Here is a 56719-nt window from a genome sequence, read left to right on the forward strand (position 1 = left end):
ACGTGCAGCAATGCATTGAGCTTACGCGTACTAATGCGCCGTGCGGCTTGACCATATAACCCCAAGACGCTTCGCATGTGCAGGTCCCTCTGCGACGATCCCGGCCTTCCGTGGCCGGACTCCTCAAAAGAGCCACGACCCGCTTCGATGAAGCATCCCGGTTCAACGTTCCAACTCGCTTGTCACTCGTTTACCCCTTTGCGGGTCCGGCGCTTCCAGCGCTGACCCCACCCCTTCCCTGGCGGCCATAGCGCTGTGGTCCCACCCGATCCCATCCCGAACTCGGAAGTGAAACGCAGCCGCGCCGATGGTAGTGTGCACTCGCATGCAAGAGTAGGTCACCGCCAGGGATTTATTCCTTGAAACCCCCTCGCCTCACGGCGCAGGGGGTTTTCTTTGCTCGCATCCGGCGGAGCGGCGACGATCGGTCGCGGCCAAACAGCCGCCTCCCGCCATCGCGCAACCTCGCCGCACCTGCGGCCTCTCGCTCACCCTTCCCGTATCATCGTCACTTCGGGCAATCGGAGCGGCTGCCGACGTTTGCAGGCGGGTGCCTGCGGCGGGGTGGCATGGATCTGGCGCGCCTCGCGCAGTACGCCGCGCGTGGGCCAGGGGCTGGCTCCGTTTGTTGCTTGCCATGCATTTCCAGCCGGAGGTTTTCGCCTCCATTGGATCCACGATGCTACCGCGGGGTACGCCCCGGCGGTTGCCATCAACCCGGAAAGGCCTGGTCCAGCCATTCGGGCACGGGTATGCCCTTGTCGCGCAGGAAGGCGGGATTGAACAGCTTGGCCTGGTAGCGCGTGCCGGCGTCGGCGAGGATGGTCACGATGGTGTGGCCGGGGCCGAGTTCGCGGGCGAGGCGGATCGCGCCGGCCAGGTTCACTCCGCTCGATCCCCCCACGCACCAGCCTTCCTCATGCAGCAACTGGTGCAGCAACGGAACGGATTCCTGGTCCGGGATCGACCAGGCCAGGTCGACCGGAGCGTCGCGGAAGTTCTCGGTGACCCGGCTGGAGCCGATGCCCTCGCTGATCGAACCGCCTTCGGCAAGCAATTCGCCGCGGTTGATGTAATTCGCCAGGGCGGAACCGGCAGGATCGGACAGGGCGATCTTCACCGCCGGATTGCGCGCCTTCAGCGCGCGGCCGATACCGGCCAGGGTGCCTCCGGTGCCGGCTGCGCAGACGAAACCGTCCACCTTGCCGCCGGCCTGCGCCCAGATCTCGGGCCCGGTGGTGTTCTCGTGCCAGTCGCGGTTGGCCGTGTTGTCGAACTGGTTGGCGAACCAGGCGCTGCCGGCGGCGGTGGCGTTCAGTTGCCCGGCGTGCGCACGGGCGATGTGCACGTAGTGCCGCGGGTCCTTGAACGGCACGGCCGGTACCAGTCGCACCTCGGCGCCGGCCACGCGCAGGGCGTCGATCTTCTCGCGGCTCTGCGTGTCGGGCATGAAGATCACGCTCTGATAGCCGCGGCTGGCTCCGATCAGAGCCAGACCGATGCCGGTATTGCCGGCGGTGCCCTCGACGATGGTGCCGCCTCGGCGCAGTTCGCCGCTGCGCTCGGCGTCCAGCAGCAGTCCGAGCGCGGTACGGTCCTTGATCGAGCCGCCGGGGTTGAGGAATTCCGCCTTGGCGAGGATGTCGCAGCCGGTGAGGCGGGAAGCGTGCCGCAGGCGCAACAGTGGCGTGCCGCCGACGGCGGAGGAAAGGTCGGGGTGGATACTCATGCAGAAGTCCGCTGAACAGGCTGGCGCCCGTCAGCACGGGCGTCCATCCAGAGTGCCATCAGGCGGCGTCCGCACGCGACGTCCCGCATATGGCGAATCCACATATGCGTGCGACACCATGAAATAAGCGGACTTACGGACGTTTAGACGTCTAAACGTCCATTGACATGAGGGGTCCTGGCGACTAGAGTCTGCACCACTCATCGAGACCGGCTGAGGGACAGGCCCTTTGAAGCCGGGGCAACCTGCAGGCAAGCCTGCGACGGTGCCAACTCCTGCGGGGGCGCTGAAGGCGTCGGCCGGTAGATGGGAAGTCGTCGAACGTCGCGACAGCGACCGGTTCGACGACGGATCTTCCGCCAGTTCTCCGCAGGGTCGATGCGATCCACGGAGAACCGCGATGCCCGCTTCGACCGCCAAAACCACAGATTCCGACGACCGGCCCACTGCCGTGGTCGTCGCCCTGCACCCACGCACTACCCTGACGGTCCAGCGCAGCAGCCGGCGCGTATCGCTGACGCCACGCTACGGGCAAGGCGGCCGCGAAGTGGAGGTGCGCTACCTGTGGAGCGGCGCGCCCGACGCGCCCACCGTGATCGTGCAGGGCGGCATCTCGGCCGACCGTGACGTGACGGGGGGCGAGGGCCGTGCCGGCTGGTGGTCGGAACTGGCCGGCGAAGGGCGCGCCATCGACCTGTCCAGCTGCCGCGTGCTGAGCATCGACTGGCTCACGCCGACCGAGCTGGGCGCCGATGCGGCGGCGGTGTCCAGCGAGGACCAGGCCGATGCGCTGGCCGCGCTGGTCGACGCGCTGGGCATCGGCCGCGTGGCGGCCTTCGTGGGCTCGTCGTACGGCGCCATGGCGGGACTGGCCTTCGCGGCACGCCATCCCCACCGGCTGGATCGGCTGGTGCTGCTGGCTGGCGCGCATCGTTCGCATCCGCTGTCCACCGCGCAGCGCTCGATCCAGCGCCAGATCGTACGCCTGGGCCTGGCCGCCGGCCGCACGGACGAGGCGCTGGCCCTGGCGCGGCAGCTGGCGATGACCACCTACCGCGGCGGTGAGGAGTTCTCGCGCCGCTTCGGCGGCGAGGCGGAGTACCGCGACGGGCGCTTCCGTTTTCCGGTGGAGGACTACCTGGAGAGCGCCGGGCGCCGCTTCGTCGAGCGCTTCGACGTGCAGCGTTTCCTGGCCCTGTCCGAATCGATCGACCTGCACGACGTGGCCCCGGAGGCGGTGCAGGCGCCGGCCACGCTGATCGGCTTTCCCTCCGACCGGCTGGTGCCGCTGGCCGACCTGTGCGAGCTGCAGCGCCGCCTGCGCGGCCCGGCCACGCTGGAAGTGGTCGACTCGCCCTACGGCCACGACGCCTTCCTGAAAGAAACCGGCAAGCTGGCGCCGCTGCTGCGCCAGGCCATCCCCTGTTGTTGCGGAGTGTGACCATGAGCGCCGAGACCTTCGAGCCCGCCGCCGCCACCCGTGCGGTGCGCGCCGGCATCGAATCCGATACCCAGCACGGCGCCGTGGTGCCGCCGCTGCACCTGTCCACCAACTACAGCTTCGAGGGCTTCGGCCGCAAGCGCCCGTACGATTATTCGCGCAGCGGCAATCCCACCCGCGACCTGCTGGCCGAGGCGCTGGCCGAGCTGGAACAGGGCGTGGGCGCGGTGGTCACCGCCAGTGGCATGGCGGCGGTGGCGCTGGCGCTGGAACTGGTGCCCGCCGGCGCCACGGTGCTGGCCGCGCACGACTGCTATGGCGGCACCTGGCGCCTGCTCGACGCCTGGGCGAAGAAGGGCCGCTTCCGCGTGCAGTTCGCCGACCTCACCGACCCGGCCGCGCTGGCCGCGGGCCTGGCCGGCAAGCCCGCGCTGGTGTGGGTGGAGACGCCGTCCAACCCGCTGCTGCGCATCACCGACATCCGCCACGTGGCGCAGGCCGCGCACGCGGTGGGCGCGCTGCTGGTGGTGGACAACACCTTCCTGTCGCCTGCGCTGCAGCAGCCACTGGCGCTCGGCGCCGACGTGGTGGTGCACTCGACCACGAAGTACATCAACGGCCACAGCGACGTGGTGGGCGGCGCCGTGGTGGCGCGCGACGCGGCGGTAGCCGAACAGCTGAAGTGGTGGGGCAACTGCAACGGCCTCACCGGCGCGCCGTTCGACAGCTTCCTCACCCTGCGCGGCCTGCGCACGCTAAGCGTGCGGCTGCGCCAGCACCAGGAGAACGCGGTGCGCATCGCCAGCCACCTTGACGGCCACGCGGCCGTGCGCAAGGTGTACTACCCCGGGCTGGAATACCACCCCGGGCACGCGCTCGCGGCGCGCCAGCAGCAGGGCTTCGGCGCCATGCTCAGCTTCGAGCTGGACGGCGGAACGGCGCAGATCGAAGCCTTCGTCGAAGGCCTGCGTTATTTCTCGCTGGCCGAATCGCTGGGCGGGGTGGAGAGCCTGGTCGCGCACCCGGCCACGATGACCCACGCGGCGATGGCGCCGGAGGCGCGTCGCCAGGCGGGCATCGCCGACACGCTGCTGCGGCTGTCGACGGGCATCGAGGATGGCGACGACCTGCTGCGCGATCTCGACGCCGCACTGCGGCGCGCCGAGGCAGTGGATGCCTCCAAACGCAGGGCCAGCGCGTGAGCGCGGTGCTGGCCGAACGCGCCGCGCCCGCGCTGCAGCCGCGGGCGCCCGCCGTCGTGCTGCTGGGTACGGGCGTGGTGGGCGGCGCCTTCCTCAAGCTGCTCAACACGCCGGCCGCGTCCGCGTTGCGGCTGGTCGGCGCCGCCAATTCGCAGCGCCAGCAGACCGATCCGTCGAGGCTGGCCGAGCGCGGCCTGCGCGAACAGCTGAAGCGCGACGGCGATGCGCGCGACGACGCCCGGCTGCTTGCCGCGCTCGACGACAGCGGTGCGGGGACCAAGGTGGTCGTCGACGCCACCGCCAGCGCCGAGCTGGCGTCGCGCCACGCGGAATGGCTGGCGCGCGGCTACCACGTGGTCACCGCGAACAAGTCGCTCGGCGGCGGCGACCTGGCCGGCTGGCGCGCGCTGCAGGCGGCGCTGGCGCGCGGCGCACGCTACGGCGACGCCGCCACCGTGGGCGCCGGCCTGCCGGTGCTGTCCACGCTGCGCCGCCTGCGTGACTGCGGCGACGGGCTGCTCACGCTGGAAGGCGTGTTCTCCGGTTCGCTGTCCTACCTGTTCAACCAGTACGACGGCAGCCGGCCGTTCTCGGCGCTGCTGGGCGAGGCGCGCCGGCTGGGCTATACCGAGCCCGACCCGCGCAGCGACCTGTCCGGCGAGGACGTGGCGCGCAAGCTGCTGATCCTGGCCCGCAATGCCGGCTTTGCGCTGGGCTGGGACGAGGTGGAGGTGGAAAGCCTCGTGCCTGAACCGCTGCGCGCGCTGGACACGGACGACTTCCTGGCGCGGCTCGACGAGTTGGATGCGCCGCTCGCCGCTCGCCACGCCGAGGCCGCCTCGCGCGGCCACGTGCTGCGCTACCTGGCGCGGCTGAACCAGCGCGGCCATGCGCGCGTGGGCCTGGTCGAGGTGCCGCCCACGCATCCGGCCGCGCGGCTGTACGGCACCGACAACCAGTTCGCGCTCACCACCACGCGCTACCACACGCAGCCGCTGGTGATCCAGGGGCCGGGCGCGGGACCGGAGGTCACCGCGCAGGCGCTGCTGGGCGACGTGCTGGCGCTGGGCTGAGCCGCGTCGGCCGGTTTCGGGCTCCGGAAAAAAGAAAGCGCGCGGCACGTGGGCCGCGCGCTGTTCCAGTCAAGCGGGAAGCGGAATCAGTGGCCGGTGACGCGCTCGGCTTCTTCCTCGTCCGGCGGCACCAGCGGCGCGTCCGGGGCGGTATGCGCTTCCAGCCGGGCCGCTTCCACCGACGGCGTGCGCCAGCCGGCGCGCACGCCCCACACGTAGTAGAACAGGCCGATCACCGCCACCACGACCAGGTCCCAGCCGTAGGGCAGGTAGCCCTTGCCGCCGAAGGTGCTGCTGCCCAGCCAGGAGACCACGGCCAGCGTGGGCAGGTAGCAGATCAGCCACCAGGCGCCCTTCATCTGGCGGCCGAAGTCGTGCCAGCCGCCCTTGGCCTGGTAGTACAGGTACACCGGCAGGGCCACCACCATCAGCAGGATGATCTCGCCGGTGAGCGGCCAGCGCGCCCAGTACAGCAGCTCGGTGGCCATGATGAAGGCGATGCCGGCGATCACCGGCAGGCCGACCAGGCGCAGCGGGCGGTGCAGCTCGGGGGCGGTGCGGCGCAGGGTCATCACGCTGACCGGGCCGGTGAGGTAGGAGATCACCGTAGCCACCGAGATCACCGCCGCCAAGGTGCCCCAGCCGCGGAAGCAGAACAGGAAGATGAAGGCCACCACCAGGTTCAGCCACATCGCCGGGCGCGGCACGCCCCACTTCGGGTGGATGCGGCCGAACACCTTCGGTAGCGTGCCGTTGCGCTCCATGCCGTAGATCATGCGCGCGGTGGTGGCGGTGTAGGTCATGCCGGTGCCGCTGGGGCTGACGAAGGCATCGGCATACAGCAGCAAGGCCAGCCAGTTCAGGTTGACGATCACCGCCAGCTCGGCGAACGGCGAACTGAAATCGATGCCGTGCCAGCCCGCCTTCGCCAGCAGGTCCGGCGGCACCGCGCCGAGGTAGGCGACCTGCAGGATCAGGTACACCACGGCAGCCAGCACGATCGAGCCGATCACCGCGAAGGGGATGCTCTTGCCCGGATTGTGCGCCTCGCCGGCCAGGTTCACCGGGCTCTGGAAGCCGTTGAAGCTGAACACGATGCCCGCGGTAGCCACGGCGGTGAGGATGGCCGCGAAGTCGTTCACGTGCGCGTCGCCGTGGATGCCTACCGACAGGTTGGCCTCGTGGAAGCCGCTGGCGATCAGCGCCAGGCCGGTGGCGGCGGGCACGACCAGCTTGAACACGGTGATGGCGGTGTTGGAGCGCGCGAACAGCTTCACGCTCCAGAAGTTCAGCAGGAAGTAGATGATCACCAGCACGGCCGCGATCGCCAGGCCGGTGGGCGCCAGCTCGCCGTGGCCGTGGGTGACGTGGTACAGATCCTGCGCCCACTGCCATTTCCAGCCGGCCATGTATTGCACCGAGGCCTCGGCTTCGACCGGGATCACCGAGACGATGGCGATCCAGTTCGCCCAGGCCGCGATGAAGCCCACCAGCGAGCCGTGCGAGTAGTGGCCATAGCGCACCATGCCGCCCGATTCGGGGAACATCGCCCCGAGTTCGGCATAGGTGAGCGCGATCACCATGATCACCGCCGCGCCCAGCACCCAGGCCCAGATCGCGCCGGGGCCGGCCAGCTTGGCGGCGTTCCAGGCGCCGAACAGCCAGCCGGAGCCGATGATGGAGCCGAGGCCGGTGAGCATCAGGGCGAAGGGGCCGACGTCGCGGCGGATCGAGCTGGAATGAGACATGAGGGCTCCCGTGTGGCGAGTGGCCGGCTTCATGCGGCGCAAACACCCGATGATGACAGACCCTTCGCCGCGATGTCAGCCCGCGGGTGCCGGAAGTCATGGCCCGGCTGCGGCATGGCGGATCGTCATAACGTAGATATCGCTCCATCGCGAACAAGAGATATATACTGCGCGCAACGACCACCGGACCCCAGCGATGCCGTCGATCAGCTTCGAGTTCTTCCCGCCCAAGACCGACGAACAACGCGCCCAGCTCGACCGCGCCGCCGAAGCGTTGAAGGGCGCCGCGCCGGAATACGTGTCGGTGACCTTCGGCGCGGGCGGCTCCACGCTCAGCTATACCGCCGACACGGTACGCCGGCTGCACCAGCGGCACGGCTTCCACGTGGCGCCGCACCTGTCGTGCATGGGCGGCAGCCGCGCCGAGATCGCCGCGCTGCTGGACGAATACCGCGACGCCGGCTACCGGCGCATCGTGGCGCTGCGCGGCGACCTGCCCTCGGGCATGGCCACGCCGGGCGACTTCCGCTACGCCGCCGAACTGGTGCGCTTCATCCGCGAGCATTCGGGCGACCACTTCCACGTCGAGGTGGCGGCCTACCCGGAGATCCACCCGCAGGCCGAGGACGCGCTGGCCGACCTGCGCCACTTCAAGGCCAAGGTTGCGGCGGGCGCCAACGGCGCGATCACGCAGTACTTCTTCAACCCCGACGCCTATTTCCGCTTCGTCGAGGATGCGCAGCGGCTGGGCGTGGCGGTGCCGATCGTGCCGGGCATCATGCCGATCTCCAACTACAGCCAGCTCAAGCGCTTCTCCGACGCCTGCGGCGCGGAGATCCCGCGCTGGATCGCCAAGCGCATGCAGGCGCATGGCGACGACGCCGGTTCGATCCGCGACCTGGGCGCCGAAGTGGTGGCGCAGCTGTGCCGCCGCCTGCTGGACGGCGGCGCGCCCGGGCTGCACTTCTACACGCTCAACCGCGCCCGGGCCACGCTGGCGGTGCTGGAACGGCTGACCTGAGCCCGGCCGGATGCGGGCGCCCGTCGCGGAAGCCGCGGCGGGTGCCGGCTATGCTTGCCCGATGCGTCCGTTCGCCCTGGTGCTGCTGTTGTTGCTGCCGGCCGGCTCCCTGTCGGGACAGGAGGCCATCCATCGCTGCATGGGCGCGGACGGCATCCCGGTATTCACCGACCGACCCTGCGCCGCGTTGCACGCGACGCCGGTAACCGCCGCGCCATCACCGTCGCCGCCGGACGCGGTCGCGCCGGCACCGCCTGCCACGCTGTGCGCCGCCACCCCGCAGGCCTTGAAGCAAGCCGTGGTCGACGCCTTCGCCGCGCACGACCCGAACCGGCTGGCCGGCCTGATGCTGTGGCGCGGCTACGGCAGCCATGCGGTGGTGGCGGATATCCGGGCATTGGCGCGACTGATGCGCCAGCCGCTGCTCGGCATCCACCTGGCCGGGACCGGCGACGCGGACGGCGACGATGCTCCGGCGACGTCCGCCACCGCGCCGGACGCCGCGCCCGTGCCCATCGAACTCGTGCTGAGCACCGCTGCGGACGACGGCTCCGGCGCGCCGCGCCAGAGCCGCTTCGAGGTGCGGCCGCGCGCCGGCTGCCTGTGGCTGGAGCCGTCCGGCTGAGCCACGGCGGCCGGCGCGGTATCATGGGCGGTCCCCACCGGAGAACCGACATGGCGCAGCAGTACCCCGAATGGATCTGGCAGAACGGCGCGATCAAGCCCTGGGCCGAAGCCACCACCCACGTGATGGCGCATGCGCTGCACTACGGTTCCTCGGTGTTCGAGGGCATCCGCAGCTACGCCACGCCGGACGGCGCGGCGATCTTCCGGCTCACCGACCACCTGAAGCGGCTGTACCTGTCGGCCAAGATCTACGACATGCAGCTGCCGTACACGCAGGACGAGCTGGCCGCCGCCTGCCGCGAGGTGGTGAAGAAGAACGGCCTGACCGCCGCCTACCTGCGGCCGGTGGCGTACCGCGGCCTGGGCGGCTTCGGGTTGTCCGCCGAGACGCCGATCGACGTGGCCGTGGCGGCGTGGCCGATGGGGCCGTACCTCGGGCCGGAGGCGCTGGAGCAGGGCATCACCGCCTGCGTGTCGAGCTGGCAGCGCTTCGCGCCGAACACCATCCCCGCCGGCGCCAAGGCGGGCGGCAACTACCTGTCCGGCCAGCTGATCGCGCGCGAGGCGCGCCGGCTCGGCTTCGGCGAAGGCATCGCGCTGGCCTCCACCGGCCTGCTCAGCGAAGGCGCGGGCGAGAACCTGTTCCTGGTCTTCGACGGCGCATTGCACACCACGCCGGCCAGCGCCTCCATCCTCACCGGCATCACCCGCAACACGCTGGTGACGCTGGCGCGCGAGGACGGCATCGAGGTGGTCGAGCGCGACCTGCCGCGCGAATACCTGTACCTGGCCGACGAGGTGCTGATGTGCGGCACCGCCGCCGAGATCACGCCGATCCGCTCGATCGACGGCAAGCAGGTGGGCAACGGCAGCGCCGGCCGCGTCACGCGGCGGCTGCAGGAGCTGTTCTTCGGCCTGTTCAACGGCAGGACCAACGACCAGTGGGGCTGGCTGGAGCCGGTCTGAGCCGCAGATTCCTTCTCCCTATGGGGAGAAGGAGAAAAGCGAATGCTGCGGTTTGGAATCCTTCTCCCCTCCGGGGAGAAGGCGGAAAGCGGGCGCGGCCCTTCTCCCCAGCGGGGAGAGGGCGGAGAGCATGGCTCATCAGTAGCGGTAGTGGTCCGGCTTGTACGGGCCTTCCACCGGCACGCCGATGTAGGCGGCCTGTTCCGGCGTCAGCTTCGTCAGCTTCACGCCGATCTGCTCCAGGTGCAGGCGGGCCACTTCCTCGTCGAGCTGCTTGGGCAGGCGGTAGACGGTCTTCTCGTAGACGTCCTTGTTCTTCCACAGGTCGATCTGCGCCAGCGTCTGGTTGCTGAAGCTGTTGGACATCACGAAGCTGGGGTGGCCGTGGGCGCAGCCCAGGTTCACCAGCCGGCCCTCGGCCAGCATGTAGATGCTGTGCTTCGACTTCGCGAAGGTATAGCGGTCCACCTGCGGCTTGATGTTCTCGCGGGTGACGCCCTCGGCCGCGTTCAGGCGATCCATCTGGATCTCGTTGTCGAAGTGGCCGATGTTGCAGACCAGCGCGTTGTTCTTCATCGCCACCATGTGCTCCAGCGTGATGATGTCCTTGTTGCCGGTGGTGGTGACGTAGATGTCGGCGCGGCCCAGGGTGTCCTCGACGGTGGTGACCTCGAAGCCTTCCATCGCGGCCTGCAGCGCGTTGATCGGGTCGATCTCGGTGACGATCACGCGCGCGCCGAAGCCCTTCAGCGAGTGCGCGCAGCCCTTGCCCACGTCGCCGTAGCCGCACACCACGGCCACCTTGCCGGCGACCATCAGGTCGGTGGCGCGCTTGATGCCGTCGGCCAGCGACTCGCGGCAGCCGTACAGGTTGTCGAACTTGCTCTTGGTCACCGAGTCGTTGACGTTGATCGCCGGCACCAGCAGCTTGCCCGCTTCCATCATCTGGTACAGGCGGTGCACGCCGGTGGTGGTTTCCTCGGACACGCCCTTCCAGCCGGCCGCGACCTTCTTCCAGAAGCCGGGGCGCTCCTTGCGGGTGGCCTTGAGCAGGTCCTTGATCACCTGTTCCTCGTGGTTGGCGCCGGGCTGGTCGACCCAGCCGGAGCCGTCTTCCATCTCCACGCCCTTGTGGATCAGCAGGGTGGCGTCGCCGCCGTCGTCGACGATCAGCTCGGGGCCGAGCATGCCGGGGTGGGTGAGCATGTCCAGCGTGCACTGCCAGTATTCCTCCAGCGTCTCGCCCTTCCAGGCGAACACCGGGATGCCGGCGGCGGCGATCGCGGCGGCGCAATCGTCCTGGGTCGAGAAAATGTTGCACGAGGCCCAGCGCACCGAGGCGCCCAGCGCGGCGAGCGTCTCGATCAGCACCGCGGTTTCCTTGGTCATGTGCAGCGAGCCGGACAGGCGCACGCCTTTCAGCGGCTGCTGCGGGGCATAGCGGGCGCGGATCTGCATCAGGCCGGGCATTTCCTCCTCGGCCATGCGGATGCGGCGGCGACCGAGCTCGGCCAGGGCGATGTCGCGGACCTTGTAGTCCTGCGGGGCGGCATCACGGGTGACAGCGTTCATGGGTTATCTCCGGGTTTGTCCGCGCGGGGGTACGCGGGCATCCGGGCGCCGTTGGAAGGGAACGTCCATCGAGCCTGGCCGCGGGCTATCCACGGTCGCAGCGCCCCTCGATGGGAAGGAGACATTGTAGCGTTATGACCAGACGGAAGGAGCTTCTTCACGCAATTTGGGTAGGCTAGGGCGTTCAGCCAACGGAGGAAGTGATGGAAGCCAGCCGCGACCCCGATTTCCTGCCGCACGACGGCCCCCTGCGCGAGGACGTGCACCGGCTCGGCGCGCTGGTGGGCCGCATGCTGGCCGAGCAGGGCGGCGAGGCGTTCTACCGGCGCGTGGAGGACGTGCGCACCGCGGCGATCCGCCGCCGCCGCGAAGGCGATGCGCTGGACGGCCTGGCGTCGTCGCTGGCGGGGCTGGAGGCGGACGACGCGGAAGCGCTGGCGCGCGCCTTCGCCACCTATTTCCAGGCGGTGAACACGGCCGAGCGGGTGCATCGCATCCGCCGTCGCCGCGACTACCAGCGCGCCGGCGGCGCGCCGCAGCCGGAATCCCTGCTCGCCGTGCTGCGGCGGCTGAAGGCCGAGGGCGTCACCGCCGCCGAGTTGCTCGAATGGTTGCCGAAGGTGCAGGTCGAGCCGGTGTTCACCGCGCATCCCACCGAGGCGGTGCGCCGCTCGCTGCTGGAGAAGGAGCAGGCGATCGTGCGCGCGCTGGTGGACGACTTCGACCCCACCCGCACCCCGCAGGAACGCGCCGAGGACGAGGACCGCATCTACATGGCGCTGTCGGCCGGCTGGCAGACCGCCGAGGCCTCGCCGGTGCGCCCCACCGTGCAGGACGAGCACCACCACGTCGGCTTCTACCTCGCCAACCCGATCTACCGCATCGTGCCCGCCCTGTACGAGGCGCTGGCCGACGCGCTGCAGCAGGTGTACGGCGTGGCGACGGAGCTGCCGCGGCTGCTGTCGTTCGCCACCTGGGTCGGCGGCGACATGGACGGCAACCCCAACGTGGGCGCCGACACCATCGCCGCCAGCCTCGCCACCCAGCGCGCGCACGTGCTGGAACACTACCTGGCCGACGTCGCCGCGCTGGCGCGCCTGCTCAGCCAGACCGAGGGCCGCGTCGGGGTGGACCCGCGCCTGGCGCGACGCCTGGACGACTACCGCGCGCGCTTCCCGCAGGCTGCGGGGCGGATCCGTCCGCGCCACGCGGACATGCCCTACCGCAGCCTGCTCGCCCTGATCGCGGCGCGGCTGGAAGCCACCCTGGAAGACGGCCACGCGGAAGGCTACGGCGCCGTCGACGACCTGCTCGACGACCTGCAATTGATCGACGACAGCCTGGTCGACCACCGCGGCCTGCACGCCGGCGCCTACGCGGTGCGCCGGCTGATCCGCCGCGTGCGCACCTTCGGCTTCCACCTCGCGCGGCTGGACGTGCGCCAGGACTCGCGCGTGCACGACGACGCCCTGGCCGCGCTGCTCGACGACGGCGAATGGAGCGGGCGCGACGCCGCGTCGCGCGCCGACCGGCTGCGCCCCTACGCCAGCGGCGAACGCCGCTTCGCCGACTGCGACGACGAGACCGCCACGCGCCTGCGCGCGGTGTTCCGCACCCTGGGCGAGATGCGCGCGCGCTACGGCGTCGAGGCCACCGGCCTGTACATCATCAGCATGGCGCGCACCGCCGCCGACGTGCTGGCGGTGCTGGCGCTGGCGCGCCATGGCGGGCTTGCCGTCGCTTCCGCTCCCGGTCGGGGCGCCGTCGATCCTTCTCCTTCTCCCCTGCGGGGAGAGGAAGCCAAGAGCGTCGTGCCGCTGGACATCGCCCCGCTGTTCGAGACCGTGGACGACCTGAAGAACGCGCCGGCGACCCTGCGCGCCCTGCTCGCCGACCCCGTCTACCGCGAGCACCTGCGCGCCCGCGGCGACCGCCAGTGGGTGATGCTCGGCTATTCCGACAGCGGCAAGGACGGTGGCACGCTGGCCTCGCGCTGGGGCCTGCAGCGCGCCCAGGTGGAACTGCTGGAGGTGGCGGACGAAGCCGGCATCCGGCTCTCCTTCTTCCACGGCCGCGGCGGCTCGGCCAGCCGCGGCGGCGCGCGCATCATGCCGGCGCTGATGTCTTCGCCGCGCGGCTCGGTGGCCGGCGTGCTGCGGGTCACCGAGCAGGGCGAGGTGATCCACCGCAAGTACGGCATCCGCGCGCTGGCGCTGCGCAACCTGGAGCAGACCGTGGGCGCGGTGCTGCGCGCCAGCCTGCGCCCGCGCGAGGACGAGCCGCGCGAGGATGCCTGGCGCGAACGCATGGGCGCGCTGGCCGCGCACAGCCGGCGCGTTTACCGCGAGCTGATCGACCGTCCCGGTTTCATCGACTACTTCCGCACCGCCACGCCGATCGACGTGATCGAGCGCATGGCGATGGGCTCGCGCCCCGCGCGCCGGCGCAGCATGCGCGGCGTGGAAGACCTGCGCGCGATCCCCTGGGTGTTCGCGTGGACGCAATGCCGCTCCATCATCACCGGCTGGTACGGCCTGGGCAGCGCGCTGGAATGGGGCGCGGCCGAATACGGCGAGGACGCGCTGGCCGGGATGGCGCGCGACTGGCCGTTCCTCGCCAACGCGCTGGACGACGTGGAGATGCTGCTGGCCAAGTGCGACCTCGACATCGCCGAGGCGTTCTCGAAGCTTTCCGGCCCGCTGCACGGGGAGTTCTTTGGCCTGATCCGCGCCGAATTCGCGCGCACCCGCGACTGGCTGCTGCGCCTCAAGGGCGCGAACCGCCTGTTGCGCGACGACCCGCGGCTGGACGTGTCGATCCGCCTGCGCAACCCCTACGTCGACCCGATGAGCCTGCTGCAGGTGGACCTGCTGCGCCGGTGGCGCGACACCGGCGGCGAGGACGAGGCGCTGCTGCGCGCCCTGGTCGCCTGCGTCAACGGCGTGTCGCAGGGATTGCAGAATACCGGCTGAGCCCGCCGGAGAGCCGTACCCGTTCATCCTGAGCGTAGGCCCGCAGGGCCGACGTGGGGAGCGGCCAGGCATGGCCGCGTTTTGAGGAGCGAGGAAGTCGAAGGTTCGCGCGCGGCTTCGACTCCGCCTGCTTGCACAGGCCACGCTCAGCCTGGACGGCCTTTACAGACCGAACGGTTTTTACGGTCTTTGCTTGACGCCATACCCATGTCCGCCAGCGGATGCTTCCGTCCGTATTCGGACGAACGCGCCACCCCACGCCATCCCCCCGATCCCACTGAAACGGCGATGGCATGCGACCTGACGCGTCCGTGGCGGGTTGGCATGCCGCTTGCCATATCCAGGCATGGACATCGCCAATCCCATGCTCAAGCTCCGCAAGCGCCGCCGCCTGCAATGGAGCGTGGCCGCCGCCGTACTGGCGGTCGCCGCCCTGGTCCTGCTGGTGCTGCGGCTCGGCCCGGCCTTGCCGGTGGCCGATCGCGGCAGCCTGTGGATCGACGTCGTGCAGCAGGGCGACATGCTGCGCGAGGTACGCGCCACCGGCACCCTGGTGCCGCGCGAGATCCGCTGGCTGGCCGCCGCCACGCCCGCCACGGTCGAGCGGATCCTGGTCTGGCCGGGCGCGCAGGTGCAGCCGGACACCGTGCTGATGAAGCTGTCCGACCCCACGGTGCAGGACAGCCTGCGCAACGCCCAGGCCCAGGTGGCGGCCGCCGAGGCCGACGTGGCGGCCAAGCGCGCCGAGCTGGAATCGCAACTGCTCGACCAGCGTTCCGCGCTGGCGCAGGCGGAGTCCGACTACGCTTCGGCCAAGGTCAAGGCGGACATCGACGAGAAGGCCAACCAGATGCACCTGATCCCCCAGCTGGAATACGAGCAGGGTCGGATCGCGCTGAAGCAACTGCAGCAGCGGGTGGCGATCGAGCGGCAGCGCGTGGCCGCGTTCGCCGCCAATATGAAGGCGCAGACCGCGGCGGTGCAGGCGGCGCTGCAGCAGCAGCGCAGCAACCTGCAACTGCGCCAGCGCCAGGCCGACGCGCTCGAGGTGAAGGCCGGCATCGCCGGCGTGCTGCAGGAAGTGGCGGTGCAGGAAGGCGCCCAGGTCGCCGCCGGCGCCAACCTCGCGCGCGTGGCCCGGCCCGACGTGCTGATCGCGCGCCTGCAGGTGCCCGAGGTGCAGGCCAAGGACGTGGCGCTGGGCATGCCGGTGAGCGTGGACACCCACAACGGCCTGGTCGACGGCAAGGTGGAGCGCATCGACCCGGCCGTGCGCAACGGCAGCGTGCAGGTGGACGTGGCGCTGTCCGGCAAGCTGCCGCCCGGCGCGCGACCGGACCTCTCCGTCGACGGCCGCATCCGCATCGCCGAACTGCACGACGTCCTCTCGGTGGGCCGCCCCGCGCTGGCCAAGGCCGACGGCGACCTCAGCCTGTTCCGCCTCGACCCCGGCGGCGACACCGCCACCCGCGTGTCGGTGCGCATCGGCGCCGCCTCGGTCGACCGGGTGCAGGTGGTGCGCGGCCTGAAGGCGGGCGACAAGGTGATCCTGTCCGACGCCAGCCAGTGGGACAGCTACGAACGCATCCGCCTGAAGTGAAGCCATGGACGACTCGCACATGAATGACCGCAATCGTTCCCTGCGTACCTCACCGTCATTCCGGCGCAGGCCGGAATCCAGTTCGGCAAATCGTGCGAAGCACACAAAATCCATAGGGCGTGCTGCGCACGAGTACTTCACGAGACTCCGGCCTGCGCCGGAATGACGGCAAGGCCGCGGCGACGCATCGCCGTGCCGCACGTTCCTTTTCAACCCTGGACAACCCCATGACCGACACCGCCGACGTCATCACCCTCAAGGACCTGCGCAAGGTGTTCCAGACCGACGAAGTGGAGACCCACGCGCTCAGCGACGTGCACCTGGACGTGCGCCGCGGCGAGTACGTCTCCATCTCCGGCCCGTCCGGCTGCGGCAAGACCACGCTGCTGTCCATCCTCGGCCTGCTCGACACCGCCAGCAGCGGCAGCTATGTGCTCAACGGCCACGACGTCGCCGCGCTCAACGCCGGCCAGCGCGCGCGCATCCGCAACGCCGAGATCGGCTTCATCTTCCAGGCCTTCAACCTGATCGGCGACCTCACCGTGCAGGAGAACGTGGAGCTGCCGCTCACCTACCGTGGCGGCATCGACGCCGCGGAGCGCCGCGCCCGCGTGCAGGAGGCGCTGGAGCGCGTGGGCATGGCGCACCGCATGCGGCATTACCCCGCGCAGCTCTCCGGTGGCCAGCAGCAGCGCGTGGCGGTGGCGCGCGCGCTGGTCGGCCGGCCCGCGATCCTGCTCGCCGACGAACCCACCGGCAACCTCGACTCGCGCAACGGCGAGGCGGTGATGGCCCTGCTCGACGAGCTGCACAAGGGTGGCGCCACCATCTGCATGGTCACCCACGACGCGCGCTACGCCGAACTCGCCCAGCGCAAGGTGCGCCTGTTCGACGGCCGCGTGGTGGACGAGGAAACCTTCGACCGCCTGCGCCGCGAGGACGAATCGCGCCTCGACGCGCTGATCGGCCAGCGCATCGGGGCGGATGCATGAACGTCTGGCTCGCCGAGATCTGGCGAACCTGGCGCGCGAGCCTGCGCCGGCCGGGTTTCCTGCTGTTGGCCAGCGGCGTGCTGGCGTTGGGCATCGGCTCCACGGTGGCGGTGTTCGCCCTGATCGAGGGCGCCCTGCTGCGGCCGCTGCCGTATGCGCAGCCGGACCGGCTGGTGGCTCTCGGCATCCAGGACGACGGCTTTTCCATCTCGCCACGTGGCTATCGGCATGTGGCGGGCCTGCAGGGCGTGGTCTCGATGGGGCTGGTCGAAGGCATCTCGCCGCCGGTGAACGTGTCGGGCGACGGCACGCCGGAGCGGGTGAGCGGCATGCGCATCGACCGCGGCGTGCTGCCCACGCTGGGCCTGCGCCTGCCGGCCGGGCGCGACTTCAATGCGGAGGAGGACCGGCCGCACGGTCCGCCGGCCGCGATCCTTGGCTACGGTTTCTGGCAGCGGCGCTACGCGGGCGATCCGCATGCCGTGGGCCGGAGCCTCGTGGTCGAAGGCGTGCCGCACACCATCGTCGGCGTGCTGCCGTCGGACCGGGACGTGTTCGCCGGTGCCGACGTGGTGCTGCCGCTGGCGCTGCCGGCCGATGCCAACGACGGCGGGCCCAATTACTACGCCGTGGCGCGGCTGGCGCCGGGAGCCGGCATCGGCGGCGTCGCCGCCCAGGTCGCGGCGCGCCTGCGTGCGCTGGCGATGGCGGACGGCAGCGTCGACGGCCAGCATCGCCACTACGGCGCGGGTAGCCTCGAGGCCACGCTGCGCGTGGATCAGGCGCAACTGCTGCCGCTGTTCCTCGCCTGCGCCCTGTTCGTGTGGCTGATCGCGCTGGTCAACCTCACCAGCCTGATGCTGCTGCGTGCGCTGCGTCGCGGCCACGACGCGGCGGTACGCGGCGCGCTGGGCGCCCCGTTCCTCCGGCTCGTCCTGCCGGCATTGGCGGAAAGCCTGCTGGTGGGGCTGGCCGGCGCGCTGGCCGGCATGGCGCTGGCCGTGCTCGGGCTGGCGCTGTTCGCGCAGGCGGTGCCGCCGGAATGGCTGGCCGGCGCGCATCTGCATGTGGACGGCATGGCGGGGTGGCTGGCGTTCGGCATGGGCATGTCCGGCGCGTTGCTGTCGGCGGCGATCGGCCTGTGGCGCGGCCGTGCCGGCAGCGGCCTGGACGCGTTGCGCGAGGGCGGTCGCAGCGGCACCGGACGGCACAGCGGCCGCCTGGGTCGCGCGCTGGTGGTGGCGCAGATGGCGCTGGCGGCCACGCTGCTCAGTGCGGCGGGCCTGTTCCTGCACGGCCTGTACGACGCCGCACGGGCGCCGCTGGGCTTCTCCGCGAGCCACGTGCTGGCGTTCGAACTGGCGCCGGTCAAGGCCGACTATCCCGACGCCGCGGCCGTGCATGCCTTGAGCGCGCGCGTGCTGGAGCGCCTGCGCGCGATGCCGGGCGTGGAGCACGTGACCGCGGCGACCAACCTGCCGATCGGCCGCTGGTTCAATTTCGGTGGCTTTCACTTGCCGGGCGGCGACAAGTTCAGCACCGAGGTGCGCGGTGTCGAACCGGGCTTCCTCGCCACGTTCGGCATCGACCTGCGCGAAGGGCGGGCCTTCGCCCGCACCGACGTGCGCGGTGGCGAGGCGGTGGTGATGGTGAGCGCATCCTTCGCGAAGAAATATTTCGGTGGCCACGCGCTGGGCCGGGTGATCGACGTTCCGGGCGACCACGAGCACGACGTTCCGGCCCGCGTGGTCGGCGTGGTGGCCGACACGCACCAGTTCAGCGCGTTGCAGCCGCCGCCGCCGATCCTCTACCTGCCGCTGGCGCAGATGCCGGACTGGGCCATGCACATGTTCCGCGGCTGGTTCCCGCTGCGCTTCGCGCTGCAGGTGCGCGGCGACCCGGCCGGCTACCGCGCCGCCGTGCATGCGGCCGTGGCCGAGGCGGCGCCCGCGCAACCCATCGCCAACCTGCATCCGCTGCGTCAGGACGTGCGCGCCAGCACCGGCGACGTGCGGCTCAACCTGCTGCTGGTAGGTGTCTTCGCGCTGCTGGCGCTGTCGCTGGCTGCGGCCGGCATGTATGCGGTGATGGCGATGGCCGTGGCCGCGCGCGAACACGAGTTCGGCGTGCGCATGGCGCTCGGGGCATCGCCGTCGCACCTGTTGCGGCGGGTGCTGGGCGGCGGGCTGGCGCAGATAGGTGCCGGCCTGGCCTGCGGCCTCGGGCTGGCCGTGTTGCTGTCGGGTCGCCTGCGCGAACTGCTCTACGCGCTGGGGCGGGACAACGCGATCGATCCGGCGGCGATGCTGCTGGTGGCCGTGGTGCTGGCCGTGGCGGGCCTGCTGGCCTGCCTGCTGCCGGCGCTGCGCGCGGCGCGGGTGGCGCCGATGCGCGCCTTGCGGGGGGAGTAGGGACGATGGCGATCCTGCTTGTGGAGATCTGGCGCGCGTGGCGCGCCAGCCTGCGCCGGCCCGGCTTCCTGCTGCTGGCCGGTGGCGTGCTGGCGTTGGGCATCGGCGCCAGCGTGGCGGTGTTCGCGCTGATCCAGAACAGCTTGTGGCGGCCGTTGCCGGTGCCGCAGCCGTCGCGGCTGGTGGTGATCGGCAACATGCGCGACAACGGCCAGGTCGATACCACTTCGCCGCACGAGTATCAGTCGCTCGGCAAACTGGAAAGCGTGGTTTCGCTGGGGCTGGAACGACCGGGCTCGACCGTGAACGTGGCGGGTGCGGGCGTGCCGGCGCAGGTGCCGGTGATCTACATGGATCGCCACGTGCTGCCGACGCTGGAGCTCCGACCGGTGCTGGGGCGCAATTTCACCGCGGCCGAGGACAGCCCGCACGGACCGGCGGCGGTGCTCATCAGCCATGGTTTCTGGCGGCGCCGCTATGACGGCGCCCGCGACGTCCTCGGCACGCAGCTCGACGTCGAGGGCACGCCGCATACCATCGTGGGCGTGCTGCCGGCGGCGCTGAATACCGTACTGGGCCCCGGCGACGTGGTCTTGCCGATGGCACTGCCGCTGGTCAGCTACGACTTGAACCGCAACGGCCACACGGCGATCGCGCGGATGGCGCCCGGCGCCACGGTCGCCGAGGTGTCGGCCGAGGCCGACGCCCACGAACGCAGGATGTTCCGCGCCATGGGCATGGGCGGCAACTGGAAGAAGCCGCGCTACCGCGCCGAAAGCCTGGCCTCCGCCGTGCAGCAGGATGCCCGGCCGTTGCTGCTGCTGTTCCTGGCTGGCGCACTGCTGGTGTTGCTGATCGCGCTGGTCAATCTGGCCAACCTGATGCTGGTGCGCTCGCTTCCGCGCCAGCACGATCTGGCGGTGCGCAGCGCGTTGGGTGCCTCGCGGCTGCGGCTGTTGCTGCCGGCGCTGGGTGAAGGCCTGCTGGTCGGCGGTTGCGGCGCGCTGCTGGGCATGGCGTCGGCGACGATCGGCCTGGCCTTGCTGCAAGGCTGCATTCCCGCCCAGTGGCTGTGGCATGGAGGCCTGCATGTCGGCGCGATGGCGTGGGGACTGGCCTTCGCGATGGGCTTGCTGGGGGCGCTGCTGGCGGCGGGCCTGGCCCTGTGGCGCAGCCGGCATGCGACGTCGGCGGACGAGTTGCGCGAAGGCGGGCGTAGCGGCATCGGCCTGCGCGGCGGCCGCCTGGGACGCCTGCTGGTGGTGGCCCAGGTGGCGTTGGCGGCGATGCTGCTCAGCGCGGCCGGCGTGTTCGTGCATGCGCTCCACGAAGCCTCGCGGCTGGAGCTGGGCTTTGCCGACGGCAACGTGTTGACCTTCGATCTGGCGCCGGTGCAGGCGGACTATCCGGATGCCGTTGCGGTGCAGGCGCTGGCGCAACGCCTGATGCAACGGCTGAGGACGATCCCCGGCGTCACCGACGCGGTGGCGACCACCACCCTGCCGATCAGCCGCGGCATGCTGGAGCAGGGCCAGACCCATGTGACGCCGCCCGGTGGCGAATCTTTCCTGACCCAGTATCACGGCATCGAACCCGGCTTCTTCAAGTTGTTCGGCATTCCGCTCATCCGGGGGCGGCCCTTCACTCGCAACGACGTACGTGGCGGCGAGGGCGTGGTGATCGTCAGCCGGGATCTGGCCGACACGTATTACGGCGGCCACGCGCTGGGCAAGTCGATCGACGTGCATGGCGTCGGCGATGCGGTGCGATCGGCGCGCATCGTCGGCGTGGTGGGCGCGACCTACCAGATGGGGCCGTTGCAGCCAAGGCAGCCGGTGGTGTACGTGCCGCTGGCGCAGGTTCCCGGGACGATGATGGCGCTGTTCCGCAGCCTCGAGCCCCTGCGTTTCGCGATACGCGGCCGCGGCAGCATGGCCGGCTGGCGCGCCGGCGTGCGCGAAGCCCTGGCGGAGATTGCGCCCGGGCAACCCATCGCCCACCTGCGCACCTTGCACAGCATCGTGCGCGCGACCACCGCGACCGCGCGGCTCAGCCTGTGGCTGATCGGCCTGTTCGCCGCGCTGGCGTTGCTGCTGGCGGCGGCGGGACTGTACGCGGTGATGGCGGTGGCGGTGGCCGCACGCGAGCGCGAGTTCGGCGTGCGCATGGCGCTGGGCGCGGCGCCTTCGCGCTTGCTCGCCCTGGTGTTGCACGGCGGCCTGCTGCAGATCGCGGCGGGCCTGGCGCTGGGTGTCGGTATGGCCTGGCTGGTGGCGCGCGCGATGTCGCAGGCAGTGATGACGCTGATCGGCCGCGGCGGCGCGCTCGACCCGCTGGTGATGCTGGGCGTGGCGGTGGTGCTGGCCGTCGCGGGGTTCGCCGCCTGCCTGCTGCCGGCCTTGCGCGCGGCGCGGGTGGCGCCGATGCATGTCTTGAGGGGGGAGTGAACATGATCGTGCGTGAATTCCGCGAAGCGTGGCGCCGGCTGGCGCGGCGGCCCGGCTATGCGCTGCTGTCGGTGGCGGTGCTGGGCGTGGGGCTGGGGGTGGTGCTGTTCCTGTTCGGCATCGTCAACAACGTCATCCTGCAACCGCTGCCGTTTCCGCAGGCCGGGCGGCTGGTGGCGGTGGGCGAGCCGGCCCCTCACGGCATCGGCGACATGGACAGCGACCAGTACCTGCTATTGCGCGGCACGTTGCGCAGCCTGGACCTGATGGGCGCGTATCGAGCCATCGACGTCAACCTGGACAACGGGCAGGGGGCGAGCCATTACGATGGAGACCTGCTGACCGCCTCGATGATGCATCTGCTCGGCGTGAAGCCTTTGCTGGGACGCAGCTTCGTCCCCGCCGACGACGCGCCGGGCGCGCCGCGCGTGGTGCTGATCAGCGAGTCGCTGTGGCGGCATGCGTTCGGCGCCGACCCGCGCGTCGTCGGCCGCGCCGTGCGGGTGGACGGCGAGTGGGCCAGCGTGATCGGCGTGCTGCCGGCGACCTTCAGGTTCGAGAGCGGGATCACCGAGGTGTGGATGCCGTTGCGCCTCGCCCCCGGCCAGCACATGGACATCGCCGTGGCGGCCCGGCTGGCGTCTTCGGTGCAACTGGACCAGGCGCGCGCGGAACTGGACGCCTGGGCCGGCCGCCTGCAACGCACGCTCCCGCCGGGGCAGCATGTGCGGCCATTGACCATGTATCCGCTGTCGGTGGCCTTCGCGCCGCTGGACCTGCGCCACTGGGTCTGGCTGATGTTCGGCGCAGGCGTGCTGGTGCTGTTGCTGGCGTGCATCAACGTGGCCAACCTGCAACTGGTACGGACCCTGCAGCGGCGGCAGGAACTGGCGCTGCGCAGCGCGCTGGGCGGCAGTCGTGCGCGGCTGCTGCTCGGGACGCTGGTCGAATGCCTGCTGCCGGCGGCGGCGGCGCTGGCCGTGGGGCTGCTGATCGCGCACGGCTGCGGCTACTGGATGAGGGTGACGTGGATGGCCGTCCATCCGTACACGGTGCCCTACACGCATGGCCTCGATGGCTGGGTGATGGGCTTCGGCGTCATGGCCGCCCTGCTCAGCACGATGCTGGCCGGCGGCGTTCCCGCCTGGCGCGCCTCGCGGCCCGATCTGCAGGATGCCTTGCGCGACGGCGGCAAAGGCTCCGGCGGCGGTTTCGCGCGGGTGGCGAAGGTGATGGTGGTGGTCGAGGTGATGCTCACCGTGGTGCTGCTGGTCGGCGCCGGTACCTTCGTGCGTGCGCTGGACACCCTGCTGGCGCAGCCGGCGGTGGGCGCGGCACATGCCGCAAGGGTGCTCACGGCCGACGTGGCGCTGCCGCCAGGGCTGTACGGGGATGACGCGAAACGCATCCGCTTCTTCGGCCAGGCGGTCGAGCGCCTGCGCCAGCAGCCCGGCGTGGTCGACGCCACGGCGTCCGACACCGTGCCCAGCGCCTACCTCGGCAGCCACGAGGACGTGTCGCTGCCGGGCCAGCCGCAGCCCTCGGATGGCTGGCCGCGGGTGCAGATGGGCATCGTCGATCCGCACTTCCTCGCCACCTACGGCGTGCGCCTGCTCGAAGGCCGCTTCCTCGACGCGCGCGACACCGCCGGCAGCGAACGCGTGGCGGTGATCGACGCCAAGATGGCCGCCGCGATGTGGCCGCACCAGGACGCGCTCGGCCGCAAGCTGGTGCTGTGGCCGGGGCGTCCCCAGGCGCTTGCGCTGACCGTGGTCGGGGTGATCGAGTCGCTGCAGCTCGACGGCATGCTGGAGCGCTCCCTGCCCGGCATGCTGATACCGCTGGAGCAATCGGCGGGGCAGTCGCCGCTGCACGGCGTGGGCCTGGCCGTGCGGCTGCATGCCGACGCCGCCGGCTTCCTGCCGCATCTGGCCGACGTGGTGCACGGCATCGACCCGCAGGCGGCCGTGTACGCGGTGCGCAGCCAGGCGAAGGACATGGCGATGCAGCGGGTGAACCTGGTGGTGATGACCGACATCTTCAGCGCGCTGGGCCTGGTCGCCCTGCTGCTGGCCGGCGCGGGGCTGTACGGCGTGCTGGCGTTCTCGGTGGCGCAGCGCACGCGCGAGCTCGGCATCCGCCGCGCGATCGGTGCCGGGCACGGCGCCGTCGTGCGCACGGTGGCGCGGCAACTGGCATGGCAGCTCGGCATCGGCCTGGGCGTCGGGCTGGCGCTGGCCATGCCATGGTCGAACGTGCTGGCCGACCCGGGCCTGCACACGCGCGCCCACGACCCGGCCGTGTTCGTGCCGGCGCTGCTGCTGGTGCTGGGCGTGTCCATGCTGGCCGCGCTGGTACCGCTGCTGCGCGCGCTGCGGGTCGATCCGGCGGTGGCGCTGCGTTATGAGTGAGGCGCAAGGTGGACAAACAGCCACCAGGCGGCTACCGTATGCAAAGGTAATACCTTTTCATACTTGGAGTATGCCCATGGCAGCTTCGGTAAAGATCGACGATGACCTGAAGGAACGCATACAGCACCTGGCCGGACTGCGCCAGCGCTCGGCGCACTGGATCATGCGCGAGGCTATCCAGCAGTACGTCGAGCGAGAGGAAGCCCGCGAGAGTTTCAGGCAGGAGGCGCTGGCTTCGTGGCAGGCCTATCGGGAAACCGGGCGGCATGTGACCGGCCAGGAAGCGCGTGCATGGCTGGATACCTGGGGCACGGGTGACGAGAAGGAAGCACCCGGGTGCCACGGGTAGTCGTCACGGCGGCGGCGGTGGCGGGGCTGGAACGCTGTCGTTCCTTTCTGGCGGGCAAGGCGCCGGAAGCGTCGCGGCGCGCGGCGCAGGCCATCGCCCAGCAGTTCCTGCTGCTGGAATCGACGCCGGGCATGGGACGCCCCTTGCCCGATCCACCGGAACTGCGCGAACTGGTGGTCGCGTTCGGCGACTCGGGCTACGTGGCCCTTTATCGCCACGTGCCGGACGAGGATGCCGTGTACGTCCTGGCGTTCCGGCACCAGAAAGAAGCCGGGTATTGAGGGGCGCAGGCCAAGTGCACGATGAGCGCCGAAGCATGGCTTCCGACCTGAAAGCGGCCATCCTGATCGCCGACGACCAGGCCGACGTGCGCGAGGCGCTGCGCCTGCTGCTGAAGGCCGAGGGCCTCGCCAGCGTCGCCGTGGCCGATCCGGCGGCGGCGCTGGAGGCGGTGCGCAGGCGCGAGTTCGCCTGCGCGCTGGTCGACTGCAACTATTCGCGCGACACCACCTCGGGCGAGGAAGGCCTGGAGCTGCTCGAGCAGCTGCGCCAGGCGGCGCCGGATCTGCCGGTGGTGGCGATGACGGCGTGGGGCAACGTGCCGCTCACGGTGGAGGCGATGCGTCGCGGCGCCGCCGATTTCGTCGAGAAGCCGTGGGACAACGCGCGCCTGGCCAGCGTGCTGCGGGCGCAGATCGCGCTGGGCGAGGGCGCGCGGCGGCAGCGGCGGCTGGAGGCGGAGAACGCGCTGCTGCGCGGCGAGGCGGAGGGCGAGTTCGTCGCCGAGTCGCCGGCGATGCGCCGCGTGCTGGCGCTGGTCGACCGCGTCGCGTCCAGCGACGCCAACGTGCTGGTGCTGGGCGAGAACGGTACCGGCAAGGGCGTGATCGCCGGGCGCATCCACGCACGCTCGCCGCGCGCCGCGCGTTCGCTGGTCAAGGTGAACATGGGCGGCATCGCCGAGAGCGTGTTCGAGTCGGAGATGTTCGGCCACGTGCGCGGCGCCTACACCGACGCCAAGGGCGAGCGCATCGGCCGCTTCGAGCTGGCCGACGGCGGCACGCTGTTCCTCGACGAGATCGGCAACGTGCCCGCCGCGCAGCAGCCCAAGCTGCTGCGCGTGCTGGAGGATGGCGAGTTCGAGCGGCTGGGTTCCTCGCGCACGCAGCGCGTGGACGTGCGATTGGTCTCGGCCACCAACGCCGACCTCGCCGCCGAGGTGGCCGAGGGCCGCTTCCGCCGCGACCTGCTGTACCGCCTCAATACGCTGGAGGTGCGCCTGCCGCCGCTGCGCGAGCGCGGCGAGGACATCCTGCCGCTGGCGCGCAGCTTCCTGGCGCGCAGCGCGGCACGCTACGGGCGCGACGGCCTGCGGCTGGCGCCGTCCGCCGAGCGCGCGCTGGCCGCATGGCGCTGGCCCGGCAACGTGCGCGAGTTGCAGCACCTGATGGAACGCGCCGCGCTGCTGGCCGAGCACGACCAGGTGAGCGCCGCGGCGCTGGCCTTCGGTGCGCCGCCGGAACCGGCGCAGGACCTGGACGGCATGACCCTGGAACAGGCCGAGGCGTGGCTGGTGAAGCGCGCCGTCGCGCGCCACGACGGCAACCTGCAACGCGCCGCGGATGCCTTGGGCATCACCCGCCAGTCGCTGTACCGGCGGCTGGAGAAGCACGACCTGCGTGACGCGCCCGGCGATGACGACGCCGACTGAACCGGAGCGCGCGCCCCGCCGGCGCACCCAGATGCCGCGCTTCGAGCGGCGCGTGTTCTACGGCGCCCTGCTGGTGGCGTTGCCCGCGTGGCTGGTCGTGCTCGTGCTGTCGGCGTCCGGTGCGCAGGGTGGCGTTTGGCGCTGGGTGCTGCCGTTCGCCGCCGCCGCATCCACGCTGTGGCTGGCGCGCCGGCACCTGCGCCGCGTCAGCTGGCCGCTGTACACGCTGTCCGGCCTGCTGGAGGCGCTGCGCGAGGGCGACTACAGCCTGCGCGGCGCCTCCGGCGGCGTGCTGGGCGACGTGATCTACGACATCAACGCGCTGGCCGAGCGCCTGCAGCGCGAGCGGCTGGAGTTCGAGGAATCCTCCTACCTGCTCGGCAAGACGCTGGCGGCGCTGGACAGCGGCGTGTTCGTGTTCGACGAAGGCCTGCGCCTGCGCCTGGCGAACCCTGCCGGGCAACGCCTGCTGGACGCGCCGCGCGACCGCCTGTTCGGCCGCACCGCGATCGAGCTGGGGCTGGACGTGCTGCTGGAAGGCGCGCCGGCGCGGGTGCTGGCGCACCGCTTCCCCGGCCGCGGCGGACGCTTCGAGATCCGCCATGCGCCCTTGCGGAGCGGCGGCCGCGGCGGCCGGCTGCTGGTGGTCAACGACGTCGGCCGCGTGCTGCGCGAGGAGGAACGCGCGGCGTGGCAGCGCCTGCTGCGCGTGCTCGGCCACGAGGTGAACAACTCGCTGGCGCCGATCCAATCGATGGCCGGCACGCTGGCCACGCTGGCGGCGCGCGACCCGTTGCCCGACGACTGGCGCGAGGATTTCCGCGGTGGGCTGGAGGTGATCGGCCACCGCGCCGAGGCGCTGGGGCGCTTCCTGTCCAGCTACAGCAAGCTGGCACGGCTGCCGCCGCCGCAGCCGCGCGCGGTGGAACTGTCCGCGCTGGTGGCGAAGGTGGCGAAGCTGGAACAGCGCGTGCCGGTGCAGGCCGAGGCGGGCGGCCCGCTGGACGTGGAAGCCGATCCCGACCAGCTCGAACAGGCGCTCATCAACCTGCTGCGCAACGCGGCGGAGGCGGCGCTGCCCGGCGGTGGCGGCGTGCGCGTGCGTTGGCGTCGCGAGGCCGGCCGCGCCCTGCTCGAAGTGGAAGACGATGGCCCCGGCCCGCCGCCGAGCGACAACCTGTTCGTGCCGTTCTTCACCACCAAGCCGGGTGGTTCCGGCATCGGCCTGGCGCTGGTGCGGCAGATCGCCGAGGCGCACGGCGGCGGCGTGACGCTGGCGGCGCGCGAGGAGGCGCGCGGCGCGCTGGCGCGGCTGTGGCTGCCGCTGGCCCCGGCTTCGAGCCCTCTCCCCGCCGGGGAGAGGGTTGGGTGAGGGGCGGGTGCTCGCGGAAGCGTGGCGGCGAAGCCCGCTTTGGAGTCCCAAGGGGAGGGCGCAGACGGCAGGCTTGTCGCAAGCGTGCCCCCACCCCGGCCCTCTCCCGGAGAGGGAGCAAGGCGCCGGCTTCGGTTGCTACCGGTGATGCTGGATCAATGGTGCGCTTCGAGAGCTGAGACCGCGTTCAAGAGGTTCGCTCTGGCTTGGCGCTCCGTGGCTGCTGCAACGTGGCCGGAGGTATAGATGCGCGGTCGTCCTAGGAGGTCGCGCAGGATGGCCGCACGCTTTTTCCGATAGATGAACGACGGTACGAATGTGTACTCCTTGCGGATCTGTTGCTCGTAGCGGTTGTAAGTGGGTGGGTCCGTGCCGAGTATCGACAGGTCGATGTCGACCATGGAGGCCTCGTTTCCCGTCAGGCTGGAGTCGCCATGTCGGGTGGCCATGATGAGGCGGTGAACGCGGGCTGCTGCGGCATGTTCGGCGCCTTCTGCGATGAGGAAGGCCATGGCCCAATCTGCGCTTTCCCGCTCGTTGTTGCCGGATAAGGGTTTGTAAACAGCGTCGTGGAACCAGAGTGCCATTTCGACTTCATGGGGCGCATCAAGCTCGTGCGCGACCGCATCCAAGTGCCGAAGGCATGCCGAGATGTGTTCGATAGTGTGGTAGTGCCGCCACTTTTCCGAGTAGGCGGCCACCAAGGCGTCGAAAACGGATGGCTTGTGGGCAAGCCCCCAGGTATCCATCAATCGCAACCAGCGCTCAGGCGTCACTCGGGATTCGTGGGGCATCGTCTTTTCTCAACCGCAATGCCTGCAGCAGGTTCTTGCCGGCCAGTACGGCGTACAGCCAAGCCTTGCGCCAACGGCTGCCGAGCAGAATGATGTGGATGTGCCAACCCTTTTCTCGTCGTGCGCTGTAGCCGCTGTAAAGAATCGTGAAAGCCTCGGCGTCTCCCAGCAGCTTCCGCGACAGATCCTGCGCATGGCCGATGCCGAAGTCGAGCATCTCCGTGATTTCCGCAGCCGTTGGCTGGCCCTGGCTCTTTGGGAACGCGAGCAGGTAATAGTTCGAGATAAGGTCGTTCCGGATGGCGAAAAACTGACAGGTGCGTCCCGATTCTAGAGACAGGGTCCGAACCTCGGGTGCAGATGACATGTCGGATCCCTCGTGGCGGAGATTCAGCCTGCCTTGCCCTCAGCCGTCCAGTTCGGCCCAGCGCGCGTAGGCGGTGTCCAGCTCGGCCTGCAGCTTCGCCAGCGCCTCGTTGGCCTGCACGATGGCGGTGCTGTCCTGCTGGTAGAAGGCCGGGTCGTTCATCGCCTCGCTGCGGGTGGCGATGTCGGCTTCGAGCTGTTCGATGCGTGCGGGAAGCTGTTCCAGCTCGCGCGCGTCCTTGTAGCTGAGCTTGCGCTTCGGCTCGTCGCTCCGGCGGGGGCCGGAGTCCGGTGACGGGGCGGCCCTAGGGGGCATGGTCGCTGCTGGATGACTCGCTTCGTTCGCCCCTTTGGGGCCGCCCTGCGGGTGTTCTGCGCGCTCCGCGCTTGCCCGGCCTTCGCCGGGATGACGGGTCGTGGCCGGCCTCTGCCGCAGCCAGTCGCTGTAGCCGCCCACGTATTCGCCCACCTTGCCGTCGCCTTCCAGCACCAGGGTGCTGGTGACCACGTTGTCGAGGAAGGCGCGGTCGTGCGAGACCAGCAGCAGGGTGCCGGGGTAGTCGGCGAGCAGCTCTTCCAGCAGCTCCAGCGTCTCGACGTCGAGGTCGTTGGTGGGCTCGTCCATCACCAGCAGGTTCGACGGCTGCGCGAACAGCTTGGCCAGCAGCAGGCGGTTGCGCTCGCCGCCGGAGAGGCGGGTGATCGGCGCGCGGGCGCGCTCGGGCGAAAACAGGAAGTCCTGCAGGTAGCCGACGATGTGCTTGCGCTGGCCGCCCAGCTCGATGTACTCGCGGCCCTGCGCCACGTTGTCCAGCGCGTTGAGCCTGTCGTCGAGCTGGGCGCGGTGCTGGTCGAAGTAGGCGATCTCCAGGCCGGTGCCCAGCTTCACCTCGCCCCGCTCGGGGCGCAGCTCGCCCAGCATGATCTTCAGCAGCGTGCTTTTGCCGGCGCCGTTGGGGCCGATGATGCCAATGCGGTCGCCGCGCATGACGGTGGCGTCGAGGTCGCCGATCAGCACGCGGTCGCCGTAGCTCTGGCGCACGTGCGCAAGCTCGATCACCTTCTTGCCGGACGCCTGCGCGCCGGCCAGGGTCATCCGGGCGTTGCCGCCCAGTTCGCGACGCTCGGCGCGCTCGCGGCGCATCGCCTTCAGCGCGCGCACGCGGCCCTCGTTGCGGGTGCGGCGGGCCTTGATGCCCTGGCGGATCCACACTTCTTCCTGCGCCAGCTTGCGGTCGAACAGCGCGTTGGCCTGGGCCTCGGCATGCAAGCGCTCCTCGCGGCGGCGCAGGTAATTGTCGTAGTCGCCGGGCCAGTCGGTGAGCCGGCCGCGGTCGATCTCGACGATGCGCGTGGCCAGTGCGCGCAGGAAGCCGCGGTCGTGGGTGACGAACACGATGGCGCCGTCGAAGGCCTTGAGGAAGCCTTCCAGCGAGCCGATGGCCTCGATGTCGAGGTGGTTGGTCGGCTCGTCCAGCAGCAGCACGTCGGGCTGCTGCACCAGCGCCTGCGCCAGCAGCACGCGGCGCTTCATGCCGCCGGAGAGCGCGGCGAAGTCGGTCTCGCCGGGCAGTTCCAGCCGCGCCAGTACGTCGGCGACGCGGCGGTCGAGGTCCCAGCCGTGGCGGGCCTCGATTGCGGCCTGCACTTCGCCCAGCGCGGCCAGGTCGCCCTCGTGCAGCAGGTGGTGGTAGCGCGCCAGCAGCTGGCCCAGGTCGCCCAGGCCCTCGGCCACCACGTCGAACACGCTGCCGGCGGCGTCCTGCGGCACCTCCTGCGCCATGCGCGCGACTACCACGCCGCCCTGCACGCGCACTTCGCCGTCGTCGGGCTTCAGTTCGCCGGCGATCAGCTTCATCAGGGTGGACTTGCCTTCGCCGTTGCGGCCGACGATGCACACGCGCTCGCGCGCGTCGATCGACAGGTCGACGTGGTCGAGCAGGAGGGGGCCGCCGATGCTGAAATCGACGCGCTGCAGCTGGATCAGGGACATCCGCCCATTGTAGCGGGCGCGGGGCCGGGCGCTTCATGCCAGCGGCTTCCGGAGGCCGGAGTGTGTCGAAATAACCCATGCAGGAACATCGACTTAACGAATTTATTTGAGGCCCTGTCTCTGGATATCGCCGCCGTCTTGAGTTACCTTCGCGGCCACGCGGGTGGTGCCGCGGTGCGGCTGCGAGGACATCGGGTGGGTATCGGATCCAGGACGCTGGGGCGGGCGACGGGCGGCATCCGCATGGCGCTGCTGTCGCTGTTGTGCGTGCTCGGCGTGTTCGCCGGACGGGCGCATGCCGGTTACGCGGCCATCGTGGTCGATGCCTCGACCGGCAAGGTGCTTGAGCAGGTCAACGCGGACGAGCGCAACTATCCCGCCTCGCTGACCAAGATGATGACGCTGTACCTCGCCTTCCATGCGCTGAAGGACGGCCGCCTGAAACTGGACCAGCGGCTGCCGGTGTCGGCGCTGGCCGCCGGTCGCGCGCCGACCAAGCTGGGCCTGCGCCGAGGCCAGACCATCACGGTGCGCGACTGCATCCTCGGCATGGTCACCCGCTCCGCCAACGACGCGGCTTCCGTGGTCGCCGAGGCGCTCGGCGGCAGCGAGGCGCATTTCGCCGACATGATGAACGCGCAGGCCGCCCTGCTCGGCATGGGCGGCACCCACTTCGACAACGCCTCCGGCCTGCCCGATCCGGACAACGTGTCCACCGCGCACGACCTGGCCCGGTTGTCGATGGCGCTGTACCGCGACTTCCCCCGGTACACGCATTTCTTCGCCACGCGCGAGTTCATCTTCCGCGGGCGCGTGGTGCGCGGCCACAACAACCTGATGTACCGCTACCCGGGCATGGACGGCCTGAAGACCGGCTTCACCGACGCTTCCGGCTTCAACCTGGCCTCCACCGCGGTGCGCGACGGCCACCGCCTGTTCGCCGTGGTGCTGGGCGGCCGCACCGCGTCGGTGCGCGACGACCTGATGGCGAAGCTGCTCGACGACGGCTTCGAGGGACGCAGCACGCCGCCCGAACTGGTCGCTGCGGCCGGCGGCGCGCCGGGCGAAAGCCGCGCGCTGCGCATCCTGGAGGCACTGTCGCCGATCGAGACCGCCGAGGCGCGCCCGGTGCCCGGCCTGCCGCACCGCAAGGGCCGCGCCGCGCACGCGGGGCGGGTGGCGGCGGTGGGCCACGGCTGCGGCAAGCGCGGTACGAGCGCCTGCAGGCGCGTCGCCGCGCGGCACGTGAAGAAACGCAACGTCCGGCTGGCCGCGAGGCACCCTGCCAGGAAGAAGCCGCCGATGCAGGTCGCCGCGCGCGGCGACACGGACGGCTGAGCGCCTTTTCCGCCCGGCGTGCGGAAACGAAAAGCCCGCGGCCGAGGCCGCGGGCTTTTTCGTCCAGGAGCGGCGCGCGTGCCTTGCCTACTTCAGCTTCGCGTCCGCGCGCAGCGCCTCGGCCTTGTCGGTCTTCTCCCACGAGAACGCGGTCCAGGTCTCGCCGTTGGCGCCCTTTACCTGCACCGGCGGGCGGCCGAAGTGGCCGGCGCTGGCGGTGCGCTGGTAGACCGGGTGGATCAGGTCGAGCATCTTGATGATGCCGTACGGGCGCAGGTCGAAGTGCTTGCGGATCAGCTTCTCGATCTTCTCGTCGGGGATCTTGCCGGTGCCGAACGTCGTCACCGAGATCGAGGTCGGCTCGGCCACGCCGATGGCATAGCTCACCTGCACCTCGCAGCGGTCGGCGATGCCGGCGGCCACGATGTTCTTGGCCACGTAGCGCGCGGCGTAGGCGGCCGAGCGGTCCACCTTGGACGGGTCCTTGCCGGAGAACGCGCCGCCGCCGTGGCGGGCCCAGCCGCCGTAGGTGTCGACGATGATCTTGCGGCCGGTCAGGCCGCAGTCGCCCACCGGGCCGCCGATCACGAACTTGCCGGTCGGGTTGATGTGGAACTTGGTGCCCTTGTGCAGCAGCTTGGCCGGCAGCACGGGCTTGAGGATCTCCTCGCGCACCGCCTCGACCAGGTCCTTCTGCTTCACGCCCGGGTCGTGCTGGGTGGACAGCACCACCGCGTCGATCGCCACCGCCTTGTCGTCCTCGTAGCGCAGGGTGACCTGGCTCTTGGCGTCCGGGCGCAGCCACGGCAGCGGCGAGTTCTTCTTCTTGCGGACCTTGGTCTGCTGCTCCACCAGGCGATGCGCGTAGTGGATCGCCGCGGGCATGTACTCGCTGGTCTCGTTGGTGGCATAGCCGAACATCAGGCCCTGGTCGCCGGCGCCCTGTTCCTCGGGCTTCTTGCGGTCCACGCCCTGGTTGATGTCGGGCGACTGCTTGCCGATCAGGTTGAGCACGCCGCAGGTGGCGCCGTCGAAGCCGACGTCGGAGGAGTCGTAGCCGATGTCGAGGATGACCTTGCGGGTCAGCGCCTCCAGGTCGATCCACGCGCTGGTGGTGATCTCGCCGGCGACGATCGCCACGCCGGTCTTCACCATCGTCTCGCAGGCCACGCGGGCGCGCGGGTCCTGCGCGAGGATCGCGTCGAGGACGGCGTCGGAGATCTGGTCGGCGACCTTGTCCGGATGGCCTTCGGAGACCGATTCGGAGGTGAAGAGGAAGTTGCTCATCGCGGCATTTATCCTTCTTTACGGATAAAGAGATGGAAAGGGATCGGTCATCATACAGCCAGTCGGCCCGGATTTCATCGTACCGGAAGGCGGCGATGCCCGGCGTTCAGCGACGCGGTCGCCCGCGGCTGTCACGCCGCTGACGCCTGGCCGCAACGCCGCCGTCCCGGCCGGGGCGCAGGCTTGGCGCCAGGCCACGCGGAGCGTCCCGCCATGCAAGCCATCGAGCAGCGTCTGCAGCAGCGATACCCGCACTGGTTCCGCGGCCGCCGCGGCCACCTCGCCACGCCGCTGCTGCGCACGCTGGCGCGCTGGTCGAGGTTCGACAGCATCGATGCCTTCATGGCCGAACACGCGCACCTGCGCGGCTTCGAGTTCGTGCGGGCGGGGCTGCAGCGGCTGGAACCGGACTGCGTCGTCGAGCCGGCGGACCTGGCCCGCATCCCGGCGCGTGGCCGGCTGCTGGTCGTGGCCAACCATCCGTGCGGCGCGCTCGATGCGCTGGCCCTGCTGGACATGGTCGGGCGCGTGCGGCGCGATGTGAAGATCGTCGCCAACGAGATGCTGACGCTGCTGGAGCCGCTGGCGGAGCTGCTGCTGCCGGTGCGCGTGTTCGGCGGCGCGGCCGGCGCGGGCAGCCTGCGCCGGGTGGAGCGGGCCTTGCGCGAGGAACAGTGCGTGATCGTGTTTCCCGCCGGCGAAGTGTCGCGCCTGGGCCCGCGCGGCGTGAGCGACACCCGCTGGCGCCATGGCTTCCTGCGCTTCGCGCGCCACGCCGGGGCGCCGGTGCTGCCGATACGCATCGAGGCGCGCAACTCGACCCTGTTCTACGGCGTCTCGGCGCTGTACCGGCCGGCCTCGACCGCGCTGCTGGCGCGCGAGATGTTCGCCCGGCGCCAGCGGCCGCTGCGGCTGCGCGTGGGCGAACCGCTGGCGATCGCGGAAGGCGAGCGCGAACGCGACGCGGTGCGCCGCATCCGCCGGACGCTGTACGCCATCGGTCGTGACGCGCCGTCACCCGAGCCGCTGGCGCGTGCCATCGACGCACACGCGCTGGTCGAGGCCGTCGCCTCCACCGAGCTGCTGGGCGCGACCAGCGACGGCAAGCAGATCCGGCTGGCGCGCGACATCGGCGGCTCGCCGCTGCTGCAGGAGATCGGCCGGCTGCGCGAGCTGACCTTCCGCCGGGTCGGCGAAGGCACCGGCCGCAGCCGCGACCTCGACGCCTACGACGCGCACTACGACCACATCCTGGTATGGGACGCGCAAGCCGAGCGCATCGCCGGCGCCTACCGCGTGATGCGCGGCGCCGAGGCGCTGGCGCGCGCGGGGCTGGCCGGCCTGTACACCGCCTCGCTGTTCCGCTACGCGGACGAAGCCGTGCCGCGGCTGGCGGCAGGCATGGAGCTGGGGCGCAGCTTCGTGGCGCCGGACTACTGGGGCAGCCGCAGCCTCGACTACCTGTGGCAGGGCATCGGCGCCTACCTGCAACGCTACTCCGGCGTGCGCTACCTGTTCGGCGCGGTGTCGATCAGCGCCGCGCTGCCGCGCGACGCCAGCGAGCAGGTGGTGGCCTACTACCAGCGCTTCTACGGCAGCGAGAAGGCGCTGGCCAGCGCCCGCCGGCCGTTCGCCTTCGAGGCGCCGGCGCCGAGCTTCGATGGCCTCGACATCGACGCCGCCTTCGACGCGATGAAGGCCGTGCTCGCCCGGCTCGGCGCCTCGGTGCCGATGCTCTACAAGCAGTACACCGAACTGTGCGAGCCCGGCGGCGCGCGCTTCCTCGCCTTCGGCGTGGACCCGGACTTCAGCGGCTCCATCGACGGCCTGATCGAGGTGGACCTGGAGCAGCTGCGGCCACGCAAGCGCCAGCGCTACCTGCAACGCCAGCAGGGCGCCGCGGCATGAAACGCCTGGCGCCCACCGGCGAGCGGCGGCTGCGGGCGGTCTTCCTTTCCGACGTGCACCTGGGCGCCAGGCACTGCCACGCGGCGGAGCTGGCGGATTTCCTCGACGGCCTGCGTTGCGAGCGGCTGTACCTGGTGGGCGACATCGTCGACCTCTGGTGGATGGCGCGGCGGCGCACGCGCTGGGGCCGTGCGCACGCGCGCGTGGTCGAGGCGCTGCACGCCCTGCACCAGCGCGGCACCGCGCTGGTCTACATCCCGGGCAACCACGACCGGCCGCTGCGCCGGCTGTGCGGCCTGCAGGTGCCGGGCCTGCGGGTGCGGCGGCGCGCGGTGCACATCACCGCCGACGGTCGCCGCCTGCTGGTGACGCACGGCGACGACTATGACAACGTCACCCAGTTCGGCGGCCTGCAGGAGCGCCTGGGCGACTGGATCTACTACCGCATCCTCGGCTGCAACCAGTGGCTGAACCGTGCGCGGCGGCGGCTCGGCCTGCGCTACTGGTCGCTGTCGGCCTTCGTGAAGCGCCAGAGCGGCGCCGCCGAACGCTACATCGCGCGCTTCGTGCAGGCCGGGCTGGACGACGCGGCGCGGCGCCGGCTCGACGGTATCGTCTGCGGGCACATCCACCGGGCCGCGCTGGTCCAGCGCGACGGGCTGGTCTACGCCAACGACGGCGACTGGGTGGAAAGCCTCACCGCGCTGGCCGAGGACGCCGACGGCGCGCTGCGCCTGCTGTCGTACCGCGGCGAGACCCTGGCCGAACTGCCGCCGCGGCGGCACCCGGCCCGCACGGACCCGCCGGTGCGCGCGGCTGCCTGAGCGCGACGGAGGTATCGGCGCGGACCGCGGCGGAAGCAATGCGGGGCATAATCGGGCCACGTTCCCCGCATCGAGGTGACATGCATGAGCGTCCTCCGCGCCCTCGGCGCCGCCGCCCGGCGGGTCGTCGCCATCGCGCTGTTCGCCGCCGCGACCTGGGCGGCGGCCGGCACGGTCCCGCCTCCCGCGCACTGGAAGGCCGACATCGACGCCTTCGTGGCGCACGACCGCAGCGACCCGCCGCCGCAGCACGGCGTGCTGTTCATCGGCAGCTCGTCGATCCGCTTCTGGGCGCCCACGCTGGCGCGCGATTTCCCTGGCGTGCCGGTGATCGACCGCGGCTTCGGCGGTTCCGCCATCGCCGACTCGACGTACTACGCCGACCGCATCGTGGCCCCCTACCATCCGCGCCTGATCGTGATGTACGCCGGCGACAACGACATCGCCGGCGGCCTGTCGCCACGGCAGGTGGTCGACGACTTCAAGGCCTTCGTGGCGCGCGTGCGGCGCGACCAGCCGGGCGTGCCGGTGGCCTACATCTCGATCAAGCCCAGCGTGGCGCGCTGGGCGCTGTGGCCGGCGATGCGCGAGGCCAACCAGGGCATCCGGCGCTGGGCGGCGACGCAGCGGGACGTGCGCTACGTCGACGTCGCCTCGAGGATGCTGGACGCGCATGGCCGGCCGCGGCCGGAACTGCTGCGCGACGACGGCCTGCACATGAAGCCGGCCGGCTACGCGATCTGGATCGCGGCCCTGAAGCCGGTGCTGGCGGAGTACGGTTTCGGGACCCGCTGAAGACGACGGTCGACCGCCACCCGGCCACCGGCTGGCTCGACAATCCAATCGGGGGAGAAGCTGATGGGACATTCCAAGACCGGACGCATCCTGGCTGGCCTGGCGTGCCTGGCCTTTGCCGGTGCCGGCACTGCCGCGCCGGCCCCGAACGCGGCACCTGCCGCGATCGCGTGCGGCCGCGCCGCGAACGCGGTGCAGCGGCTGGTCTGCACCGACGCGCCGGTGCGGGCGCTGGACGCGCAGATGGCCGGCGCCTACGCCTCCGCACTGCGGCGCCTGCCCGCGCAACGCGACGCGCTGGTGCGCGACCAGCGCAACTGGCTGGCCGAACGCGACGACCAGGCCTGGGCGCTGCGGGCCGATCCGGCGACGGCCGCGACGGCCGGTGCCGAGCTGGCGCGGATCTACCGCGAGCGCATCGCCTTCCTCGGCCATGCCGGCGAGGCGATCGCCTCGCCCGTGCTGGCGCGCCTCGATCAGGCGCTTTCTGCCGTGGATGCGCAGGGCGGCGATGTGCTCACGGCGCCGGGCGCCGAGGTGGCGCAGGAGCAGCGCTACGACAGTCAGGCCGAGCTGCTGGCGCACCTGCCCGGGAAGCCCACGGACGCGCTGTCACATCGTTTCGACCAGGACTTCGTCGGTGCGGGCGACCGCACCCTGGCCTGGCTGCCGCAGGCCGGCGTGGGCGGCGCCTACGTGGTGCAGGGCACGGCCGACTGCGCCTATTGGGTGTTGTTTGCCCGCGAGGGCGGGCAACTGGTGCCCATCGACACGCCGGACACGCTGGCCGGGAACTGCTGGAACACGCAGGGTCACCTGGCCGAGGTCGACCGCCAGGTGGTCGCGCTGCAGGTCACCCGAGGGTTGCTCGATCCCTCGCAGGACTGGCAGGTACAGGCCTGGGACGGTCGTTCATGGGGCAGGGCGGCGCACCTGCGGGCGCGCTTCGACCACGTGCTGCGGATCGACGCGGCCTCCTGCGCGACGGGCGTGGATTGCGCGGCGGCGAAGGCCGCGGCGCTGGACTATGCCCGCCGCCACGACCGCGAACCGCTGCCGCAGACGCTGGCGGACGCGGCGCTGCCTGCCGCCGGGCAAGCCCGCTACGCGCGGATGCGCGCACTGGCGAAGTCCGCCGACGCCGTCGCGCAGCTGCCGCAGCCCGGCCAGCGCACCTACCACGGCCTGGACGGCTACGGCAGCGAAGCGGTGTTCTTCCCGGCGCGCCTGGGCGACGAATGGGTGCTGGGACGCATCGGGCACGGCCACGTCGGCTGGCGGGTCGCCGGCGGCTGGCTGGTCGGCTTCTGGCGGCTCGACGGCGACCGGCTGGTGCCGCTGGCCGGCGTGGCGGTGGCGTCCAACCCTGGCGGGTTCCTGCTCGCCGCGCCGCTGGCGCCGGCGTTCGAGCATCACTGACCGCGCAGGTGCTCGGTCAAGGCAACGCGAGCTACGGGGAGTCTTTGAACAGGCGTTCAGGCCGCGACGGCGAAGTCCGGTTCGACGCCGGCTTCCAGCGCGGCGAAATAGTCGCGGGTCAGGCGCAACTGCTCGTCGGCGTTCTCGGCCCGGTTGGCCACCTGGCGGAAGGCGGCGTTCTCCGGCCGGTCCTTCGCGTACCAGCCCAGGTGCTTGCGCGCGATGCGCACGCCGGCGTGCTCGCCGTAAAAGGTATAGAGGTGTTCCAGGTGGCCGAGCAGGATCGCCGCCACCTCGCCCGGCGCCGGTTCGGGCAGCTTCCCGCCGGTGGCGAGGTAGTGCGCGATCTCGCGGAAGATCCACGGTCGGCCCTGGGCGCCGCGGCCGATCATCAGCGCGTCGGCGCCGGTGGCGTCGAGCACGTGGCGGGCGCGCTCCGGCGTGGTGACGTCGCCGTTGGCGAACACCGGGATGCGCACGCTGGCCTTCACCGCGGCGATGGTCTCGTACTCGGCCTCGCCTTCGTACTTGTCCGCGCGGGTGCGGCCGTGCAGCGCCAGCGCGGCGATGCCGGCGTCCTCGGCGAGCCGGGCGATGCTCAGCGCGTTCTTGTGGTCGCGATCCCAGCCGGTGCGGAACTTCAGCGTCACCGGCACGTCCACCGCGTCGACCACCGCCTTGCAGATGCGCGCCACCAGCGGCTCGTCCTGCAGCAGGGCGGAGCCGGACCACACGTTGCACACCTTCTTCGCCGGGCAGCCCATGTTGATGTCGATGATCTCGGCGCCGTTGGCCACGTTGAAGCGCGCCGCCTCGGCCAGCATCGCCGGGTCATAGCCGGCGATCTGCACGCTCACCGGCTCGGGTTCGCCGGCATGGTCCATCCGGCGCAGCGACTTGGCGGTGTTCCACAGGCGCGGGTCGGCGGTGGTCATCTCCGACACGGCCAGCCCCGCGCCCAGCCGCTTGCACAGCAGGCGGAACGGCTTGTCCGTGACGCCGGCCATGGGGGCCAGCGCCAGCGGCGGGTCGATGCGGTAGGGGCCGATCTGCATGCGCGGATTGTAGCCCGGAGGCTTCCGCGCCGCCGCGCGGGTCAGTGCGTGGGCACGGCCCGTTGCGCCGCGGCCGGGTCGTGCCGGTGCCTGAACAGCGGCACGAACAGCACCGCCATCACCAGCGCGTAGCCGGCGAAGGCCAGCCAGATGCCGGGCCAGTCCTTGCAGATCAGCACGGCGTCGTCGCACTGGTGGTTGGTGAAGAAGTGGTCGATCACGAAGCCGGCGATCAGGCTGCCCAGCACCGCGCCGATGCCGTTGGTCATCAGCATGAACAGGCCCTGCGCGCTGGCGCGGATCTTCGGGTCGGCCTGGCCTTCCACGAACAGCGAGCCGGAGATGTTGAAGAAGTCGAACGCCATGCCGTAGATGATGCAGGACAGCACGATCATCCACAGCCCGCCGGCCGGGTTGCCGAACGCGAACAGGCCGAAGCGCAGCACCCAGGCCAGCATGCTCATCGTCATCACCGCCTTGATGCCGAAGCGCTTCAGGAAGAACGGGATGGTGAGGATGAAGGCGGTTTCGGAGAACTGCGAGATCGAGATGATGATGGTGGAGTACTTCACCGTCAGCAGGTTGGCGTAGGCTGGCACCTTGACGAAGTCGCTGAGGAAGGCGTCGCCGTAGGCATTGGTGAGCTGCAGCGCCGCGCCCAGCAGCATGGCGAAGACGAAGAACACCGCCATGTTGCGGTCCCGGAACAGCACGAACGAGGTCAGCCCCAGCCGGTCGGCCAGGCTGCGGCTGTGCGCGGCGTCCAGCTTGGGCGGGCACTTCGGCAGGGTGAAGGCGTACAGGCCCAGCAGCAGCGAGGCCGCCGCGGCCACGTGGAACTGCGCCGCGGAGGCCTTGAAGCCCAGCAGGCTGGTGGTCCAGGTGGCGGCGATGAAGCCGATCGTGCCCCACACGCGGATCGGCGGGTAGGTGCTCACCACGTCGAGGCCGTCCTGCTTCAGCGCGTTGTACGCCACCGTGATCGCCAGCGAGATGGTGGGCATGTAGAAGCACATGTTCAGCAGCATCACCCAGAACATCTGCTCCGGGTCGGTGACGTGGGGGATCGCGAACAGCACCGCCGCGCCGGCGATCTGGAACAGCCCGTACAGCCGCTCGGCGTTGACCCACTTGTCCGCCACGATGCCGGCCAGCGAGGGCATGAACAGCGCGGCGATGCCCATGGTGGAGAAGATCGCGCCGAAGCTGGTGCCCGACCAGTGCTGGGTCTGGAACCACCACGTGCCGATGGTCAGCAGCCAGGCGCCCCAGATGTAGTACTGGAGGAAGTTCAGGACGACGAGGCGGAGCTTGAGGCTCATGGATGCGGATTCCCCTGCGGATTCGGTCGGCTTCGGTGGTCGAGGAAAGCCCCGTGGCCACGCTTCCGGATCGGGGCAGATTAGAGGAAGCTCCGGCGGCGCAGCAAGGCGCGGCGCGGCGTTGCCGCGGCTACACTGCGCCCACGCCAGATTGCCCGGAGCGCACCGCATGAGCCTGTTCCTGACCCTCGCCGTGGTGCAGCTGATCGCCCTGATGAGCCCGGGGCCGGATTTCTTCTACGTCTCGCAGACCGCGGTAAGCCACTCGCGCCGCGAGGCGCTGGCCGGCGTGGTCGGCATCGCGCTGGGCGTGGCGGTGTGGGCCGCGCTGGCGCTGCTCGGCCTGCAACTGCTGCTGCACCGGCTGGCGTGGCTGGAGCGGCTGATCGCCACCTGCGGCGGCCTCTACCTGTGCTGGATGGGCGTGAAGATGCTGCGCGGCGCGCTGGCTCCGCCTGCCGGTGGCGCGCCAGCGCACGCGGTGCGGCTGGCCGACGGCCCCTGGCGCGCGCTGCGCAACGGCCTGCTCACCAACCTGGCCAACCCCAAGGCGGTGGTGTACTTCGGCAGCATCTTCTCCGCGTTCGTGGGCGACCGGCTGGGCGCCGGTGCGCGCTGGGGACTGTGGGCGATGGTGGTGGTGGAAACGCTGCTGTGGTTCGCCCTGGTGGCGGGCGTGTTCGCGCTGCCGGCGATGCGGAGGGGGTATTTGCGGTTGCGGAGATGGATCGATGGGTGTGCCGGGGCTGTGTTCATGTTGTTCGGGTTGCATTTGATCTTTGTGCGGCGGGTGGGATGAGGGGCGGCTCTCGCCTAGGTGGCTGCCAGGTTGCTCGCCTGCGACGGGTTTTCGGGCACTTGCCGGCCAGCGCGTTCTTTGCTCCTTCTCCCTTCCGGGGAGAAGATTGGGATGAGGGGCGGGTCTTGCGCCGCTCTCCATCGTGCATGGCTTTTGATGTGGGCTTGTCGCCAGGTGGCTCGCCTGCGGCGGGCTTTCGCTGGCCTGCCGGCCAGCGAGTTCCTTCTCTTTGCTGGCCTGTATAGGCCGGGGACATAGGCCCAAGAGAAGGAACCAAGAGGAATGGCCTGTCGAGCCCGCCGACCCTACAAGCCTTGGCGGTCCGGGCGTTTTGGAACAAGCGTGGCTCCTCCTGTTCGACCTTCGGCCACACCGCGCCGTCGCCGTCAACTGAGGCTAGGGCGTGGGTATCGCTGATTGCCGCGCTTCGCTCGCTCCAACGCGACCGAGCTGCTTCGTTCTTGCCTCGCGGCGCATGCTCCTCATCGTCATTCCGGCGCAGGCCGGAATCCAGTAGCGGGAGCGGCAGGTTTTCGCGACCACCGCCCACCGACGTCACTGGATTCCGGCCTGCGCCGGAATGACGGGGACTATCGGATACCGGGAGGCGGCGAAGTGGCTTTCAGCGTAGTGCTGCGGCCACCAGCCGGCGCAGTTCCGGCAGCAGCTCCGTTTCGAACCACGGGTTGCGGGTGAGCCACAGGCGGTTGCGCGGGCTGGGGTGCGGCAGCGGCAGCACGCCGTGGGCCAAATGTTCGCGCCAGGCCAGCACGGTGTCGGTGAGCGTGCGCCCGCGCCGTTCGCCGAGCAGGCCGGCCTGCGCGTACTGGCCGATCGCCAGCGTCAGCCGCAGCTGTGCCAGCTGCGGCAGCAGGCGCGGGTGCCAGGCCGGCGCGCACTCCGGGCGCGGCGGCAGGTCGCCGCCCTTGCCGGTGCCCGGGAAGCAGAAGCCCATCGGCACGATGGCGATCTTCTCCGCGTCGTAGAACACGTCCTTGCCGACGCCCAGCCAGTCGCGCAGGCGGTCGCCGCTGGGGTCGTTGAACGGGATGCCGGTCTCGTGCACCTTGCGCCCCGGCGCCTGGCTCACGATCAGCAGCCGCGAGCGCGGCGACGCCTGCAGCACCGGCCGCGGCCCCAGCGGTAGGTGTGCCGAGCAGAGGCGGCAGGCGCGGACCTCGGCGAGCAAGCGGTCGAACGCGTTGGGTTTCACGGCAGCAGCTTACCCGGGTTGAGGATGCCGTCGGGGTCGAACGCGGCCTTGATGCCGCGCATCAGCCCCAGCGTCTCGCCGGACAGCGCCAGCGGCATGAATTCGCGCTTCACCACGCCGATGCCGTGCTCGCCCGAGAGGGTGCCGCCCAGCTCGATCACCCGGGCGAACAACCCGGGCAGCGCGGCGTAGGCGCGTTCGATCTCGTCCAGGTCGCGCGGCAGCAGGTTCACGTGAAGGTTGCCGTTGCCGGCGTGGCCGAAGCTGACGATAGGCACGGCGTGCTTTTCCGACAATGCGCGCACGCAGTCCACCAGCTCGGGCAGGCGGCTCACCGGCACCACCACGTCCTCGTTGATCTTGTGCTGGGTGACGGCGCGCTGCGCCAGCGACAGCGCCTTGCGCGCCGCCCACAGCGCGCGGGTCTGCATCTCGTCGCGCGCCACTTCCCAGTGCAGCAGGCCGTCGACGCGGGCGGCGGCCTCGACCGCAGCGGTGGCCGCGTCCAGCGCGTCCGCGGCGCCGTCCAGCTCGATCATCAGCAGCGCCCCGACCTGCGGCACGCCGGCCTCGGGCTGGTGGTCGCGCGCCAGCTTCAGCGCCAGCGCGTCCATGAACTCCAGCGCGCAGGGCGTGGCCGGCTGCGCCATGATGCGCGCCACCGCCCGCGCGGCGCTGGCGGCGTCGCGGTAGCTGGCGCGCAGGGTGCGCAGCGCCGCCGGCTTCGGCGTGAGCTTGAGCGTGGCTTCGGTGATGACCGCCAGCGTGCCTTCCGAGCCGACCAGCAGGCGGGTGAGGTCGTAGCCGATCGCGCTCTTGGTGGTCTGCGTGCCGCAGCGGAAGCTCTCGCCGGTGCCGGCCACGGCGGCGAGGCCGAGCACGTTGTCGCGGGTGGATCCGTATTTCACCGCGTGCGGGCCGGAGGCGTTGCAGGCGAGGTTGCCGCCCACCGTGCACCACGGCGCCGAGCCGGGATCGGGCGCCCAGAAGAAACCGTGCGGCGCCAGCGCCTGTTGCAGCGCCTCGTTGGTCACGCCGGGCTGCACCACGACGAGACGGTCATCGGGATCGATGCGCAGGATCCGGTCCATGCGCATGAAGTTCGCTACCACGCCGCTCTGCACCGGCACCGAGGCGCCGGTGGAACTGGTGCCGCCGCCGCGCGCGGTGAGCGGCACGCGGTGTTCGCGGCAGGCGCGCACCAGCGCTTCCACCTGCGCATGCGCGGTGGGGAACACCACCGCTTCCGGCAGTTGCTCGTAGCGCGAGTTGTCGCGCGCGGCGGCGCGGCGTGCGTCCTCGGCGGTGGCGAGCGCGTCGTCGGGGAAGATCGTGCGCAGGGTGTGGAGCAGGGCGGAGGGCAGGGTCATGCGGTGAAGTATCGCACCGCAGGCGGCGCTATTCGGTCTCGAATGCGCCGCGCAGCCACTGCATGCGGGCGTCGGCGGCGGGGCCGTCGTAGCCGACCACGTCGAAGCGGCAGGGGCGCTGCGCATGCTGGGGGTGCGCCGCCAGCCACAGCTGCGCGGCGCGGATCAGCCTGTCCTGCTTGCCGCGGGTGACGGAAGTCGTCGCGTCGCCGTGGCCGGCGCGCACGCGGTAGCGCACTTCGACGAACACCACGGTGTCGCGATCGCGCATCACCAGGTCGAGTTCGCCGTGGCGGGTGGTGTAGTTGCGCGCCAGGAGTTTCAGGCCGGCGCGCTCCAGTTCGACGCAGGCGCGTTGCTCGAAGGCGGCGCCGGCGGCGCGCATCAGCCGCCGGTCGCGGGTGCGTTGGCCGGCGCGGCGGGCAGGGGGACGCTGCCTGCAGGCGCGGGGACCGGCGCGTTGTCGGCGGGCGCCGGGGCATTGCCGGCGGGCGCGGGCGGATTGGCCATCTGCATCTGCAGGTCACCGCCCAGCGGGCGGGCCACGCCGTCCTGGAACTTCGCCCATACCAGCACGCGGCGCACGCGGCCGAAGGTGTCGGCGGCGAGCTGGCCGCTGGCGCCGGGCAGATAGCTGCCGGGATGCGCGCGCATCCAGTCGATGTACGGCACCAGGTTCCACGCGTCCATGCCGAAGGCGAACAGCCGCGCCGCGCCGCCGCGTGCGGCCGGCAGCAGGTCGGCGAGGTCGCCGTGGCGGGGCAGGCCGGCCTGGGCGTCGAACAGCCACGGGGCGTCGCAGAACTCCACGCCGTCGAGGTCGTTGTCGCGGCCCGGGTCGTCGCTGCCGGCGTAGACGTGCGAGGTGGCGAACACCGGCAGGTCGATGCGCGCCACGCGCAGTTGCGGCAGCAGCAGGCGCGCCTGTTCGGGGTGCATGCTGATGAAGATGCCGGTGTCGCCGCCGGCCGGCGCTGCCGCTGGCGAGCTGCTCGCGGCGCTCGCCGGCGCCGGCGGCGCGGCACCGGTGTCGGTCGCAGTCGGCATGCCGAGGCCCGCGATGGCGTCGCGATAGTTCACGTTGCCGGCGGTGATCTGCGCATTGCCGGCGACGTGGCCGCCGCGCGCTTCCAGCTCGGCCTTGAAGGCGGCGCCGGCGCGGCGGGCGAAGTCGTCGTCGGAGACGATCACGTAGGCGCGGGTGATGCCGCGCTCGACCATGTGGTCGGCGGCCTGCGCGCCTTCGGTTTCCGGCCGCAGCGCGAACTCGCTGGCGCCGGCCGCGGGCACGTTGTCGTTGTCGGGGTGGTTCAGCGCCAGCACTGGCACCGCCAGCGTGGTCTGGCCGAGCACCGCGCCGACTTCGGCGCGGGTGAGCGGGCCGACCACCATCCGCGCGCCGTCGGCCACCGCCTGCTGGTAGGCCTTCAGCGCGCCGTCGGCGCTGCCGCCGCTGTCGTACACGCGCACCGTGGGCCGCGGCGCGTGGGTGGAGGCGGCGTCGAAGTAGGCGGCGAAGAAGCCTTCGCGGATCGCCTGGCTGACGCCGGTGAGGCCGTCGCCCTCGGGCAGCAGCAACGCGATCGAGGCGGGCACCTTGTAGCCTTCGCGCACGCTGGCGCCGGCGCCGGGCAGCAGGGTGCCGACCGGCTGGCCGAGGTTCGGCTGCGACTGCGCCACCGTCACGCCGAGCTTGGTCAGCGCCTCGTTGATCCACGGCAGCATGCGATCGCCGGGCCGCATCGCGGCGGCGCGCTGCTTCAATTCGTCGACGCCGACCTTGGCCAGCAGGTCGATGGCCTGCTGGCGGTTCTGCGTGCGGTCCAGGCCCTGCAGCAGGCCGTCCATCTGCACGCGGGTATGGCCGGCGCCCCAGTAGTCGTGGCTGGCGGCCTGTGCCTGCGCGCGCAGTTCCAGCAGGCGCGGCAGCAGCGCCTGCGGCACGTGCACGCCGGTGCGGGTGGTGATCTGCAGCGCGGTGGCGGCGTCGTGCTGGCTCAGGGCGATGCCGGCGCGCAGCAGGTCCAGCCGCAGCGGCTCGTCGCCTTCCAGGTGGCTGCGGTCGATCGCGGCCACCAGCGGCGCGGCGCGGTCCAGCGCGTTCTCCTGGCGATACGCCTCGGCGGCGAGCAGGCGGTAGTGGTCGGCGCGCCCGGGCGCTTCGCCGGCCAGCGCCAGGTAGGCCTGCGCGGCCTGGTCGAACTGGCCCTGCCCGGCCAGCGCGGCGGCCTGCTGCGCGGCGGCGGTTTCGGCCGGCGAAGGCGGGCGCACCGCGGGCACGCAGGCGGCCAGGGCCAGCGAGAGCAGCAGGGCGGTGGCCGCGGCGCGGTACTGACGCATGGGATGTCCTCGATCGGTATCGACAGGGGCGCGATTGCGCGATCATAGCCGATCGCATTGCCGCCCCGCGGCGAACTGGAGCGCACGATGCCAACCCAATCGCCCGGCTGCCTGTGGGTGGTGGCCACGCCGATCGGCCATCGCGACGACATCTCCGCGCGCGCCATCGCCGTGCTGCGCGAGGCGACGGTGATCGCGGCGGAGGACACACGCCACAGCCGCCCGCTGCTGCAGCATTGCAATGTCGCCACGCCGCTGGTGGCGCTGCACGAGCACAACGAGCGCGAGGCGGTGGACGGGTTGGTACGGCGGATGCTGGATGGCGAGTCGGTGGCGCTGATCTCCGACGCGGGCACGCCGCTGGTGTCCGACCCCGGCTTCCGGCTGGTGCGCGCCGCGCGCGCCGCGGGCATCCGCTGCGTGCCGGTGCCGGGCGCGTGCGCGGCGATCGCCGCGCTGTCGGTGGCGGGCCTGCCCAGCGACCGTTTCGTGTTCGAAGGCTTCCTGCCACCGAAGCCCGCCGCACGCCGCGCGCGCCTGGAGCGGCTGGCCAGCGAGCCGCGCACGTTGATCTTCTACGAATCCTCGCACCGCGTGGCGGAGAGCCTGGCCGACCTGCGCGACGTCTTCGGCGGGGAACGCGAGGCGGTGCTGGCGCGCGAGCTGACCAAGCTGTTCGAGACGGTGATCGGCGAACCGCTGGCGGAACTGGCTGCGCGCGTGGCGGCCGATCCGGACCAGCAGCGCGGCGAATGCGTGCTGCTGGTTGCAGGGCGCGGCGAGGAAGCCGATGCGCGGCTTGCCGAAGGCCAGCGCATCTTCGCCATCCTGCGCGGGGAACTGCCGCCGGCGAAGGCGGCCAGGCTTGCCGCCGCGATCAGCGGCGCGCCGCGTAAGGCGCTCTATGGAACGGGGAGCGGGGAACAGGGAGCGGGGAACCCGTAGATCCCGCGGTTGGGGTGGTTGTTTCCTGTGATGCCCGGGGAGTGGCGCGCATGTCCGCCACGCTCCACCCGTTCCCTGTTCCCCGTTCCCCGGCCCCGGTACAATCGCCAGTGGAGTCGGCCGGACAGTCGCGTCGCGCGCGAGCGCGTCGAGGAAAGTCCGGGCTCCGCAGGGCAGGGTGCCAGGTAACGCCTGGGCGGCGCGAGCCGACGGCCAGTGCAACAGAGAGCAGACCGCCGAACGGCATCTCCGGATGCGCGTGGCAAGGGTGAAAGGGTGCGGTAAGAGCGCACCGCGTGCGGGGCCAACGCCGCACGGCACGGTAAACCCCACCCGGAGCAAGACCGAATAGGGGAACGATAACGCGGCCCGCGTTGTTCCCGGGTAGGTCGCTGGAGCCAGGCGGCGACGCCTGGCCGAGAGGAATGACTGTCGCGCCGCAAGGCGTACAGAACCCGGCTTACAGGCCGGCTCCACCTCTTCAGACATGCCGCCGCCGGCGCCTTCGGGCGCCGGCGGCGCGCGTGCCGGCGCATGAACGGCGGTTCAGGGCGCGAAGCCATCGCAGGCCTCGTCGGAGCGGGTTCGCTTCGCAAAAAAGCCCATTTATTCAAGCATCTTTGCATGCTTCCTAGAAATGGCTGGAAATTCTGCCACAGCTTCGCCTTTCTCCTTGATTCACAAAAGAAAATGCCTTGACAGTCTCAGGGGGCGAGACTATCGTGGGCTCCAGTGTGAAATCGTGGGAATAAGTGGAGTCTTTGCGCGTGTTCCAGGGCGAAACCGCCATCACCGTCGACGACAAGGGGCGCCTGTCCATCCCGACCGCGTATCGGGAGCAGGTGGCCGGCGCGTGCGGCAACCGCCTGGTGCTCACCTACAACCCGTTCGAGTCCGGGTGCCTCTGGCTGTTCCCGCAGGACGAGTGGGAGCGCGTGCGCGACCAGGTCAACGCCCTGCCCAGCGTGAAGGCGGTGCATCGCGCGCTGCAGATGAAGCTGGTGGGCGCGGCGGCCCAGGTCGAGCCCGACGGCGCCGGCCGCATCCTGCTGCCGGCCAGCCAGCGCGCCGCCGCCGGCATCGAGAAGAAGGCCGTGCTGCTCGGCATGGGCAGCAAGTTCGAGCTTTGGAGCGAGCAGGCGCATCTGGCCAAGATCCGGCAGACGATCGGCGAAGACGACATCAGCGACGACATGGCGGGGCTGCGCCTGTAAGGGCGTGGCGCAGGACGGACACGGGACGGGAGGTGCGGCATGGCCGAGTTGCGGCACATCCCGGTGATGCTGGATGAAGCGGTGGAGGGCCTCGCCGTGCAGGCAGGCGGGCGTTATCTCGATGGCACCTTCGGTCGCGGCGGACACGCGCGCGCCGTGCTGTCGCGCCTCGGCCCCGGCGGCCGCCTGCTGCTGATGGACCGCGACCCCGCCGCCATCGCCGCGGCGCAGGCGGCGTTCGCCGGCGAGCCGCGCGTGTCGATCCGCCACGCCAACTTCTCCAGCCTGGCCGAATGGGACGAGACCGCCGCCGGGCTCGACGGCGTGCTGCTGGACCTGGGCGTGTCCTCGCCGCAGCTGGACGAGGCCGCGCGCGGCTTCAGCTTCATGGCGGACGCGCCGCTGGACATGCGCATGGACACCAGCCAGGGCGAGAGCGCGGCGGACTTCCTCGCCCATGCCGACGAGCGCGAGATCGCCGACGTGCTGTGGCAGTTCGGCGAGGAGCGTTTCAGCCGCAGGATCGCGCGCGCCATCGCCGAGCGCCGCGCCGAGGCGCCGATCACGCGCACCGGCGAGCTGGCGGCGCTGGTCGAGCGCGCGGTGGGCCGCCGCGAGCCGGGCAAGCACCCGGCCACGCGCAGCTTCCAGGCGCTGCGCATCCGCGTGAACGGCGAGCTGGACGCGGTGCGCCGCGGGCTCGATGCCGCGCTGTCACGCCTGAAGCCGGGCGGCCGGCTGGCCGTGATCAGCTTCCATTCGCTGGAAGACCGCATCGTCAAGCAGTTCATCCGCGACCGTTCCGGCCGCGTGCAGGGCAGCCGGCGCGGCCCGCCGGTGGCGGCGAAGCCGGCCGAACTGGCGCCGGTGGGCAAGGCGCAATTCCCTTCCGACGCCGAGCTGGCGGCGAACCCGCGCGCCCGCTCGGCGGTGCTGCGCGTGGCGGAGAAACTCGCCGTGGGCGGTGCCGCATGAGGCTGATCGGCGTGCTGTTGCTGCTGGTCCTGCTGGGCGTGGCCCTGGTCAGCGCGATCGGCGTGGTGTGGACGCGCCACCAGAGCCGCGCGCTGTTCGTGCAGCTGACCCAGCTGCAGAACCAGCGCGACGCGCTGAACATCGAATACGGCCGGCTCGAGCTGGAGCAGGCCACCTGGGCCGAGCCGCGCCGCATCGACAGCGAGGCGCGCAGCCGGCTGGGCATGGTCACGCCGCGACCGCAGGACATCCGGCTGGTGACCCAATGAACCGGCGCGAGCGCAGCCCCGTGCAGCAGCCCGGCGGCCGTCGCCGCGGCGGCGGCCCCAGCGCGCGCCGGCGCATGACCCTGGTGGTGGGCGTGCTGGCGCTGGCCACGCTGGGCCTGGCGGCACGCGCCTTCGACCTGCAGGTGGTGCAGAAGCGCTTCTACCAGAACCAGGCCGACGCGCGCTTCCTGCGCGAGGTGAAGATCCCGGTCTCGCGCGGCACCATCCTCGACCGCAACGGCGAGCCGCTGGCGGTGTCCACGCCGATGGTCTCGATCACCGCCGTGCCCGGCGAGGTGCTGGACAACGCCGACCGCCTGCCGGCGCTGGCCAAGGCGCTGGACATCGACGCCGACCAGCTCAAGCAGTACCTGGAGCGCCGTTCCGATCGCGAGTTCGCCTACCTGCGGCGGCAGATGAGCCCGGAGGCGGCCCAGGCGGTGCTCGATCTCGACATCCCCGGCGTCAACGGCCAGCGCGAGTACAAGCGCTTCTACCCGTCCGGCGAGGTGACCGCGCACGTGCTCGGCTTCACCAACATCGACGACCACGGCCAGGAGGGGCTGGAGCTGGCGTTCGACGACTGGTTGTCCGGCAAGCCCGGCATCAAGCGGGTGATCCGCGACCGCATGGGTCACGTGGTGGAGGACGTGGAGCAGGTGCGCGCGCCGCAGCCCGGCAAGAACCTCACGCTGAGCATCGACCGCCGCATCCAGTTCCTCGCCTACAGCGAACTGAAGAACCAGATCGAGAAGAGCCAGGCGGACTCCGGCTCGATGGTGATCCTCGACGTGCACACCGGCGAGGTGCTGGCGATGGCCAGCCTGCCCACCTTCAACCCCAACGCGGTGAACGGCAGCAGCCCCGGCCAGCGCCGCAACCGCGCGGTGACCGACGTGGTCGAGCCCGGCTCGACGATGAAGCCGTTCACCATGGCGGCGGGCCTGTCCAGCGGCAAGTACACGCCCACCGCGCCGCTGATCGACACCGGCAACGGCCACTGGTACTTCCAGGGCCACGACATCCGCGACGACACGCCCAACGGCATGCTCACGCCCACCGGCGTGCTGACCAAGTCCAGCAACATCGGCGCGGCCAAGATCTCGCTGTCGCTGGACACCAAGTTCGTCTACGACACCTACCGCGCGTTCGGCTTCGGCAACAGCACCGAGAGCGGCTTCCCGGGCGAGTCGTCCGGCTACCTGAAGATCGGCCGCGACTGGCGCCCGTTCGAGAAGGCCACGATGGCCTTCGGCTACGGCCTCAACGTGACCCCGCTGCAGCTGGCGAACGCCTATGCCACGCTGGCTGACCACGGCGCGATGCATCCGCCCACCTTCATCAAGGGCGGGGACAACCCGGCGCGGCAGATCATCGCGCCGCAGGTGGCGGACGAGATCGTGCAGATGCTGGAGACCGTCACCGAGCCGGGCGGCACCGCCACGCGGGCGCAGATCGCCAACTACAGCGTGTCCGGCAAGACCGGCACCGCGCACCAGGCGATCGCCGGCGGCTACGCCAAGAACAGCTACAACGCGCTGTTCGCCGGCATCGTGCCGGCCACCCACCCGCGCCTGGTCGGCGTGGTGGTGATCAACGGGCCGAAGGTGGGCGGCTACTTCGGCGGGCTGGTCTCCGCGCCGGTGTTCCAGAAGGTGATGAGCGGCGCGCTGCGCCTGCTCGACGTGCCGCCGGACAACATCGGCCGCTGGTACGTGGGCGGCCCCAAGATGAGCGACGGCGGCCTGGCCGGCAACGCTCCGCCGCGCGACCCCAGCGGCGACGAGGCGGCCATGCGCGAAGGAGTCGGCCCGTGAGCGCGCAACGCCTGGACCAACTGCTGGCCGGGATCGCCCGCGCGGACGCGTGCGGCGATCTCGCCGTCGAGGGGCTTGCCCTGGACTCGCGCCGGGTGCGCCCGGGCGAGGCCTTCTTCGCCCTGCACGGCACGCGCGAGCACGGCATCGCGTACGCGGCGCAGGCCGCGCGGCAGGGCGCCGCGGTGATCCTGGCCGAAGCGCCGGCGCCCGGCGAGGCCGTGCGGTCGGTCGACGGCGTGCCGGTGCTGTGGATCGACGGCCTGCACGCGCAGGTGGGCGAGATCGCGGCGCGCTTCTTCGGCCGCCCGTCCGCCGCGATGCGCATGGTCGGCGTCACCGGCACCAACGGCAAGACCTCCACCGTGCAACTGCTGGCGCAGGCGCTGGCCATCCTCGGCCACCGGCCGGCCACCATCGGCACGCTGGGCGCGGGCCTGCACGGCGCGCTGCACGAAGGCGAGCGCACCACGCCCGACGCGATCAGCGTGCAGGCGCTGCTGGCGGAGTTCCGCGCCGCCGGCGCCAGCCACGTGGCGATGGAAGTGTCCTCGCACGCGCTGGCGCAGGACCGCGTGGCCGGCGTGGAGTTCGAGGTGGCCGCGTTCACCAACCTGACCCGCGACCACCTCGACTACCACGGCAGCATGGAAGCCTACGGCGAAGCCAAGGCCAAGCTGTTCGCCTGGCCCGGGCTCAAGGCGGCGGCGATCAACGTGGACGATGCGTTCGGCCGCGCGCTGGCCGGGTGGTTGCCCGCGGGCGTGCGCGTGCTGCGCCTCAGCGCGATGGGCGATGCAGCGGCGGACGTGGCCGCCGGCGACGTCGTCACCTCGGCCGAAGGCATCGCCTTCGCGCTGCGCACGCCGTGGGGCACGCGCACGATCCGCAGCGCGCTGCTGGGCCGCTTCAACGTGGACAACCTGCTCGCGGTGGCGGCCTGCCTTGGCGCGCTGGGCGAACCGTTCGACCGCATCGCGGACGCGCTGGAATCGCTGCGGCCGATCAGTGGCCGCATGAACCGGCTCGGCGGCCACGACGGTCTGCCGCTGGCGGTGGTCGACTACGCGCACACCCCCGACGCGCTGGAGCAGGCGCTGGCCGCGCTGCGCGCGCATTGCGCCGGGCGGCTGGTCTGCGTGTTCGGCTGCGGCGGCGAGCGCGACGCGGGCAAGCGCCCGCAGATGGGCGCGATCGCCGAGCGGCTGGCCGACGTGGCGATCGTCACCGACGACAACCCGCGCGGCGAGGACGGCGACGCCATCGTGGCGCAGATCGTGGCCGGCATGGCGCGGCCTGCCGTCGCGCACGTCGAGCGCGACCGCGCCGCGGCGATCCACGCGGCGCTGGACATGGCGCGCGCCGGCGACGTGGTGCTGATCGCCGGCAAGGGCCACGAAACCTACCAGGAAGGCGCGCACGGCAAGCGGCCGTTCGACGATCTCGCGGTGGCGCGCGCCGTGCTGGAGAAGCTTCCCATGGAGCGGCACGCATGATGCGCTTGAGCGCCATCGCCCTGTGGACCCACGGCCGCCTGCTCGGCGCCGACGCCGGCGTCGGCGGCGTGGTGGCCATCGACACGCGCACGCTGAAGCCCGGCGACCTGTTCGCCGCGTTCAAGGGCGAGCGCGTGGACGGCCACGACTACCTGGCGCAGGCCGCCGCGGCCGGCGCCGCCGGCGCGCTGGTCTCGCGCAAGGTCGACGTCGACCTGCCGCAGGTGCTGGTCGACGACGTGGAGGCGGCGCTCGGCGACCTGGCCAGCGCGGTGCGCGCGCAGCGCCATGCGCGGGTGATCGGCATCACCGGTTCCAACGGCAAGACCACGGTGAAGACGCTGGTCGCGTCCATCCTGTCGCTGCACGGCCGCACCCATGTCAGCGCGGGCAGCTTCAACAACGAGATCGGCCTGCCGCTGACCCTGTTGTCGATGCCGGAAGACGCTGAGTACGCGGTGCTGGAAATGGGCGCGGGCAAGCCCGGCGACATCGCCTACCTCGCCGCCATCGCGCGGCCCGATATCGGCCTCGTCAACATCATCGCGCCGGCGCACCTTGAGCGCATGGGCAGCGTGGAGGCCGTGGCCGAAACCAAGGGCGCGCTGTACCAGGCGCTGCCCGCGGACGGCACGGCGATCATCAACGCGGACGACGCCTTTGCCGGCTTCTTCGCCGGGCTGGCCGGCACGCGCCGCGTGCTGCGCTTCGGCCTGGAGCACAAGGCCGACGTGGGCGCCGACATCGTCGAGCAGCGTGCGGACGGCTCGCTGTTCGTGCTCAGCACCCCGGTCGGCGACGCCGAGGTGGAGCTGGCGCTGCCCGGCCGCCACAACGTGGCCAACGCGCTGGCGGCGGCGTGTGTCGCGCTGGCGCTGGAGGTGCCGCTGGACACCCTCGTGGCGGGCCTGGAACGGGCGCGGCCGGTCGAGGGCCGGCTGCGCCGCGAGGCGATGCCGGGCGGCTGGACCCTGATCGACGACAGCTACAACGCCAACCCCAGCTCGATGGCTGCGGCGATCGACACGCTGGCGCTGGCCGACGGCGAACGCTGGCTGGTGCTGGGCGACATGGCCGAGCTGGGCCCGGCGGCGCGCGCGCTGCATGCCGGCGTGGGCGCGAAGGCGCGCGAGCGCGGCATCGAGCGGCTGTTCGCCGTCGGCCCGCTGGGCGCGGCGACGGTGGAGGCGTTCGGCGCGGGCGGCACGCACTTCGCCGACCAGGCGGCGCTGCTCGCTGCGCTGGCGGTGGGGCTGCACGAAGGCGTGACCTGCCTGGTCAAGGGCTCGCACTCGGCGAGCATGGACAAGGTGGCGGCCGGCCTGCGCCGCCACGCGAACGGGGAGGGCGCGCACGATGCTGCTTGAACTCGCGGACTGGCTGGCGCGCCACTTCAGCACGGTGCACCTGTTCCAGTACATCACCTTCCGCACCATCATGGCGGCGCTCACCGCGCTGGCCATGTCGCTGCTGCTCGGCCCGGCGCTGATCCGCAAGCTGGCGGCGCTGAAGGCCGGCCAGGTGGTGCGCAGGGACGGCCCGCAGACGCACCTGTCCAAGGCCGGCACGCCGACCATGGGCGGCGTGATGATCCTGCTCGCGGTGGTGGTGGCCACGCTGCTGTGGGGCGACCTGCACAACCGCTACGTGTGGACGGTGCTGGCAGTGCTGGTCTGCTTCGGCGCGATCGGCTTCTACGACGACTACAAGAAGCTGGTGCTGAAGGACAGCCGCGGGCTGGCCTCGCGCTGGAAGTATTTCTGGCAGTCGGTGTTCGGCCTGGCGGCGGCGGCGTTCCTGTACCACAGCGCGCAGCTGCCGGCGGAGACCGCGCTGTTCGTGCCGCTGTTCAAGCACGTGGCGATCCCGCTGGGGCTGCTGTTCGTGGTGGTCGCCTACTTCATGGTGGTGGGCTTCTCCAACGCGGTGAACCTCACCGACGGGCTGGACGGCCTGGCGATCATGCCGACCGTGCTGGTCTCCGGCGCGCTGGGCGCGTTCGCGTACCTGGCCGGCAACAAGGTGTTCTCCGAATACCTGGGCATTCCCTCGATCCCCGGCGCGGGCGAGCTGGCGATCTTCTGCGGTGCGCTGTCCGGCGCGGGGCTGGGCTTCCTGTGGTTCAACACCTACCCGGCGCAGGTGTTCATGGGCGACGTGGGCGCGCTGGCGATCGGCGCCGCGCTGGCGGCGATCGCGGTGATCGTGCGGCAGGAGATCGTGCTGCTGGTAATGGGCGGCGTGTTCGTGCTGGAAACCGCCTCGGTGATGATCCAGGTGGCCAGCTTCAAGCTCACCGGCAAGCGCGTGTTCCGGATGGCGCCGATCCACCACCACTTCGAGCTGAAGGGCTGGCCCGAGCCGCGGGTGATCGTGCGCTTCTGGATCATCAGCGTAGTGCTGGTGCTGATCGGCCTGGCCACGTTGAAGGTGCGCTGATGGGCTTCCTCGATGCCAACCAGGCCAAGCGACGCACCGGTCCCCGCGGCCGGTTCGACCTGCTGCTGCTGGTGGCGCTGGCGGGGCTGGCCTGCGTGGGCGTGGTGATGGTGGCGTCCAGCTCCATCGCGGTAGCCGACAGCCAGCACATCGGCGAGTTCTACTTCCTGAGGAAGCACCTGCTGTTCCTCGGCTTCGGCCTGGTCGCAGCCGGCGTCGCGATGCGCACCGAGCTGAAGCTGCTGGAGAAGTACGCCTTCCCGCTGCTGGCGCTGGCCTTCGTGCTGCTGATGGCGGTGTTCGTGCCGCACTTCGGCATGCGCATCAACGGCGCGCACCGCTGGCTGAACCTGGGCATCACCAGCTTCCAGCCGGTGGAGGCGGTGAAGCTGGTGCTGGTGATCTACATGGCCAGCTACCTGGTGCGCCACCGCGAGAACATCGAGACGCGCTTCCTCGGCCTGATCAAGCCGTTGATCGTGGCCGGCGGCATCGTCGGCCTGCTGCTGCTGCAGCCGGACTTCGGCTCGGCCATGCTGGTGATCGCGGTGACCATCGCGATGGTGTGGCTGGGCGGCGCGCGGCCGGTGTTCCTGATCCTGATGGGGCTGCCGCTGATGCCGGCACTGGTGATCGCGGCGACCAGCGAGAGCTACCGCATGAAGCGGCTCACCTCGTTCATGGACCCGTGGAAGGACCCGTTCAACGACGGCTTCCAGCTCACCCAGTCGCTGATGGCGATCGGCCGCGGCGAATGGCTGGGCGTGGGACTGGGTTCCAGCGTGCTGAAGCTGTCCTACCTGCCCGAGGCGCACACCGACTTCATCTTCGCGGTGATCGGCGAGGAGCTGGGCCTGGTCGGCATCCTCGCGGTGATGGGCCTGTTCGCGCTGGCGGTGGGGCGCGGCCTGTACCTCGGGCTGAAGGGCGTGGAAGTGGGCCAGCGTTTCGCCGGCTACGTGGCGTTCGGCATCTCGCTGATGATCGGCCTGCAGGCGATGGTCTCCATCGGCGTGAACCTGGGCGCACTGCCGACCAAGGGCCTGACCCTGCCGCTGATCAGCTACGGCGGCTCCTCGATGGTGCTGACCTGCGCG

Annotated in this window: 44 protein-coding genes, 1 rRNA gene, 1 other RNA gene and 2 riboswitches (1 of these 48 cut by a window edge); of the genes, 33 read left to right on the plus strand and 13 right to left on the minus strand. The window is 71.1% G+C overall.

The window, feature by feature from the left end:
- The first annotated feature begins 237 nt into the window (after nt 1–237).
- Nucleotides 238–350 (plus strand): 5S ribosomal RNA (rrf, locus tag QMK61_RS11635).
- Nucleotides 351–712: 362 nt separating this feature from the next.
- On the opposite strand, the gene QMK61_RS11640 is transcribed toward rrf, so the two are convergent.
- Nucleotides 713–1729: a cysteine synthase A gene (locus QMK61_RS11640; protein ID WP_302072378.1), complete on the minus strand. Its 1017-nt coding sequence runs from the start codon at nt 1727–1729 to the stop codon at nt 713–715.
- A gap of 197 nt (nt 1730–1926) precedes the next feature.
- A riboswitch (SAM riboswitch) is annotated at nt 1927–2042 on the plus strand.
- An 87-nt stretch (nt 2043–2129) separates the two neighbouring features.
- On the opposite strand from QMK61_RS11640, the gene QMK61_RS11645 reads away from it, so the two are divergent.
- From QMK61_RS11645 to QMK61_RS11655, 3 genes are read left to right on the plus strand one after another with little or no spacing between them, the layout of a single operon-like run.
- Nucleotides 2130–3170: a homoserine O-succinyltransferase gene (locus tag QMK61_RS11645; RefSeq protein ID WP_302072379.1), complete on the plus strand. Its 1041-nt coding sequence runs from the start codon at nt 2130–2132 to the stop codon at nt 3168–3170.
- 2 nt (nt 3171–3172) lie between these two features.
- Nucleotides 3173–4372, plus strand: coding sequence for a cystathionine gamma-synthase (metB, locus tag QMK61_RS11650; protein ID WP_302072380.1), 1200 nt, complete (start codon nt 3173–3175; stop codon nt 4370–4372).
- Nucleotides 4369–5445: a homoserine dehydrogenase gene (locus tag QMK61_RS11655; protein ID WP_302072381.1), complete on the plus strand. Its 1077-nt coding sequence runs from the start codon at nt 4369–4371 to the stop codon at nt 5443–5445. The genes metB and QMK61_RS11655 overlap by 4 nt, the downstream gene beginning before the upstream one ends.
- An 86-nt stretch (nt 5446–5531) precedes the next feature.
- Here the strand turns inward: QMK61_RS11655 and QMK61_RS11660 are convergent, their stop codons facing one another.
- On the minus strand, nt 5532–7193 hold the full coding sequence (locus QMK61_RS11660) for an APC family permease (protein WP_302072382.1): 1662 nt from the start codon (nt 7191–7193) through the stop codon (nt 5532–5534).
- A 196-nt stretch (nt 7194–7389) separates the two neighbouring features.
- Between QMK61_RS11660 and metF the strand changes: the two genes are divergently transcribed.
- From metF to QMK61_RS11675, 3 genes are all read left to right on the plus strand, one after another.
- Nucleotides 7390–8214 carry a methylenetetrahydrofolate reductase [NAD(P)H] gene (gene metF / locus QMK61_RS11665; RefSeq protein WP_302072383.1) on the plus strand — a complete coding sequence of 275 codons (825 nt, stop codon included), beginning with the start codon at nt 7390–7392 and terminating at the stop codon, nt 8212–8214.
- A gap of 61 nt (nt 8215–8275) precedes the next feature.
- The gene (locus QMK61_RS11670) at nt 8276–8839 is read left to right on the plus strand and encodes a DUF4124 domain-containing protein (RefSeq protein ID WP_302072384.1); all 564 of its coding nucleotides are present in this window, start codon (nt 8276–8278) and stop codon (nt 8837–8839) included.
- Nucleotides 8840–8889: 50 nt separating this feature from the next.
- Nucleotides 8890–9807 (plus strand): branched-chain amino acid transaminase, encoded by a 918-nt coding sequence (locus tag QMK61_RS11675; RefSeq protein WP_302072385.1) that lies wholly within the window; start codon nt 8890–8892, stop codon nt 9805–9807.
- A 138-nt stretch (nt 9808–9945) separates the two neighbouring features.
- Here QMK61_RS11675 and ahcY read toward each other — a convergent pair whose 3' ends face one another.
- Complete coding sequence (ahcY, locus tag QMK61_RS11680; RefSeq protein ID WP_302072386.1) at nt 9946–11379, minus strand: adenosylhomocysteinase; 1434 nt, start codon at nt 11377–11379, stop codon at nt 9946–9948.
- A gap of 36 nt (nt 11380–11415) precedes the next feature.
- Nucleotides 11416–11494: riboswitch (S-adenosyl-L-homocysteine riboswitch) on the minus strand.
- A gap of 88 nt (nt 11495–11582) precedes the next feature.
- Here ahcY and ppc point away from each other — a divergent pair.
- The 10 genes from ppc to QMK61_RS11730 all read left to right on the plus strand — a co-directional run bounded on the left by ppc (nt 11583) and on the right by QMK61_RS11730 (nt 27644).
- A complete protein-coding gene (gene ppc, locus QMK61_RS11685; protein WP_302072387.1) occupies nt 11583–14351 on the plus strand; it encodes a phosphoenolpyruvate carboxylase in 2769 nt (922 codons plus the stop codon).
- Nucleotides 14352–14715: 364 nt separating this feature from the next.
- Nucleotides 14716–15951, plus strand: coding sequence for an HlyD family efflux transporter periplasmic adaptor subunit (locus tag QMK61_RS11690; RefSeq protein ID WP_302072388.1), 1236 nt, complete (start codon nt 14716–14718; stop codon nt 15949–15951).
- A 227-nt stretch (nt 15952–16178) separates the two neighbouring features.
- Nucleotides 16179–16943, plus strand: a complete 765-nt coding sequence (locus QMK61_RS11695; RefSeq protein ID WP_302072389.1) for an ABC transporter ATP-binding protein — start codon at nt 16179–16181, stop codon at nt 16941–16943.
- Nucleotides 16940–19354 carry an ABC transporter permease gene (locus QMK61_RS11700; RefSeq protein ID WP_302072390.1) on the plus strand — a complete coding sequence of 805 codons (2415 nt, stop codon included), beginning with the start codon at nt 16940–16942 and terminating at the stop codon, nt 19352–19354. Before QMK61_RS11695 ends, QMK61_RS11700 begins: the two co-directional genes overlap by 4 nt.
- Nucleotides 19355–19359: 5 nt before the next feature.
- Entirely contained in the window at nt 19360–21801 is a 2442-nt protein-coding gene (locus QMK61_RS11705) for an ADOP family duplicated permease (RefSeq protein WP_302072391.1), read from the plus strand.
- Between the two features lie 2 nt (nt 21802–21803).
- Entirely contained in the window at nt 21804–24212 is a 2409-nt protein-coding gene (locus QMK61_RS11710; protein WP_302072392.1) for an ADOP family duplicated permease, read from the plus strand.
- Nucleotides 24213–24288: 76 nt separating this feature from the next.
- Nucleotides 24289–24561, plus strand: a complete 273-nt coding sequence (locus QMK61_RS11715; RefSeq protein ID WP_302072393.1) for a CopG family ribbon-helix-helix protein — start codon at nt 24289–24291, stop codon at nt 24559–24561.
- A 26-nt stretch (nt 24562–24587) separates the two neighbouring features.
- Nucleotides 24588–24842: a type II toxin-antitoxin system RelE/ParE family toxin gene (locus QMK61_RS11720; protein WP_345783629.1), complete on the plus strand. Its 255-nt coding sequence runs from the start codon at nt 24588–24590 to the stop codon at nt 24840–24842.
- Nucleotides 24843–24877: 35 nt separating this feature from the next.
- Entirely contained in the window at nt 24878–26272 is a 1395-nt protein-coding gene (locus tag QMK61_RS11725; RefSeq protein WP_302072395.1) for a sigma-54 dependent transcriptional regulator, read from the plus strand.
- Entirely contained in the window at nt 26256–27644 is a 1389-nt protein-coding gene (locus tag QMK61_RS11730) for an ATP-binding protein (RefSeq protein ID WP_302072396.1), read from the plus strand. Before QMK61_RS11725 ends, QMK61_RS11730 begins: the two co-directional genes overlap by 17 nt.
- A gap of 155 nt (nt 27645–27799) precedes the next feature.
- On the opposite strand, the gene QMK61_RS11735 is transcribed toward QMK61_RS11730, so the two are convergent.
- Genes QMK61_RS11735 through QMK61_RS11745 form a run of 3 tightly spaced genes read right to left on the minus strand, consistent with a single transcriptional unit; the run spans nt 27800 to nt 30797 of the window.
- A complete protein-coding gene (locus tag QMK61_RS11735; RefSeq protein WP_302072397.1) occupies nt 27800–28438 on the minus strand; it encodes an N-methyl-D-aspartate receptor NMDAR2C subunit in 639 nt (212 codons plus the stop codon).
- A complete protein-coding gene (locus QMK61_RS11740) occupies nt 28410–28805 on the minus strand; it encodes a hypothetical protein (protein ID WP_302072398.1) in 396 nt (131 codons plus the stop codon). The genes QMK61_RS11735 and QMK61_RS11740 overlap by 29 nt, the downstream gene beginning before the upstream one ends.
- Nucleotides 28806–28844: 39 nt before the next feature.
- Nucleotides 28845–30797, minus strand: a complete 1953-nt coding sequence (locus QMK61_RS11745) for an ATP-binding cassette domain-containing protein (RefSeq protein WP_302072399.1) — start codon at nt 30795–30797, stop codon at nt 28845–28847.
- A gap of 195 nt (nt 30798–30992) precedes the next feature.
- Between QMK61_RS11745 and QMK61_RS11750 the strand changes: the two genes are divergently transcribed.
- Entirely contained in the window at nt 30993–32135 is a 1143-nt protein-coding gene (locus QMK61_RS11750; protein ID WP_302072400.1) for a D-alanyl-D-alanine carboxypeptidase family protein, read from the plus strand.
- Nucleotides 32136–32222: 87 nt separating this feature from the next.
- Here the strand turns inward: QMK61_RS11750 and metK are convergent, their stop codons facing one another.
- Entirely contained in the window at nt 32223–33422 is a 1200-nt protein-coding gene (gene metK / locus QMK61_RS11755; RefSeq protein WP_302072401.1) for a methionine adenosyltransferase, read from the minus strand.
- Nucleotides 33423–33635: 213 nt separating this feature from the next.
- Between metK and QMK61_RS11760 the strand changes: the two genes are divergently transcribed.
- From QMK61_RS11760 to QMK61_RS11775, 4 genes are all read left to right on the plus strand, one after another.
- On the plus strand, nt 33636–35330 hold the full coding sequence (locus tag QMK61_RS11760) for a GNAT family N-acyltransferase (RefSeq protein WP_302072402.1): 1695 nt from the start codon (nt 33636–33638) through the stop codon (nt 35328–35330).
- Nucleotides 35327–36154 carry a UDP-2,3-diacylglucosamine diphosphatase gene (locus tag QMK61_RS11765; protein ID WP_302072403.1) on the plus strand — a complete coding sequence of 276 codons (828 nt, stop codon included), beginning with the start codon at nt 35327–35329 and terminating at the stop codon, nt 36152–36154. Before QMK61_RS11760 ends, QMK61_RS11765 begins: the two co-directional genes overlap by 4 nt.
- Before the next feature lie 84 nt (nt 36155–36238).
- Nucleotides 36239–36949: an SGNH/GDSL hydrolase family protein gene (locus QMK61_RS11770; RefSeq protein ID WP_302072404.1), complete on the plus strand. Its 711-nt coding sequence runs from the start codon at nt 36239–36241 to the stop codon at nt 36947–36949.
- 63 nt (nt 36950–37012) lie between these two features.
- The gene (locus tag QMK61_RS11775; RefSeq protein ID WP_302072405.1) at nt 37013–38368 is read left to right on the plus strand and encodes a lysozyme inhibitor LprI family protein; all 1356 of its coding nucleotides are present in this window, start codon (nt 37013–37015) and stop codon (nt 38366–38368) included.
- Between the two features lie 56 nt (nt 38369–38424).
- Here the strand turns inward: QMK61_RS11775 and dusB are convergent, their stop codons facing one another.
- The gene (gene dusB / locus QMK61_RS11780; RefSeq protein ID WP_302072406.1) at nt 38425–39423 is read right to left on the minus strand and encodes a tRNA dihydrouridine synthase DusB; all 999 of its coding nucleotides are present in this window, start codon (nt 39421–39423) and stop codon (nt 38425–38427) included.
- Between the two features lie 41 nt (nt 39424–39464).
- Nucleotides 39465–40745 carry a nucleoside permease gene (locus QMK61_RS11785; protein ID WP_302072407.1) on the minus strand — a complete coding sequence of 427 codons (1281 nt, stop codon included), beginning with the start codon at nt 40743–40745 and terminating at the stop codon, nt 39465–39467.
- A 169-nt stretch (nt 40746–40914) separates the two neighbouring features.
- On the opposite strand from QMK61_RS11785, the gene rhtC reads away from it, so the two are divergent.
- On the plus strand, nt 40915–41544 hold the full coding sequence (rhtC, locus tag QMK61_RS11790) for a threonine export protein RhtC (RefSeq protein WP_302072408.1): 630 nt from the start codon (nt 40915–40917) through the stop codon (nt 41542–41544).
- 622 nt (nt 41545–42166) lie between these two features.
- Here rhtC and QMK61_RS11795 read toward each other — a convergent pair.
- Genes QMK61_RS11795 through QMK61_RS11810 form a run of 4 tightly spaced genes read right to left on the minus strand, consistent with a single transcriptional unit; the run spans nt 42167 to nt 46467 of the window.
- On the minus strand, nt 42167–42757 hold the full coding sequence (locus tag QMK61_RS11795; protein WP_302072409.1) for a uracil-DNA glycosylase family protein: 591 nt from the start codon (nt 42755–42757) through the stop codon (nt 42167–42169).
- On the minus strand, nt 42754–44127 hold the full coding sequence (locus QMK61_RS11800) for an FAD-linked oxidase C-terminal domain-containing protein (protein ID WP_302072410.1): 1374 nt from the start codon (nt 44125–44127) through the stop codon (nt 42754–42756). The genes QMK61_RS11795 and QMK61_RS11800 overlap by 4 nt, the downstream gene beginning before the upstream one ends.
- Before the next feature lie 28 nt (nt 44128–44155).
- On the minus strand, nt 44156–44512 hold the full coding sequence (locus QMK61_RS11805) for a YraN family protein (protein ID WP_302072411.1): 357 nt from the start codon (nt 44510–44512) through the stop codon (nt 44156–44158).
- Nucleotides 44512–46467, minus strand: a complete 1956-nt coding sequence (locus QMK61_RS11810) for a penicillin-binding protein activator (protein ID WP_302072412.1) — start codon at nt 46465–46467, stop codon at nt 44512–44514. The genes QMK61_RS11805 and QMK61_RS11810 overlap by 1 nt, the downstream gene beginning before the upstream one ends.
- Nucleotides 46468–46554: 87 nt before the next feature.
- On the opposite strand from QMK61_RS11810, the gene rsmI reads away from it, so the two are divergent.
- The 10 genes from rsmI to ftsW form a co-directional block, all read left to right on the plus strand.
- Nucleotides 46555–47412, plus strand: a complete 858-nt coding sequence (gene rsmI / locus QMK61_RS11815) for a 16S rRNA (cytidine(1402)-2'-O)-methyltransferase (RefSeq protein WP_302072413.1) — start codon at nt 46555–46557, stop codon at nt 47410–47412.
- Between the two features lie 112 nt (nt 47413–47524).
- Nucleotides 47525–47891, plus strand: an RNA gene (rnpB, locus tag QMK61_RS11820) — RNase P RNA component class A.
- Between the two features lie 288 nt (nt 47892–48179).
- Nucleotides 48180–48626, plus strand: coding sequence for a division/cell wall cluster transcriptional repressor MraZ (gene mraZ, locus QMK61_RS11825; RefSeq protein ID WP_302072414.1), 447 nt, complete (start codon nt 48180–48182; stop codon nt 48624–48626).
- 39 nt (nt 48627–48665) lie between these two features.
- A complete protein-coding gene (gene rsmH / locus QMK61_RS11830) occupies nt 48666–49601 on the plus strand; it encodes a 16S rRNA (cytosine(1402)-N(4))-methyltransferase RsmH (RefSeq protein ID WP_302072415.1) in 936 nt (311 codons plus the stop codon).
- A gap of 5 nt (nt 49602–49606) precedes the next feature.
- Nucleotides 49607–49870, plus strand: a complete 264-nt coding sequence (gene ftsL / locus QMK61_RS11835; RefSeq protein WP_302072476.1) for a cell division protein FtsL — start codon at nt 49607–49609, stop codon at nt 49868–49870.
- Nucleotides 49867–51687, plus strand: a complete 1821-nt coding sequence (locus tag QMK61_RS11840) for a penicillin-binding protein 2 (RefSeq protein ID WP_302072416.1) — start codon at nt 49867–49869, stop codon at nt 51685–51687. Before ftsL ends, QMK61_RS11840 begins: the two co-directional genes overlap by 4 nt.
- The gene (locus tag QMK61_RS11845) at nt 51684–53183 is read left to right on the plus strand and encodes a UDP-N-acetylmuramoyl-L-alanyl-D-glutamate--2,6-diaminopimelate ligase (protein ID WP_302072417.1); all 1500 of its coding nucleotides are present in this window, start codon (nt 51684–51686) and stop codon (nt 53181–53183) included. Before QMK61_RS11840 ends, QMK61_RS11845 begins: the two co-directional genes overlap by 4 nt.
- Nucleotides 53180–54550, plus strand: coding sequence for a UDP-N-acetylmuramoyl-tripeptide--D-alanyl-D-alanine ligase (gene murF / locus QMK61_RS11850; protein WP_302072418.1), 1371 nt, complete (start codon nt 53180–53182; stop codon nt 54548–54550). The genes QMK61_RS11845 and murF overlap by 4 nt, the downstream gene beginning before the upstream one ends.
- Nucleotides 54540–55622, plus strand: coding sequence for a phospho-N-acetylmuramoyl-pentapeptide-transferase (gene mraY, locus QMK61_RS11855; RefSeq protein WP_302072419.1), 1083 nt, complete (start codon nt 54540–54542; stop codon nt 55620–55622). The genes murF and mraY overlap by 11 nt, the downstream gene beginning before the upstream one ends.
- Nucleotides 55622–56719: the 5' portion of a putative lipid II flippase FtsW gene (gene ftsW, locus QMK61_RS11860; RefSeq protein WP_302072420.1), read on the plus strand. Its footprint extends 153 nt past the window's final position; only the first 1098 of its 1251 coding nucleotides appear in the window; its start codon is at nt 55622–55624; its stop codon lies beyond the right edge, outside the window. The genes mraY and ftsW overlap by 1 nt, the downstream gene beginning before the upstream one ends.

The sequence above is a fragment of the Fulvimonas sp. R45 genome (assembly GCF_030504985.1).
Lineage (GTDB): Bacteria > Pseudomonadota > Gammaproteobacteria > Xanthomonadales > Rhodanobacteraceae > Rhodanobacter_A.

Excerpts from the sequence above, each read along its gene's own strand:
- QMK61_RS11730 (WP_302072396.1), top strand. The coding sequence starts at position 26,256 with ATGACGACGCCGACTGAACCGGAGCGCGCGCCCCGCCGGCGCACCCAG.
- QMK61_RS11690 (WP_302072388.1), top strand. The coding sequence starts at position 14,716 with ATGCTCAAGCTCCGCAAGCGCCGCCGCCTGCAATGGAGCGTGGCCGCC.
- QMK61_RS11640 (WP_302072378.1), bottom strand. The coding sequence starts at position 1,729 with ATGAGTATCCACCCCGACCTTTCCTCCGCCGTCGGCGGCACGCCACTG.
- QMK61_RS11675 (WP_302072385.1), top strand. The coding sequence starts at position 8,890 with ATGGCGCAGCAGTACCCCGAATGGATCTGGCAGAACGGCGCGATCAAG.
- QMK61_RS11810 (WP_302072412.1), bottom strand. The coding sequence starts at position 46,467 with ATGCGTCAGTACCGCGCCGCGGCCACCGCCCTGCTGCTCTCGCTGGCC.
- metK (WP_302072401.1), bottom strand. The coding sequence starts at position 33,422 with ATGAGCAACTTCCTCTTCACCTCCGAATCGGTCTCCGAAGGCCATCCG.
- ahcY (WP_302072386.1), bottom strand. The coding sequence starts at position 11,379 with ATGAACGCTGTCACCCGTGATGCCGCCCCGCAGGACTACAAGGTCCGC.
- QMK61_RS11670 (WP_302072384.1), top strand. The coding sequence starts at position 8,276 with ATGCGTCCGTTCGCCCTGGTGCTGCTGTTGTTGCTGCCGGCCGGCTCC.
- mraY (WP_302072419.1), top strand. The coding sequence starts at position 54,540 with ATGCTGCTTGAACTCGCGGACTGGCTGGCGCGCCACTTCAGCACGGTG.
- QMK61_RS11775 (WP_302072405.1), top strand. The coding sequence starts at position 37,013 with ATGGGACATTCCAAGACCGGACGCATCCTGGCTGGCCTGGCGTGCCTG.
- QMK61_RS11660 (WP_302072382.1), bottom strand. The coding sequence starts at position 7,193 with ATGTCTCATTCCAGCTCGATCCGCCGCGACGTCGGCCCCTTCGCCCTG.
- QMK61_RS11700 (WP_302072390.1), top strand. The coding sequence starts at position 16,940 with ATGAACGTCTGGCTCGCCGAGATCTGGCGAACCTGGCGCGCGAGCCTG.
- QMK61_RS11800 (WP_302072410.1), bottom strand. The coding sequence starts at position 44,127 with ATGACCCTGCCCTCCGCCCTGCTCCACACCCTGCGCACGATCTTCCCC.
- QMK61_RS11735 (WP_302072397.1), bottom strand. The coding sequence starts at position 28,438 with ATGCCCCACGAATCCCGAGTGACGCCTGAGCGCTGGTTGCGATTGATG.
- rsmH (WP_302072415.1), top strand. The coding sequence starts at position 48,666 with ATGGCCGAGTTGCGGCACATCCCGGTGATGCTGGATGAAGCGGTGGAG.
- rhtC (WP_302072408.1), top strand. The coding sequence starts at position 40,915 with ATGAGCCTGTTCCTGACCCTCGCCGTGGTGCAGCTGATCGCCCTGATG.
- QMK61_RS11760 (WP_302072402.1), top strand. The coding sequence starts at position 33,636 with ATGCAAGCCATCGAGCAGCGTCTGCAGCAGCGATACCCGCACTGGTTC.
- QMK61_RS11705 (WP_302072391.1), top strand. The coding sequence starts at position 19,360 with ATGGCGATCCTGCTTGTGGAGATCTGGCGCGCGTGGCGCGCCAGCCTG.
- QMK61_RS11645 (WP_302072379.1), top strand. The coding sequence starts at position 2,130 with ATGCCCGCTTCGACCGCCAAAACCACAGATTCCGACGACCGGCCCACT.
- murF (WP_302072418.1), top strand. The coding sequence starts at position 53,180 with ATGATGCGCTTGAGCGCCATCGCCCTGTGGACCCACGGCCGCCTGCTC.
- QMK61_RS11805 (WP_302072411.1), bottom strand. The coding sequence starts at position 44,512 with ATGCGCGCCGCCGGCGCCGCCTTCGAGCAACGCGCCTGCGTCGAACTG.
- QMK61_RS11695 (WP_302072389.1), top strand. The coding sequence starts at position 16,179 with ATGACCGACACCGCCGACGTCATCACCCTCAAGGACCTGCGCAAGGTG.
- QMK61_RS11725 (WP_302072395.1), top strand. The coding sequence starts at position 24,878 with ATGGCTTCCGACCTGAAAGCGGCCATCCTGATCGCCGACGACCAGGCC.
- QMK61_RS11740 (WP_302072398.1), bottom strand. The coding sequence starts at position 28,805 with ATGTCATCTGCACCCGAGGTTCGGACCCTGTCTCTAGAATCGGGACGC.
- metF (WP_302072383.1), top strand. The coding sequence starts at position 7,390 with ATGCCGTCGATCAGCTTCGAGTTCTTCCCGCCCAAGACCGACGAACAA.
- QMK61_RS11785 (WP_302072407.1), bottom strand. The coding sequence starts at position 40,745 with ATGAGCCTCAAGCTCCGCCTCGTCGTCCTGAACTTCCTCCAGTACTAC.
- QMK61_RS11765 (WP_302072403.1), top strand. The coding sequence starts at position 35,327 with ATGAAACGCCTGGCGCCCACCGGCGAGCGGCGGCTGCGGGCGGTCTTC.
- rsmI (WP_302072413.1), top strand. The coding sequence starts at position 46,555 with ATGCCAACCCAATCGCCCGGCTGCCTGTGGGTGGTGGCCACGCCGATC.
- dusB (WP_302072406.1), bottom strand. The coding sequence starts at position 39,423 with ATGCAGATCGGCCCCTACCGCATCGACCCGCCGCTGGCGCTGGCCCCC.
- QMK61_RS11715 (WP_302072393.1), top strand. The coding sequence starts at position 24,289 with ATGGCAGCTTCGGTAAAGATCGACGATGACCTGAAGGAACGCATACAG.
- QMK61_RS11710 (WP_302072392.1), top strand. The coding sequence starts at position 21,804 with ATGATCGTGCGTGAATTCCGCGAAGCGTGGCGCCGGCTGGCGCGGCGG.
- QMK61_RS11770 (WP_302072404.1), top strand. The coding sequence starts at position 36,239 with ATGAGCGTCCTCCGCGCCCTCGGCGCCGCCGCCCGGCGGGTCGTCGCC.
- QMK61_RS11840 (WP_302072416.1), top strand. The coding sequence starts at position 49,867 with ATGAACCGGCGCGAGCGCAGCCCCGTGCAGCAGCCCGGCGGCCGTCGC.
- metB (WP_302072380.1), top strand. The coding sequence starts at position 3,173 with ATGAGCGCCGAGACCTTCGAGCCCGCCGCCGCCACCCGTGCGGTGCGC.
- ppc (WP_302072387.1), top strand. The coding sequence starts at position 11,583 with ATGGAAGCCAGCCGCGACCCCGATTTCCTGCCGCACGACGGCCCCCTG.
- QMK61_RS11745 (WP_302072399.1), bottom strand. The coding sequence starts at position 30,797 with ATGTCCCTGATCCAGCTGCAGCGCGTCGATTTCAGCATCGGCGGCCCC.